Origin of the sequence: Dechloromonas sp. ZS-1, from assembly GCF_039649255.1 — a bacterium.
GTDB lineage: Bacteria > Pseudomonadota > Gammaproteobacteria > Burkholderiales > Rhodocyclaceae > Azonexus.
On record NZ_JBDIYD010000011.1, the window covers coordinates 1 to 57,671 of the forward strand.

The 57,671-nt window shown below is 59.5% G+C and carries 50 protein-coding genes (1 of these 50 running past the window's edge); 20 read left to right on the top strand and 30 right to left on the bottom strand.

From position 1 onward, the window contains the following. Positions 1–69 precede the first annotated feature (69 nt). Together AACO21_RS12930 and AACO21_RS12935 are read right to left on the bottom strand one after the other, a co-directional pair. Complete coding sequence (locus tag AACO21_RS12930) at positions 70–327, bottom strand: hypothetical protein (protein WP_346192939.1); 258 nt, start codon at positions 325–327, stop codon at positions 70–72. 432 nt (positions 328–759) lie between these two features. Then, complete coding sequence (locus AACO21_RS12935; protein WP_346192940.1) at positions 760–1,653, bottom strand: MBL fold metallo-hydrolase; 894 nt, start codon at positions 1,651–1,653, stop codon at positions 760–762. Positions 1,654–1,844: 191 nt separating this feature from the next. Here AACO21_RS12935 and AACO21_RS12940 point away from each other — a divergent pair, with 191 nt between their 5' ends. Both AACO21_RS12940 and AACO21_RS12945 read left to right on the top strand, forming a co-directional pair. Next, on the top strand, positions 1,845–2,756 hold the full coding sequence (locus AACO21_RS12940) for a bestrophin family ion channel (protein ID WP_346192941.1): 912 nt from the start codon (positions 1,845–1,847) through the stop codon (positions 2,754–2,756). Positions 2,757–2,766: 10 nt separating this feature from the next. Further along, complete coding sequence (locus AACO21_RS12945) at positions 2,767–3,564, top strand: hypothetical protein (RefSeq protein WP_346192942.1); 798 nt, start codon at positions 2,767–2,769, stop codon at positions 3,562–3,564. Between the two features lie 45 nt (positions 3,565–3,609). Here AACO21_RS12945 and AACO21_RS12950 read toward each other — a convergent pair whose 3' ends face one another. The 3 genes from AACO21_RS12950 to AACO21_RS12960 all read right to left on the bottom strand — a co-directional run bounded on the left by AACO21_RS12950 (position 3,610) and on the right by AACO21_RS12960 (position 5,034). Further along, a complete protein-coding gene (locus tag AACO21_RS12950; protein ID WP_346192943.1) occupies positions 3,610–4,194 on the bottom strand; it encodes an SCO family protein in 585 nt (194 codons plus the stop codon). A gap of 79 nt (positions 4,195–4,273) precedes the next feature. Further along, positions 4,274–4,831, bottom strand: coding sequence for an HPP family protein (locus AACO21_RS12955; RefSeq protein WP_346193019.1), 558 nt, complete (start codon positions 4,829–4,831; stop codon positions 4,274–4,276). Next, positions 4,831–5,034: a hypothetical protein gene (locus AACO21_RS12960; protein WP_346192944.1), complete on the bottom strand. Its 204-nt coding sequence runs from the start codon at positions 5,032–5,034 to the stop codon at positions 4,831–4,833. The genes AACO21_RS12955 and AACO21_RS12960 overlap by 1 nt, the downstream gene beginning before the upstream one ends. Positions 5,035–5,373: 339 nt before the next feature. Here AACO21_RS12960 and AACO21_RS12965 point away from each other — a divergent pair, with 339 nt between their 5' ends. Then, positions 5,374–6,597, top strand: a complete 1,224-nt coding sequence (locus AACO21_RS12965; RefSeq protein ID WP_346192945.1) for a porin — start codon at positions 5,374–5,376, stop codon at positions 6,595–6,597. Positions 6,598–6,740: 143 nt separating this feature from the next. Further along, positions 6,741–8,039: a rhomboid family intramembrane serine protease gene (locus tag AACO21_RS12970; RefSeq protein WP_346192946.1), complete on the top strand. Its 1,299-nt coding sequence runs from the start codon at positions 6,741–6,743 to the stop codon at positions 8,037–8,039. 24 nt (positions 8,040–8,063) lie between these two features. Here the strand turns inward: AACO21_RS12970 and AACO21_RS12975 are convergent, their stop codons facing one another. The 4 genes from AACO21_RS12975 to AACO21_RS12990 form a co-directional block, all read right to left on the bottom strand. Then, a complete protein-coding gene (locus AACO21_RS12975; protein WP_346192947.1) occupies positions 8,064–8,432 on the bottom strand; it encodes a S4 domain-containing protein in 369 nt (122 codons plus the stop codon). A gap of 87 nt (positions 8,433–8,519) precedes the next feature. After that, positions 8,520–9,374, bottom strand: a complete 855-nt coding sequence (locus AACO21_RS12980) for a methylated-DNA--[protein]-cysteine S-methyltransferase (RefSeq protein ID WP_346192948.1) — start codon at positions 9,372–9,374, stop codon at positions 8,520–8,522. A gap of 299 nt (positions 9,375–9,673) precedes the next feature. Next, a complete protein-coding gene (ppsA, locus tag AACO21_RS12985) occupies positions 9,674–12,049 on the bottom strand; it encodes a phosphoenolpyruvate synthase (RefSeq protein WP_346192949.1) in 2,376 nt (791 codons plus the stop codon). A 40-nt stretch (positions 12,050–12,089) separates the two neighbouring features. Next, positions 12,090–12,857 (bottom strand): FCD domain-containing protein, encoded by a 768-nt coding sequence (locus tag AACO21_RS12990; protein ID WP_346192950.1) that lies wholly within the window; start codon positions 12,855–12,857, stop codon positions 12,090–12,092. 207 nt (positions 12,858–13,064) lie between these two features. On the opposite strand from AACO21_RS12990, the gene AACO21_RS12995 reads away from it, so the two are divergent. From AACO21_RS12995 to AACO21_RS13035, 9 genes are all read left to right on the top strand, one after another. Next, a complete protein-coding gene (locus AACO21_RS12995; protein WP_346192951.1) occupies positions 13,065–13,859 on the top strand; it encodes a (Fe-S)-binding protein in 795 nt (264 codons plus the stop codon). Then, positions 13,856–14,527, top strand: a complete 672-nt coding sequence (locus tag AACO21_RS13000; RefSeq protein ID WP_346192952.1) for a lactate utilization protein C — start codon at positions 13,856–13,858, stop codon at positions 14,525–14,527. Before AACO21_RS12995 ends, AACO21_RS13000 begins: the two co-directional genes overlap by 4 nt. Then, on the top strand, positions 14,524–15,954 hold the full coding sequence (locus AACO21_RS13005) for a LutB/LldF family L-lactate oxidation iron-sulfur protein (RefSeq protein ID WP_346192953.1): 1,431 nt from the start codon (positions 14,524–14,526) through the stop codon (positions 15,952–15,954). The genes AACO21_RS13000 and AACO21_RS13005 overlap by 4 nt, the downstream gene beginning before the upstream one ends. A gap of 117 nt (positions 15,955–16,071) precedes the next feature. Continuing rightward, a complete protein-coding gene (locus tag AACO21_RS13010) occupies positions 16,072–18,843 on the top strand; it encodes an FAD-binding and (Fe-S)-binding domain-containing protein (protein WP_346192954.1) in 2,772 nt (923 codons plus the stop codon). A 138-nt stretch (positions 18,844–18,981) separates the two neighbouring features. Further along, positions 18,982–20,802, top strand: a complete 1,821-nt coding sequence (locus tag AACO21_RS13015) for a lactate permease LctP family transporter (protein WP_346192955.1) — start codon at positions 18,982–18,984, stop codon at positions 20,800–20,802. Between the two features lie 138 nt (positions 20,803–20,940). Continuing rightward, a complete protein-coding gene (locus AACO21_RS13020; protein WP_346192956.1) occupies positions 20,941–21,387 on the top strand; it encodes a universal stress protein in 447 nt (148 codons plus the stop codon). Continuing rightward, positions 21,388–24,159 carry a phosphoenolpyruvate carboxylase gene (ppc, locus tag AACO21_RS13025; RefSeq protein ID WP_346192957.1) on the top strand — a complete coding sequence of 924 codons (2,772 nt, stop codon included), beginning with the start codon at positions 21,388–21,390 and terminating at the stop codon, positions 24,157–24,159. A 77-nt stretch (positions 24,160–24,236) separates the two neighbouring features. Then, positions 24,237–25,046, top strand: a complete 810-nt coding sequence (locus AACO21_RS13030) for a pyruvate, water dikinase regulatory protein (RefSeq protein ID WP_346192958.1) — start codon at positions 24,237–24,239, stop codon at positions 25,044–25,046. A gap of 1 nt (position 25,047) precedes the next feature. Further along, a complete protein-coding gene (locus AACO21_RS13035) occupies positions 25,048–25,446 on the top strand; it encodes an ACT domain-containing protein (protein ID WP_346192959.1) in 399 nt (132 codons plus the stop codon). 41 nt (positions 25,447–25,487) lie between these two features. On the opposite strand, the gene AACO21_RS13040 is transcribed toward AACO21_RS13035, so the two are convergent. The 3 genes from AACO21_RS13040 to AACO21_RS13050 form a co-directional block, all read right to left on the bottom strand. Further along, positions 25,488–27,095, bottom strand: a complete 1,608-nt coding sequence (locus AACO21_RS13040) for a HAMP domain-containing methyl-accepting chemotaxis protein (RefSeq protein WP_346192960.1) — start codon at positions 27,093–27,095, stop codon at positions 25,488–25,490. A 355-nt stretch (positions 27,096–27,450) separates the two neighbouring features. Further along, positions 27,451–30,528 carry a filamentous hemagglutinin N-terminal domain-containing protein gene (locus tag AACO21_RS13045; RefSeq protein ID WP_346192961.1) on the bottom strand — a complete coding sequence of 1,026 codons (3,078 nt, stop codon included), beginning with the start codon at positions 30,526–30,528 and terminating at the stop codon, positions 27,451–27,453. 2 nt (positions 30,529–30,530) lie between these two features. Beyond that, positions 30,531–32,222, bottom strand: coding sequence for a ShlB/FhaC/HecB family hemolysin secretion/activation protein (locus AACO21_RS13050; RefSeq protein ID WP_346192962.1), 1,692 nt, complete (start codon positions 32,220–32,222; stop codon positions 30,531–30,533). Positions 32,223–32,400: 178 nt separating this feature from the next. Between AACO21_RS13050 and AACO21_RS13055 the strand changes: the two genes are divergently transcribed. The 4 genes from AACO21_RS13055 (at position 32,401) to AACO21_RS13070 (ending at position 36,319) form a co-directional block, all read left to right on the top strand. Next, complete coding sequence (locus AACO21_RS13055) at positions 32,401–33,369, top strand: hypothetical protein (protein ID WP_346192963.1); 969 nt, start codon at positions 32,401–32,403, stop codon at positions 33,367–33,369. A 33-nt stretch (positions 33,370–33,402) separates the two neighbouring features. Further along, the gene (gene istA / locus AACO21_RS13060; protein WP_346192964.1) at positions 33,403–34,941 is read left to right on the top strand and encodes an IS21 family transposase; all 1,539 of its coding nucleotides are present in this window, start codon (positions 33,403–33,405) and stop codon (positions 34,939–34,941) included. Positions 34,942–34,961: 20 nt separating this feature from the next. Beyond that, positions 34,962–35,696 (top strand): IS21-like element helper ATPase IstB, encoded by a 735-nt coding sequence (gene istB / locus AACO21_RS13065; RefSeq protein WP_346192965.1) that lies wholly within the window; start codon positions 34,962–34,964, stop codon positions 35,694–35,696. Positions 35,697–35,887: 191 nt separating this feature from the next. Then, the gene (locus AACO21_RS13070; protein ID WP_346192966.1) at positions 35,888–36,319 is read left to right on the top strand and encodes a hypothetical protein; all 432 of its coding nucleotides are present in this window, start codon (positions 35,888–35,890) and stop codon (positions 36,317–36,319) included. 2 nt (positions 36,320–36,321) lie between these two features. Here AACO21_RS13070 and AACO21_RS13075 read toward each other — a convergent pair whose 3' ends face one another. From AACO21_RS13075 to rfbD, 17 genes are all read right to left on the bottom strand, one after another. After that, positions 36,322–37,092 carry an RNA methyltransferase gene (locus AACO21_RS13075; RefSeq protein WP_346192967.1) on the bottom strand — a complete coding sequence of 257 codons (771 nt, stop codon included), beginning with the start codon at positions 37,090–37,092 and terminating at the stop codon, positions 36,322–36,324. Further along, positions 37,089–37,679, bottom strand: a complete 591-nt coding sequence (gene rnhB / locus AACO21_RS13080; protein WP_346192968.1) for a ribonuclease HII — start codon at positions 37,677–37,679, stop codon at positions 37,089–37,091. The genes AACO21_RS13075 and rnhB overlap by 4 nt, the downstream gene beginning before the upstream one ends. Next, a complete protein-coding gene (lpxB, locus tag AACO21_RS13085) occupies positions 37,667–38,815 on the bottom strand; it encodes a lipid-A-disaccharide synthase (RefSeq protein ID WP_346192969.1) in 1,149 nt (382 codons plus the stop codon). Before lpxB ends, rnhB begins: the two co-directional genes overlap by 13 nt. Position 38,816: 1 nt before the next feature. After that, entirely contained in the window at positions 38,817–39,587 is a 771-nt protein-coding gene (gene lpxA / locus AACO21_RS13090; protein WP_346192970.1) for an acyl-ACP--UDP-N-acetylglucosamine O-acyltransferase, read from the bottom strand. A 1-nt stretch (position 39,588) separates the two neighbouring features. Continuing rightward, positions 39,589–40,023 carry a 3-hydroxyacyl-ACP dehydratase FabZ gene (fabZ, locus tag AACO21_RS13095; protein ID WP_346192971.1) on the bottom strand — a complete coding sequence of 145 codons (435 nt, stop codon included), beginning with the start codon at positions 40,021–40,023 and terminating at the stop codon, positions 39,589–39,591. Between the two features lie 10 nt (positions 40,024–40,033). After that, positions 40,034–41,077: a UDP-3-O-(3-hydroxymyristoyl)glucosamine N-acyltransferase gene (gene lpxD / locus AACO21_RS13100; protein WP_346192972.1), complete on the bottom strand. Its 1,044-nt coding sequence runs from the start codon at positions 41,075–41,077 to the stop codon at positions 40,034–40,036. Further along, on the bottom strand, positions 41,077–41,547 hold the full coding sequence (locus AACO21_RS13105; RefSeq protein WP_346192973.1) for an OmpH family outer membrane protein: 471 nt from the start codon (positions 41,545–41,547) through the stop codon (positions 41,077–41,079). Before AACO21_RS13105 ends, lpxD begins: the two co-directional genes overlap by 1 nt. 48 nt (positions 41,548–41,595) lie before the next feature. Next, positions 41,596–43,887 carry an outer membrane protein assembly factor BamA gene (gene bamA / locus AACO21_RS13110; RefSeq protein ID WP_346193020.1) on the bottom strand — a complete coding sequence of 764 codons (2,292 nt, stop codon included), beginning with the start codon at positions 43,885–43,887 and terminating at the stop codon, positions 41,596–41,598. Between the two features lie 2 nt (positions 43,888–43,889). Next, positions 43,890–45,257, bottom strand: a complete 1,368-nt coding sequence (gene rseP / locus AACO21_RS13115) for an RIP metalloprotease RseP (protein WP_346192974.1) — start codon at positions 45,255–45,257, stop codon at positions 43,890–43,892. After that, positions 45,254–46,444, bottom strand: a complete 1,191-nt coding sequence (gene ispC / locus AACO21_RS13120) for a 1-deoxy-D-xylulose-5-phosphate reductoisomerase (protein WP_346192975.1) — start codon at positions 46,442–46,444, stop codon at positions 45,254–45,256. The genes rseP and ispC overlap by 4 nt, the downstream gene beginning before the upstream one ends. Next, complete coding sequence (locus AACO21_RS13125) at positions 46,444–47,277, bottom strand: phosphatidate cytidylyltransferase (RefSeq protein ID WP_346192976.1); 834 nt, start codon at positions 47,275–47,277, stop codon at positions 46,444–46,446. The genes ispC and AACO21_RS13125 overlap by 1 nt, the downstream gene beginning before the upstream one ends. Continuing rightward, positions 47,270–48,034 carry a polyprenyl diphosphate synthase gene (gene uppS, locus AACO21_RS13130; RefSeq protein WP_346192977.1) on the bottom strand — a complete coding sequence of 255 codons (765 nt, stop codon included), beginning with the start codon at positions 48,032–48,034 and terminating at the stop codon, positions 47,270–47,272. Before uppS ends, AACO21_RS13125 begins: the two co-directional genes overlap by 8 nt. 24 nt (positions 48,035–48,058) lie before the next feature. Beyond that, complete coding sequence (gene frr, locus AACO21_RS13135; protein ID WP_346192978.1) at positions 48,059–48,616, bottom strand: ribosome recycling factor; 558 nt, start codon at positions 48,614–48,616, stop codon at positions 48,059–48,061. An 11-nt stretch (positions 48,617–48,627) separates the two neighbouring features. Beyond that, positions 48,628–49,344 carry a UMP kinase gene (gene pyrH, locus AACO21_RS13140; RefSeq protein WP_346192979.1) on the bottom strand — a complete coding sequence of 239 codons (717 nt, stop codon included), beginning with the start codon at positions 49,342–49,344 and terminating at the stop codon, positions 48,628–48,630. A 16-nt stretch (positions 49,345–49,360) separates the two neighbouring features. Then, complete coding sequence (gene tsf / locus AACO21_RS13145; RefSeq protein ID WP_346192980.1) at positions 49,361–50,260, bottom strand: translation elongation factor Ts; 900 nt, start codon at positions 50,258–50,260, stop codon at positions 49,361–49,363. A gap of 72 nt (positions 50,261–50,332) precedes the next feature. Continuing rightward, positions 50,333–51,076: a 30S ribosomal protein S2 gene (gene rpsB / locus AACO21_RS13150; RefSeq protein WP_346192981.1), complete on the bottom strand. Its 744-nt coding sequence runs from the start codon at positions 51,074–51,076 to the stop codon at positions 50,333–50,335. 215 nt (positions 51,077–51,291) lie between these two features. Beyond that, complete coding sequence (rfbD, locus tag AACO21_RS13155) at positions 51,292–52,203, bottom strand: dTDP-4-dehydrorhamnose reductase (RefSeq protein ID WP_346192982.1); 912 nt, start codon at positions 52,201–52,203, stop codon at positions 51,292–51,294. Positions 52,204–52,315: 112 nt separating this feature from the next. Between rfbD and map the strand changes: the two genes are divergently transcribed. The 3 genes from map (at position 52,316) to AACO21_RS13170 (ending at position 56,931) form a co-directional block, all read left to right on the top strand. Continuing rightward, positions 52,316–53,113 (top strand): type I methionyl aminopeptidase, encoded by a 798-nt coding sequence (map, locus tag AACO21_RS13160; RefSeq protein WP_346192983.1) that lies wholly within the window; start codon positions 52,316–52,318, stop codon positions 53,111–53,113. A 3-nt stretch (positions 53,114–53,116) separates the two neighbouring features. Beyond that, complete coding sequence (locus tag AACO21_RS13165) at positions 53,117–55,675, top strand: [protein-PII] uridylyltransferase (RefSeq protein ID WP_346192984.1); 2,559 nt, start codon at positions 53,117–53,119, stop codon at positions 55,673–55,675. Positions 55,676–55,785: 110 nt separating this feature from the next. Next, positions 55,786–56,931 carry a GGDEF domain-containing protein gene (locus AACO21_RS13170; protein WP_346192985.1) on the top strand — a complete coding sequence of 382 codons (1,146 nt, stop codon included), beginning with the start codon at positions 55,786–55,788 and terminating at the stop codon, positions 56,929–56,931. Between the two features lie 42 nt (positions 56,932–56,973). Here the strand turns inward: AACO21_RS13170 and AACO21_RS13175 are convergent, their stop codons facing one another. After that, positions 56,974–57,671 carry the 3' portion of an S-methyl-5'-thioinosine phosphorylase gene (locus tag AACO21_RS13175; RefSeq protein WP_346192986.1) on the bottom strand. Its footprint extends 58 nt past the window's final position, so only the last 698 of its 756 coding nucleotides appear in the window; the start codon falls outside the window, past its right edge — the gene reads right to left on this strand; it ends in the stop codon at positions 56,974–56,976.

Below are 57,671 nucleotides of genomic sequence, written 5' to 3' on the forward strand. Positions count from 1 at the left end.
GTCGCTCGGTATGAAAACCCCTGCTGAGGCATTCGCATTAGCAGCGTAAGTTGAGCAGGTTCTGCTGGGTCAATACACTGCAACTCCCCCGATCGCCGTGAAGGCAGCATAAAAAGAGCTATTGGCGTTTCGTTTTTGGCCCTTTTTCCCAGTTGACCGTAGCGCTCGATCAAATGGGTCTTTTGGGGGTATCAGTTCGCCGTTCTGGTTGTGTTTGCTGTAGTCGGCACCGAGCAGGGCGAAGGGGTTGAGTTCCTTCAAGGCGTAGCGGTAGGCCAACACGTTCGGACCGCTCTTGGCGAAATAGCTGCGGTACGTAGTATTCATTTCGACTCCTCGACAACATTCCTAACGAACACATTTCTACTCGTGATCACCTGTATGTGAATTGGATTAGCTGCGGCCTGCGTATTTGCAGTCCGCAAAATTGCCAAAAGCATAATTATGCCGTGCATTGTCGCATCCCGCATCCGCGTCGCTCTGCCACTTGAACCCAGTTTTGCTCTTGCGAGCATTGCTTATCCGCAACGCTCTCTCAATGCCTGATTGGTCGCTTTCCCAACTCAATCACCTCATCCCCCCTTCAGCCCTCTCGGGATCTGATGCGTAATAAAACAGCATAAGAATGAAGATTAAGTGTCCCTGCCCTCTGCGAAATGGGCGACAGCTACCACATTGCGGCCCCGCAAACAAAAGCCCCTGCCGCATGACAGCGACAGGGGCTTTTTCATGTCCATCCGGACGCGGTTCAGAAACGACTTACCACTTCATTTCGCCGGTCGTCACCTTGGCACCGATATCGAGCGCCATGCCCAAGGCAACATTCGGATAAGCCGCCTTCATTTCAGCGATCAGGCCGGCAGAATCCTTGTGACGGGCCGAGGCCTGCTCGTAACGCACCAGATATTCGCGGGTATAACGGATGTTCCGCTCATCCAGTGCCGTACCGGCCTGCATGTGACCCGGCACGACCAGGCGCGGCTTCAGGGCGAGCATCTCGTCGAGCTGGCGCACCCAGGCCTGACGTTCGGCCAGTTGCTGCGTGTCGGCGGTCCACACGTGGAGATTGCCCAAAACCGCGACGTTTCCGGCAATGGCGCCGATGGACGGAATCCAGACATACGGGCGATGCGCCAGTATTCCTTCCGTGCCGCGCAGTTCCACGGCTTCACCATCCACGCGCAAGGTCGTTTCGGTCAAGGCTTCCGGCACGATGGGCTGACGCGGCGCATTGGCCGGCCCCATCTTCGGGCTCCAGAAGGCCACCTTGCCGGCCAGTTTGGCCTGGATCTTCTCACGCACCGCGGGCGTACTCACGACACGGGCCTGCGGGAAAATTTCCTTCAACACTTCGGCCCCGAAGTAGTAGTCCGGATCGGCGTTGCTGATCAGGATGGTTTTCAGGGTTTTGCCGGTATCCAGCACATCGGCGGCAATCCGCAGGGCATCGGCACGGGTGAAGCCCGTGTCGATGACCATGGCTTCCTGCTTGCCGCTCAGGATCACCGCATTGGCGTTAAAGCTGCCCGCGCTGGCGTTATAGACCTTCAGATTGAGCGGGGTGGACTCCTGAGCCTGACTGGCCGGCAGGGCAAACACGCTGGCTGCGATGACCGGCAGGGCGTGACGAACAAACTGTTTGAGGATACGCATGGTGTTTTCTCCGTAAGGGGGGGTAACGACGAAACGGAGTTTATTCACAGCCAAACAATCAACAAACACCAAATAAGTCGCATATTTATTTCATAAATTGCAACAATATGCTGCCCCGCCGTTACCTGCGGCATACAGACACACCCGGAAAATCCCGCGAGAATAACGCTTTTGCCTCACCGCCCGGCTCCATGATCGTTCGCCCCCGCCCTCACTGGCTGCACCTCCTTTTTGTCCGCCGCGGCTCGCTGGTCACGCAGATTTTCAGCCAGCAGCTCTTCATCCTGGCACTTTCTTCGGCGGTGGTTGTGCTTCATGGTCAGGTCTTTCACTGGAAAGTCACGCTGACCTCAGGTCCGTTCTCGCTGATGGGCGTTGCGCTGGCCATCTTTCTCGGTTTTCGCATCAACGCGAGCTACGACCGCTACTGGGAAGCACGCAAGCAATGGGGCGCCATGCTGGTGGAAACCCGGAATCTCGCACGCAAGGCGCTGACCCTGATTGATCAGGGCAGCGATGCCCGCCGCTTTGTCCTCGCCCTGGCCGGCTTGGCGGCCACCACCCGCAACCAGCTGCGCGGCGAACCGGCCACACTGGGTACGGAGGCCTTGTTGCCTGACGAACTGCGCGCAACACTGGCCGGCGTACGCCAGCCGCCGCAACGGGTACTGCTCTGGCTCGCCCAATGGCTGCAACAGGAACGCCAGGCAGGACGCTTGCAGCCCATGCTGGCCAACACCATGGAAGATTCGCTGGATGCGCTGTCCATGGCCATCGGCAGTTGCGAGCGCATTGCCAACACCCCCTTGCCCTTCACCTATTCCGTGATCCTGCATCGCAGCGCCTATCTGTACTGCATGCTGCTCCCCTTCGGACTGGTCGATGTGATCGGGGTCATGACGCCCCTCGTCGTGACCTTCGTGTCCTACACCTTCTTTGCACTGGAAGCCCTGAGCGACGAGATCGAGGAACCTTTCGGGCGCGCGCCCAACGACCTGGCCCTGGATGCCCTGGTCATCGGCATCGAAGGCAGCTTGCGCGAACTGCTCGGCGAGACGCCGCCGCCTCCGCTGCAACCGGATCACAACTACATCCTGCGCTGAGCCTCGCCCCATGCCCCGCCTCCGCCTGCTCGCCCCCCTGCTTGCCAGCCTATTCATCGCCGGTCTCCTGGCGTGCTCGGCACAGGCCGACACCCTGCTGCGCATCGACACCCGACCCGGCGTCCAGGTCCCGGTTTACGAGATGCTGAATCCGGCTGCCCATGCGACGCTGGTGTTGTTGCCTGGCGGTAATGGCGGGTTCGGCAAGCTGGTCGATGGCGCACCGAGCAGCCAGAATTTTCTGGTGCGGGAACGGCAGCGTTTTGTCGATGCCGGATTTCATGTCGCGGTGGTCAGTCGACCGTCGGACATCCCCGATCTGGATAACGGAACCCGTACCGGCGAAGCGCATCTGGCCGATCTGCGCCAGGTGGTGGCAAGCCTGAAAGCCCGGCATGGCAAGCCGGTCTGGCTGATCGGCACCAGCCGCGGCACGGTCTCCGCCGCCGCCGCCGCGATTGCCCTGGGCGACGAACTGGCCGGGATTGTGATGACGTCCAGCATCCTGGCCTGGAAACTGCCGGGGGCACTGCCCCGACAAGCGCTGGACAAGATCCGTATTCCGGTCCTGATGGTCCATCACCAGGACGACGCCTGCTGGGCCTGTCGCGCCTACGAAGCCCCCGCGGTCTTACGCGCCCTCAATGCCGCACCGTTCCGGGAACTGATCCTGATCAGCGGCGGCGGCCCGGTCAGCGGCGATGCCTGCGAGCCCCATCATTACCACGGCTTCATCGGCAAGGAAGCCGAGACCATTCAGCACATCACCGACTGGATTCGCCAACCGCGTTCCGCAGCGGCGCACTGATCCGACGCTTGTCTCAACCCCTGAGTGCGCGCCGATCAACGCGGCTCAGGCCGCCGCCAGCAAGAGACGCAGATCCGCCGCCAGGTCTTGGGCGCTCAGGGTATCCGGGGCGTAAAGACGCAGTTTTCCCGCCGGATCGAAGACATAACAGCCCGCGCTGTGATCGATGACATAGCCCATGCTGCCTTCGATCGGACGCGGTATGGCAGTTGCCCGGAATTCGCTCAAAACCGCCTTTGTTGCCTCGGGCGTGCCCCGCAAGGCCAGAAAATCCGGATGAAACCAGGGCACGAAGTCCTTCAGGCGCGTCGCCGTATCGCGCGCCGGATCCACCGTCACAAAGATCACCTGCACCCGCGCCGCCGCTTCGCCCAGCAACCCCATCGTCGTCGCCAGCTTGGCCAGCGTGGTCGGGCAGACATCCGGACAACTGGCATAACCAAAAAACAACACCACAACCTTGCCGCGAAAATCGGCCAGGGAACGTCGTCGACCGTCGGGATCATCCAGGGCGAAATCCCGGCCGAAATTCGCCCCGTTCAGGTTCGTAGACTTGAAAGGCAGGGGGGCCTGGCGAGTGCAGGCAACCGGCAACAACGACGCAAAGAAGAGAAAGCCTCGGCGGTGCATATCAATCCAGCTTGAATCCAAGGCATCGATTTTGAGCGGCGTCACCGGGGAAAACAAGCACACCGACGGTCAACCGCCGTCAGGACCAGATTTCCGGATAGCGTCGTTGAGGCACCAGGTTGTTGAACAACACCGCGAGCACCACAAGCAACACAGCCCCGACGCCGACCGGCATCCAGAGATAGGCAAACCCCAGGCGATGAATCTCCGGCGAGCCAATCACCGCAATCAAAGCCGTTGCGCCGCCGGGCGGATGCAGGGTGCGGCTCCAGTGCATCAGCGCAATCGCCGTCGATACCGCCAATGCGGCAGCCAGCCAGGGCACGAAGGACAAGCATTGCCAGCAGAGCACCCCGACCAGGGCGGAAAGCACATGCCCGCCCACGACATTGCGCGGCTGCGCCAACGGGCTACGGGAAGCACCGAACAGCAGGACGGCAGATGCACCAAAGGAACCGATCAGCAGCAGATGATCGCCACCGGGAAATTGCCACTCGGCGAGCACACCAAGCACGGCGATGCCGATGAATGCCCCCAGCCAGGACCAGAGGATTTCAGCAGCACTGACCCGGGGCGGGCTGCCACGGGTGGTACCCCGCATTTTGCGCAGATAGGCCTGCACGGCGCCAAACTGCATCACGCCTGTGCTTCCGAATCAGGCGCCGGCGAATCCTGCGCTGCCGTCAGGCGGGCCAGCGCATGCTGCCAGGCCAGATGATAGACAACCCGGAAATCTTCGGTGCTGATGTCGATATAACCCGGCACCTGGGCCAGTGCGTCGAGAATATCTTCATCGGAGAGTTCCAGGGCTTGCGGTAAGACAACGGTATCGGCAGGCATTCGGCGCGGCCTCAAATCAGGCACTGACAACAAGGCGCTCCATCTTAAAAGAACCCGCTTCGCGCCCCCATCCCTCTTTCGCAGGAAGTGCCCCCCTCCTTTCAGGGGATGTTTCGGATTGGATCAGCCATTGTTTCACCTGTTGAAATCTGGGACGCCGCAAGCAGGGATCACTCCACGGCATCAATCATTGCGTAACTTATTGAATCATCAGTAATCACACCCCTATTCCGGGTCATGCATGTCACCCTGGCACGCACTTCGCGCTAAGGCCTGCCGGCTGGCCAGCCCCATTGGCCATTCAATGCACCCAAGACAATTCGAACCCGGAGACACTCCATGCACACAGCTTTCGTTACCCGCCCCCTGGTCGTTGCCCTGCTGGCCGGCCTTGCTTCCCATGCCCATGCCGTCAGTTTCACCCATGAAGGCGTCACGCTCGATATCAACGGTACGATCAACGGTTTCTACGTAAACCGCGAAGAAAAGACCACCAACCAGAGCACGGGGGTCACCACCCGCAAATCCAACAGCGCCCTTTCCAACGGTCTCCTGCCGGGTTGGATCAACTTTGTCGCCACCACCAAGGTCGACGATATCGACATCAAGGGCCATATCAGCTTTGCGCCGGGCATCAACAGCAACTCCCAGGTCGTCGGCCTGCCGATCGGCAACAATGCAGACGGCAGCGCGGGCAACATCAACCCATACAGCCAGATCGACACCCGTAACGTCTACTTCCAGTTCGGCAACAACGAATGGGGTACCCTGAAGCTCGGGCGTGACATCGGCCTGTTTGCCCAGAACATCATCCTGTCCGACATGACCCTGCTGGGCGTCGGCGGCACCAGTAATGCCGGCATCCCGTACAACACCACCTTCGGCATGATCGGCCACGGCTACATGTACACCGGCTTCCAGCCGCAGATCACCTACACGACGCCGAAGCTGGGCGGTCTCCAGGCAGCGGCCGGGATCTTCCAGCCGAGCAAGTTTGCCGGCGATGAAACCAAGACCCCGGGCTTCCAGGCCAAGGTCGATTACGATTGGCAAGGCAACCTGCCCGGCAAAGTCTGGAGCGGTGTGGTCTCGCAAACGACGAGCTGCTCGACCGAGCCGTGCTCCAAGAAATCCTTCTCCGCCTCCGGCTTCGAACTGGGCGGCAAGCTGAAAATGGGCAACTTCGAGACGGTCGCTTACGCCTTCACGGGCAGCGGTCTGGGTCTTTCCACGGTGGGTGCCCAATTCTTCGGCGGCGGCAACAGCGCCGGCAACAAGACCGATTCGCGCGGCTATTTCCTGCAGGGCACTTACCAGCTCGGCAAGACCAAGCTCGGCCTGAACTACGGTGAGAACCGCGACAAGGACGGCTATGCACTGAGCGGGAGCAGCAGCTCGAACCAGATCAAGAACCGCGCCTACACCCTGGGCGTCTACCACTCGCTGAACAAATTCATCACCCTGGTCGGTGAAATGAACGAAGAGCGCATCACCAACGTGCTCGACAACAACACCAATAACCGGAACCGCACGCTCTCCTTCGGCGGCATCCTGTTCTTCTGATCGCGCTGCGATTGCTTCTCATGCGTCAGGTGTAATCCCTTGCATCTGTATTTGGGCACCCTTCGGGGTGCCCTTTTTTTATCCATGATGACAATTGGATTAACGGAGCCTAGAATCATGTAAATTACATAAACAGGCCCATCATGATCCAGGATCCGATTGCTCAGCAAGCCGCACACCAGCGACAACGCGTCCTGGACATGCAGCAAACCCCCTCCTGTGCCGCTGAGCCGCCGGTTGCCGAATCCCGAGTCACGCCCACCCCGCCAAGCGATCCGGCTGCACTGGAAACATTGCAGACATCGCTGAAAGCCCTGGCCCCCATCCCCTGGCTGACGCATGCCTTGGTCGGCCTGAATATCCTGATTTTCGGTATCACCGCGTATCTGAGCAGCCACGTTGTGCGCATCCCGGCCGACCAATTACTGCGCTGGGGCGGCAATGCCGCCTCGGAGGTCCAGAAAGGCGACCTCTGGCGCCTGATGAGCGCGACCTTTCTGCACGGCGGCGCTCTGCATCTCTTTTTCAACATGCTCGGCCTCTATAGCGCCGGCGTGCTTGTCGAGCGCATCTATGGCCGCCGCTGCTATGCCTTGATCTATCTGGGCAGCGGCTTCGTCGGCAGTGCAGCAAGCCTGCATTACGCGGCACAGAACGCCGTTTCGATCGGCGCATCCGGGGCTGTGTTCGGGATCACGGCGGCGTTGCTGGTCGGCATTTTCGAGCATCGTCATCGCCTGCCCGAAACCTTCAGCCGCCCCCTGCTGACCAATCTCGGCATTTTCATCGTCTCGGCCCTGGTAAACGGGTTTACCCACAGCGGCATCGACAACGCCGCCCATATCGGCGGCTTGCTCACGGGGGCAGCCCTGGCCTGGATGCTGCCGGAACGCTTTTCAGCCGACGTCCGGCGCGTGGCAGTGCTGCCCCGTCTTCTGCAAAGCAGTGCCCTGGTCTTGAGCGCCGCCCTCGCCCTCGCCCTGCTTGCCCCGCCGGCCGAGATCGACCAGATGAAACGCCTGAGCGCTCAGGAAAACATGGCCCGTGCGTTCAAGGAATTCGACGCAGCCATGAAAATCATCGCCCAAGAAGAAGCCAATCTGAAATCCGGCCATCTCAGCCTGCGCGAAGCCGATGCCCGCAGTCGCAGCGTGCTCGCCCCGATGATGCAGAACGTGGTCAACAGCTTCTCGCTTACCGATCTCACGCCCAATGACCCGCGCCGCCCGCTCTATCTGACAACGCGCCACCTCTCGGAACTCCTGCTCGAGTCCTTTGCCATGGAGAGCATTTTCTATCCCGGCGATGAAACCCCTCATCCGGTTGATCCCGTACGGATGAACGAGATCGAAGCGGACATCAAGGCCGTCACGCAACGTCTTGAGGCCTTGATTCAAGCGGCGAACAAGCCTGCGGCAAAAACCGAAACCCCGCGCAAATAAACCAGCATGGCCAGGCCGCCCTGGCTAGCCCTCACGAAAACGCGCCAAGGCCCGTCGATCCCGCTTGGTGGGCCGCCCCCGCTGATCTGCAAGCGGCGTTGGTGCAAGACGGCGCAGTTCCGCCTGACGTTCCCGCTCGGCCACGCTCTCCGCCGTTTCTTCATAGAGCAGGCGCGCCTCGCTGGCCGGGCGACGTTGATCACAACTGGCTTTGACGGCCACGACAAAACGCTGCTCGGCGGTACGAATTTCGAGCATCATGCCCGGCCCGACCTCACGCGCCGGCTTGACCACATCGCCGCCGATCCGGACCTTGCCGCCCTCCACCGCTGCCTGGGCCAGACTGCGGGTCTTGAAAAAACGGGCCACCCAGAGCCATTTGTCGAGTCGCATGCGTGCGCCATCCGGTCAAAAAAGCGAATTATGCCCAAATCAGGACGTCGACCGCAGGCCGATCATGCCGGCATGATCCGCTTCGGCTCAAGGTTGCCCTTCCCCCTGCCCCGCCTCCCAGGCCAGCATTGCCAGCTTGCGCTCGCTGCCCCAGCGGTACTGGCCGACCTCACCCCCTTCGCGCAGCACCCGATGACAGGGAATCAGATAGCCCAAGGAATTGGCGGCCAGCGCATTGCCCACAGCACGCGCAGCGGACGGCTGACCAATCTCCGCAGCCAGTTGGCGATAGGAACGCACCTCGCCGGGTGCAATGCGCAGCAAGGCCTCCCAGACCTTGATCTGAAAATTGGTCCCGCGCAGCAGCAGATGCAAGCTGCCCCGCGTCGGCGTCTGCGGGAAAATCCGGGCCAGCCAATCGGTTGCCATCGCGTCGTTTTCCTCGAAATGCGCATGCGGCCAACTGCACCGCAGTGCCGCCAGCATGGCATCGGGGGCATCGTTGAAAAACGCCAGATGGCAAATGCCGCGCGGGGTCCAGGCAATCAGCGCCATGCCGAAAAGCGAGCGCCCCATGCCATAACCCACGCAGAGACCGCGACCGCCCGCCTGGATCTCCCCCGGCGTCATCGCCTCGCACGACACCATCAGATCATGCAGCCGACTACCGCTGCTCAAGCCCGCCTCGGCACAAACAGCGAGGGTATCGCGGGCGGCGCGTAACTGTGCCTTGGCATGCTCCTTGGTCAGATATTGCAGGAAGCGTTTAGGCGATATCCCCGCCCATTCAGCAAACACGCGCTGCAAATGATGCGGGCTGACATGCACTGCCTCGGCCACCGCAGCCAGGCTGGGCTGCCCCCGCGCATGCGCCCGGATGAAGGCGATGGCCTCGGCAACCAAGGCATAGTGGCGTTCCGTGCCGGATTCATCCAGGCGCATCAAGACTCCCTCTCATAGAAAAACACGCTACAGAAGGCGACGGTCAACCCCGTCCATACCCCCAAAATCAGCCCTGCCGACTGCGCCGCGACCACACGGCGCGCACCGGCTATCCGCATGAACAGCACGATAGGCGAGCAGCCCGCCTGCGGGCAATCCGATTCTTGCGCAGAAACACTTTCAGAAATACACACAGAAATACAAGAGCCCGCCCAGAAACGAAAAAGGCCGGGAATCGCTTCCCGGCCTTTTTGCCCAGATTTCCCGGTTGACCGTGGCCAACCGGTGGATCGTGGCGATTACGCCTTCTTGTGGCTTGCCAGACGGGTCCAGGTATCAACCACGGTGTCCGGGTTCAGCGAGATGCTGCTGATGCCCTGATCCATCAGCCATTCAGCCAGATCCGGGTGATCGGACGGGCCCTGACCGCAGATACCGACGTACTTGCCGGCCTTGTTGGCAGCGGAAATCGCCATGGCGAGCAGCATCTTGACGGCCGGGTCGCGTTCGTCGAAGAGGTTGGCCACCAGGCCGGAGTCGCGGTCAAGGCCGAGGCTGAGCTGGGTCAGGTCGTTGGAGCCGATCGAGAAGCCGTCGAAGATCTTCAGGAAATCGTCGGCCAACAGGGCGTTGGACGGGATTTCGCACATCATGATCAGCTTCAGGTCGTTTTCGCCCTGCTTCAGGCCGTGTTCGGCCAGCAGATCGACGACAGCCTGGCCTTCGCCGACGGTGCGGACGAACGGAACCATCAACTGAACGTTGGTCAGGCCCATTTCTTCACGCACGAACTTCATGGCGCGGCATTCCATCTCGAAACAGTCGCGGAAGCTGTCAGCGATGTAGCGGGAGGCGCCACGGAAGCCGAGCATCGGGTTTTCTTCTTCCGGCTCGTAGAGGTCGCCGCCGAGCAGTTTGCGGTACTCGTTGGACTTGAAGTCAGACAGACGGACGATGACCGGGTTCGGCCAGAAGGCGGCGGCGATGGTCGACACGCCTTCCACCAGCTTTTCGACGAAGAAGTCCTTCGGCGTGGCGTAGCCACGGGCACGACGCTTGATCTCGTCGCGCTTGGAGGCCGGCAGACGCTCGACGTCGAGGATGGCCTTCGGGTGAATACCGATCACGTTGTTGATGATGAACTCGACACGGGCCAGACCCACGCCGGCGTTCGGCAGCTGGGCGAATTCGAAGGCCAGTTCCGGGTTGCCGACGTTCATCATGACCTTGACCGGGACGTCCGGCATGGCGGAGATGTCGCGGGTGGTGATTTCGTAGTCGAGACGACCGCGGTAAACGTGGCCGGTATCGCCTTCGGTACAGGAGACGGTGACCACTTCGCCTTCGGACAGGGTCTCGGTCGCGTCGCCGCAGCCGACGATGGCCGGAATACCCAGCTCACGCGCGATGATCGCGGCGTGGCAGGTACGGCCACCGCGGTTGGTGACGATGGCGGAAGCGCGCTTCATGACCGGTTCCCAGTTCGGGTCGGTCATGTCGGCAACCAGCACGTCGCCCGGCTTAACCTGGTCCATTTCCTTCGGATCCTTGACGATGCGGACCGGGCCGACACCAATCTTCTGACCGATGGCACGGCCGGAGGCCAGCACCTTGGAGTAGGACTTCAGCTTGAACTTCTCCTGCTTGCCGGCGGCAGCCTGGGACTGCACGGTTTCCGGACGGGCCTGCAGGATGTACAGCTTGCCGTCGACACCGTCCTTGCCCCACTCGATGTCCATCGGACGCTGGTAGTGCTTTTCGATGATCTGGGCGTAGCGGGCCAGTTCCATGACTTCTTCGTCATTGATCGAGAACTGGTGACGCAGGGATTCTTCGACGTCCTCGGTGATCGTGGACTTGCCGGCAACCTTCTCGGGCGAGAAGGTCATCTTGATCATCTTGGAACCGAGGTTGCGACGCACGACGGCCTTCTTGCCGGCGTCGAGCATCGGCTTGTGCACGTAGAACTCGTCCGGATTGACTGCGCCCTGCACGACGGTTTCACCCAGGCCGTAGGAGGAAGTCACGAACACGGCATCACGGAAACCGGATTCGGTGTCGAGGGTGAACATCACGCCGGCCGCACCCTTGTCGGAGCGGACCATGCGCTGGATACCGGCAGAGAGGGCCACGTCAGCGTGCAGGAAGCCCTTGTGCACGCGGTAGGAAATGGCACGGTCGTTGTACAGGGAAGCAAACACTTCCTTGATCGCGTGCATGATGTTTTCCAGGCCGACGATGTTCAGGAAGGTTTCCTGCTGACCGGCGAAGGAAGCATCCGGCAAGTCTTCAGCGGTGGCGGAAGAGCGCACGGCGAAGGACATGTCGGCATTGGATTCGGCCACCAGGCGCTGGTACTGCTCGGTGATGGCGATGGTCAGTTCCATCGGGAACGGGGTATCGAGCACCCACTGACGGATCTCGGCACCGGTCTTGACCAGGGCATTCACGTCTTCAACGTCCAGCGCATCGAGGGCGGCGTTGATCTTGGCGTCCAGGCCGGACTGTGCCAGGAAGACACGGTAGGCGTGGGCCGTGGTGGCAAAACCGCCCGGCACGCGCACGCCGGTGTCGGCGAGCTGGGAGATCATTTCGCCCAGCGAGGCGTTCTTGCCGCCGACTTGCTCGACGTCCGTCATGCGCAGTTTTTCGAACGGGATGACCAATGCTTCCATTGCTGTTTCCTTTCGGGGATCGGATTTAAAAAGAGGTCAATCAGGAAGGTGAAAACTCGGAGGAGAGACGGCGCTCGGCCGTCTCGCGGCGGGCAACGGAACGCAGGGTCTGGGCCAGCGTTTCGCGCACGAAATCGATATGGGTTTCAGCAGCCGAACGAGCGGCCTGCGGCTTCTTGTCGCGCACGGCCTCGAAAATGGCGGTGTGCTGGGTCATCAACAGACGGCTGGCGGCCGGCACGGTCTTCAGCTCACCCAGGTTGAGACGGATGTTGTCCTGCATCAGATTGAGCAAGGCGCCCGACAGATGACCGATCAGCACGTTGTGCGCGGCATCGCCGATGGCCTGGTGAAAGGCGATGTCGGCTTCAGAACGCTGCACCGTGTTGTCGGACTCAAATGCGGCCATCAAGGCGCTGTAGGCCTTCTCCAGACGCATCAGGTCAGCCTCGGTCGCCCGCTCGGCGGCCCACTCGGCTGCCTGGCCTTCCAGCATGCGGCGGAATTCCAGCATGTCTTCGCGCAGGTTCGGGTGATTCAGCATCATCTCGGCCCAGGGGTCGGAAAACGCGGATTCGAGTTTTTCCGTGACATAGGTGCCGCCGCCCTGACGGCTTTGCACCAGCCCCTTCGAGGCCAGCTTCTGAATGGCTTCGCGCAGACTCGGACGGGAAACGCCCAAATCCGCCGCAAGCTCGCGCTCGGGCGGCAGGCGATCGCCGGGCTTCAATGAGCCCTCGAGGATGCGCCCCTCCAGCGTGGAGGCGATGGCATCCGAAATACGCGTGACCTGCAGTTTGCCGGACATTGGTAAGACCACCATGATTGGTAAGACCAGGCAATTCTAACCAGCCATTTGAGAATCCGCAAGCATAGGATTTTCCCTAATGCGATTGACTAAGTCCCGGTATTCACGTAAATTTTCCAAAACGCAAATGATTGGTCATACCAATTTACCTTGATTGACCAAAACCGTTTGCAGTAATTATCAATAATGCATCCAGACGGAGACGACATGACCACCACACCCACGCCGCCGACCCGACCCGGCGATGTCTATTTCTTCGCCACCTGCGTGGTGGATCAGTTTTTCCCGGGTGCCGGCCTGGATGCCATCACCCTGCTCGAACGCGAAGGGATTCGCGTGCATTTCCCGGAAGATCAGACCTGCTGCGGTCAACCTGCCTACAGCAGCGGATTTCCCGAAGAAGCCCGCAAAGTGGCTGCGCACCAACTGAGCCTGTTCCCCAATGACTGGCCTGTCGTCGTGCCGTCCGGCTCCTGCGCCGGCATGATGAAACACCACTACCCGACGCTGTTCGCCGATGATCCGGTGCGCAAGGCCCAGGCCGACGCCCTCTCGGCCCGTGTGTATGAATTCACGCAATTTCTGGTCGAGGTCCTGGATTTCAAACCGGAAGATACGGGTGCGGACTGCAAGGTCGTCCTCCATACCTCGTGCTCGGCCCGCCGCGAAATGGGCGTGCATGTCACGGGCAAGCGACTGATCGGCGACCTGAAGCAGGTCACGCTGGCCCAGCAGGACCACGAATCCGAATGCTGTGGCTTTGGCGGCACCTTCTCGGTCAAGCAGCCGGAAATCTCGGGCGCCATGGTCGAAGACAAGGTCAAGGCCCTGAAGGCCACCGGCGCCGAGCGCGTGGTCAGCGCCGACTGCGGCTGCCTGATGAACATTCTCGGCCACGCCAAGTGGCAGGATGAGCAAGCTGGCTGCAGCACGCCCAGCCTGCCGGGCGAGCACATTGCCAGCTTCCTGTTGCGCCGGACCAGCAAAGGAGCTGCACGATGAGCGCCCGCGACCGCATCCTCGCCAAATTGCGTGCTGCCGCCCCGTCGACCGTCGGCGCCCAGCCCGATGTCGCCAGCTGGTATGCCACCTATCGCCAGGCCGAGAGCGCCTCCGAGAAAGCCAAGCGCTTCCGTCATTTCATCGAACTGGCCCACGCCGAAGTGCACAGCGTGCATGCCGGCAACTGGCTGAGCACCCTGACCACCGTCCTGCGCAACAAGGGCCTTGACCAGATTCTGGTCAGCGAGGACACCACGCATGGCTGCGCCGTGCTCGACGAATTGCCGCCGCAGGGCTTCACCTGTCAGACCTACGACATGGGGATCGAAGCCTGGAAAAGCGAGATGTTCAATGCCACGCCGGCCAGCCTGACGGCCGCCCGCGCCGCCATCGCCGAAACCGGCACGCTGATCCTGTGGCCCGATGCCGCCGAGCCGCGCCTGATGTCGCTGGTGCCGCCGGTACACATCGTGCTGCTGGAAGCCCTCCGCATCTACAACACATTCCATGAAGCCATGACGGCGGAAGGCTGGGCCAACGGGCTGCCGACCAACGCCCTGCTCATATCCGGCCCCTCGAAAACGGCCGATATCCAGCAAACCCTGGCCTATGGCGCGCACGGTCCGAAAGAACTGGTCGTGCTGATGATGGAGGAGGACGCAGCATGAGCCAGCAACCGCTTCATTTCATGCCGAACGACGGCTTCCGCGACCGGGCCAAGAGCGTCGTCGAGAACCCCTTCCTGCGCCAGAGCTTCCGTGGCGCCATGGATTTCCTGATGAGCAAGCGCGCCGCCCAGTTCCCCGACCCGGTGGAACTGGAAAGCCTGCGCAGCCTGGGCGAACAGATTCGCCAGTACAACCTTTCCCGCCTGCCGGAGCTCCTGGTCCAGCTGGAGTCCAATCTGACCCGGAACGGGGTTCAGGTGCACTGGGCCGAAACGCCGGAAGAAGCCAACGCGATCATCCTGGGTATCTGCCAGAAGGTCTCGGCCAAGCTGATGGTCAAGGGCAAGTCCATGGTCAGCGAGGAAATCGAGCTGAACCACGCTGCCGAAGCCGCCGGGATCGGTGCGCTCGAGTCGGACATGGGCGAATACATCGTCCAGCTCGCCCATGAAAAGCCGTCGCACATCATCATGCCGGCGATTCACAAGACCAAGGAAGAAATCGCCCGCCTGTTCGCCGAGAACGTGCCGGGTGTCGAGTACACCGACAACGTCGATGCACTGATCCAGATCGGCCGCAACGTGCTGCGCCAGAAATTCCTGGAAGCCGACGTCGGTCTCTCCGGCGTCAATTTCGCCGTGGCCGAAACCGGCACGCTCTGCCTGGTCGAAAACGAAGGCAATGGCCGCATGTGCACGACCGCCCCGCCGATCCACATTGCCATCACCGGCATCGAGAAGATCGTCGAAAAGCTGGAGCACGTGCCGCCGCTCTACTCGCTGCTCACGCGCTCGGCAACCGGCCAGAACATCTCGACCTACTTCAACATGATCTCCGGGCCGCGCAAGCCCGGCGAAAAGGATGGCCCGGGTGAAGTCCATCTGGTCCTGCTCGACAACGGGCGCAGCCAGGCCTACGCCGATGAGCAACTGCGCAAGACCCTGCAATGCATCCGCTGCGGCGCCTGCATGAACCACTGCCCGGTCTACACGCGCATCGGCGGCCATGCCTACGGCACGACCTATCCGGGTCCGATCGGCAAGATCGTCTCGCCGCACATGCTCGGTCTGGAGGCCACTGCCGACATGCCGACCGCCTCCTCGCTGTGCGGCGCCTGCGGGGAAGTCTGCCCGGTCAAGATTCCCATCCCGGAACTGCTGGTCCGCCTGCGTACCGAATCCTTCTCCGCCCCCAAGGCCAATCCGGCCATGCGCGGTCAGGGGGCCGGCCACCGGCCGCTGATTTCGGCGATCTGGCGTGCCTGGGCCACGGTCTATGGCAATCCCGGCGTGTATCGCGCCGTGTCCTGGCTGACCAGCCGCTTCCACTGGCTCACCCCGCGCCGGCAGGGCGGATGGACGCGCGTCCGTACACCGCTGCAACCCGCTCCCAAGCGCCTGCGCGACCTGATCAAGGAAAAGCACTAATCCCTCTTACCCGGAGAACCAGTTTCAGAACTGGCCATCCGGGATTTTTTTGACTGAACGCCTCAGCCCGTCCGCCGAATCACATCTCCCGCAGTCATCTATAAGACAGAAGAGACCATGAACACCTTGATTTCCGCCCTTCAGGCCGCCCTGCCCGCCCGCCAGGTCATCACCGACGATTTGCGCCGCCTTGCCTATGGCACGGATGCCAGCTTCTACCGCCTGATTCCGCAGGTGATCGCCGTCGTCGAATCCGAGGCAGAAGCCCGCCAGGTGCTGCTCACCGCGCGCCAGCACAAGACGCCCGTCACCTTCCGAGCAGCGGGTACCAGCCTTTCCGGACAAGCCATTTCGGACGGCGTACTCGCCCTGATCGGCGAGGGCTTTGCCACTTTCGAACTGGCCGACGATGCCAGTCAGGTCCGCGTCGGGCCTGGCATGGTCGGCGGCGAGGTGAATCGCCGCCTGGCCCCGCACGGCAAGAAGATCGGCCCCGACCCGGCTTCCATCGGCGCGGCCAAGATTGGCGGGATTGCCGCCAACAACGCCTCCGGCATGTGCTGCGGCACCGCCCAGAACAGCTACAAGACCCTGGCCGGTCTGCGCGTTATGCTGGCCGACGGTACCGTGCTCGACACCGAAGACCCGCTGTCGATTGCCGCCTTCAGCCAATCGCACGCCGTCCTGCTCGGCGAACTGGAGCGTCTGGGACAACACACCCGGGCCAATACGGCGCTGGCCAACCGCATCCGCCACAAATTCAAGATCAAGAACACCACTGGCTACAGCCTGAATGCCCTGGTCGACTACGAAGACCCGATCGATATCCTGGCCCATCTGATGATCGGCTCGGAAGGCACGCTCGGTTTCATCTCGCGCATCACCTACCAGACTGTGCCGGAAGATCCGTACAAGGCCTCTGCCCTGGTTTTCTTCCCGGACATCCGCAGCGCCTGCGATGCCGTGGTGCGCCTGAAACCGCAGCCGGTCTCCGCCGTCGAACTGCTCGACCGTCCCGCCCTGCACTCGGTCGAAAACAAGCCGGGCCTGCCGCCTGTCATCCGCGCACTGGGTGAAGACGCCGCCGCACTCCTGATCGAAGTCCGCTCGCCGACGGTCGACGGCCTGAACGAGAAGATTTCCGCCGTACTCGCCGCCATGGCGGGCGTGCCGACGGTCGAGCCGGTGGTCTTTTCGACCGACCCGGCGACCTGCGACATGTACTGGAAAGTGCGCAAAGGCACCTTCCCGGCCGTCGGCGCCATGCGTCGTACCGGCACGACGGTACTGATCGAGGATGTCGCCTTCCCGGTGGAGTCGCTGGCCGATGCGACCCTCGATCTGCAACAACTGATGCGCCACCACGGCTATCACGAAGGCATCATTTTCGGTCACGCACTGGAAGGCAACCTGCATTTCGTGATCACCCAGGACTTCGGCGACGCCAGCGAGATCGACCGCTACGCCCGCTTCATGGACGATCTCTGCAAACTCGTGGTGGAGAAATACGACGGTTCGCTCAAGGCGGAGCACGGCACCGGCCGCAACATGGCCCCGTTTGTCGAGATGGAATGGGGCAAGGAGGCCACCGACCTGATGCGCCGGATCAAGCAGCTCTTCGATCCGGAAACCCTGCTCAATCCGGGCGTGATCATCAACGACAACCCGCATGCCCACCTGGAAAACCTGAAGCCCATGCCGGCCGCGGAAGACATCGTCGACCGCTGTATCGAGTGCGGTTTCTGCGAGCCGCTCTGCCCCTCGCACCGCCTGACGCTCTCGCCGCGCCAGCGCATCACCAGCATCCGCGAACTGTCACGCCGTGCTGCCGCAGGCGAACACGCCGGTCAGATGGGCGAGGACTACGCCTACATGGGGCTCGACACCTGCGCCGGCTGCGGCCTGTGCTCGACGGCCTGCCCGGTGGGCATCGATACCGGCGACCTCACCCGCCGCCTGCGCGGCCGTCGCCTCAGCGAGACGAGCCGGACGGTCAACACCTGGATTGGCGAACATTTCGGCACCTTTACCGGCGCTGCCCGCCTGGGATTGAAAATCGGCCATGCCGCCACCAACATCATCGGAGAAGGCATGGTCAAACGGATCGCCGGCGCCGCCTGGCGGAACAACATGCCGCAGCCCGGCAAGGCCCCTGCTGCGCGTCAGGCACAAGGCGATCCGGTGGTTTACTTCCCGACCTGCGGCGCGCGCATTTTCGGCCCGAGCCATACCGGCGAAGCCCAGTTGGGTGACGTGATCCAGACCCTCCTGATCCGTGCCGGCTACGCGCCGATTCTGCCGGAGGGCTTCGATACCCTGTGCTGCGGTCAGATGCTGGCCAGCAAGGGGATGCAGGAAGAAGCCGAAGACATGGCCAATACCCTGGAAGCCGCCCTGATGAAGGCTTCAGACAATGGCCGCATCCCGGTGATCATGGATGCCAGCGCCTGTTCCGCCCGCATGCACAAGCACCTTGCCGGCAAGCTCAAGCTCTACGACTTCCACGAATTTGCCCACGACGCGCTGTTGCCGCGCCTGATGATCACCAAGCAAGCCGAGCCCGTTGCCCTACATGTCAATTGCAGCGTCAAGCGTACCGGCAGCGATGCCAAACTGCGTGCCCTGCTCCAGGCCTGCGCCGAGCAGGTCATCGAACCGACTGCCGTAACCTGCTGCGGTTTCGGCGGTGATCGCGGCTTCCAGGTACCGGAGCTCAACCAGCACGCCCTGCGCCACATTCATGATGCACTGCCCGCCCATTGCGCGTGCGGTGTTTCCACCAACCGCACCTGCGAGATCGGCCTGACCGCCGAAACGGGCCACACCTACCGTTCCGTGGCCTATCTCCTCGAAGCGTGCTCGCGCCAGGAGGATGCAATGGCTTGCTAAGGGGGGGACCAGAAAAACAAAACGGCATCGAGGTTCCAGCTCGATGCCGTTCAAGAGACAACATTTCTACAGGTGCCGCCGGAGATCGGCAAATCAGCTGACGGCAACCTGACCATTTTTTGTTATGAGGGCAATTGTATGACTTGGCAAATGAATGTCGACCCGCTCGGCAACATCGGCCTGTCCGCGCTCGTCGCGGCCATTCCTATTTTCTTCCTGTTCTGGGCGCTGGCCATCAAGCGCATGAAGGGCCATTTTGCCGCCATGGGCGGTACCGGCCTGGCGGTGCTGATCGCCATTTCCGTGTATCAAATGCCGGTCGATCTGGCCGCACTCTCCACGCTGTATGGCGGTGCCTTTGGTCTCTTCCCGGTGTGCTGGATCGTCATCACCGCGTTGTTCATTTACAACATGTCGGTCAAGACCGGCCAGTTCGAGGTCATCAAGAACTCCCTGGCCTCGATCTCCGATGACCGTCGTCTGCAGGCCCTGCTGATCGCCTTCTCCTTCGGCGCCTTCATTGAAGGCGCCGCCGGTTTCGGTACGCCGGTCGCGATCACCTCCGCCATGCTGGCCGGCCTGGGCTTCAACCCGCTCTACGCCGCGTCGATCTGTCTGCTGGCCAATACCGCCCCGGTCGCCTGGGGCGCCATCGGCATTCCCATCGTGGTCGGCGGTCAGGTTGCTGGCATCCCGGATCTGGCCCTCTCCCAGATGGTCGGCCGCACCCTGCCCATCCTCTCGGTCTTCGTCCCGCTCTACCTGGTCGTGCTCATGGCCGGCTGGAAAAAGGGCCTCGAAGTCTGGCCGGCCTGTCTGGTCAGCGGCGGTTCCTTTGCCATCGCCCAGTTCTTCTCCGCCAACTCGCCGCTCACCGCACCGCTGCTGCCGGACCTGATCGCCTCCATCGCCTCCATCATCTGTACGGTGGCCTTCCTGAAGGTCTGGCATCCGAAGGAAAGCTGGCACTTTGCCGATGAGCCGAAGCGTGAAGGCAAGGCGAAGCTGATGTATTCCGGCGGCCAGATCTTCCGTGCCTGGGCCCCGTTCATCATCCTCTCGCTGTTCGTCTGCGCCTGGGGCATCAAGCCGGTCAATCAGGCCCTGGACCAGATCACCAAGCAGTTCTTCGACTTCGCCTTCCCGATCGCCGGCCTCGACAAAATGGTCATCGACCAGGCTGGCAAGGCCAAACCGGCCGTCTTCAAGTTCAACGTCCTGTCGGCAGCCGGTACCGCCATCCTCTTCGCCTGGTTCTTCTCCATCATCGTGATGGGTGCCTCCCTGAAGACCGCCGGTGCCGTCGCGCGCGATACCTTGAAGACCCTCGCCTGGCCGATTGTCACCATCGCCACCATCCTGGGCTTTGCCTACATCATGAACTTCTCCGGCATGGCGATCACGCTGGGCTACGCCGTCGCCACGACGGGCGCCGCCTTCCCGTTCTTCGCCGCCCTGCTCGGCTGGCTGGGTGTGTTCATGACCGGTTCCGACACCTCGACGAATGCGCTGTTCGGCAAGCTGCAGGCCGTGACCGCCGAAAAAATCGGCATCGATCCGGTGATCACGATGTCCGCCAATACCTGCGGCGGCGTCTGCGGCAAGATGATTTCCCCGCAATCGATCTCGGTGGCCACCGGCTCGACCGGCATGGTCGGTCGCGAATCGGAAATCTTCCGCTTCACCTTCAAGCACTCGATCGCCATGGCCATCATCGTCGGCATCCTGCACATGCTGTGGGCCTACGTCTTCCCGGGCATCGTGCCGGTCTACGTGAAGCCGGTGGCGGCTGCCGCAGCCGCTGTCGCCAGCGCCGCCCAGGCCGGAATCAACCCGGATGGCCTGATGTGGCTGGGCATTTTCCTCGGCATCATCAGCTGCGTCACCTTCGCAGCCCGTGCCCTGGGTGCCAACCTGGCCGCACCGGTCGAAGGCCACGACGAAGTGCATTTCCACTAAGGATCAGGACCCGGCCATGCCCAGCGGCATGGCCGCCCTGACCGCCGGGCCGGTCATGTTGAGGATTTCCCTAACTGCACCGGCCCGGCCAAGCTGTTAATTTCATGCCACTTTGATCCTGCCTGGAGGCGTTTTCCCATGTACAAGAACATTCTGGTTGCCATCGACGATAGCGAAACCTCGCGCTGCGCGCTCAAAGAGGCCCAACACATCGCGCGGACCAGCCAAGCCAAGCTGTACATCGCCCATGTGGCCGATGAAACCCTGCTTAACATCCACGGCCATGCACTGACCGCCGTCGCCAATATCGATCAAGCCGCCGCCAACATCGTCAAGGCCGGCCAGAAGCTGGTCGATGACGCCGTTGCTGCCAGCGCGGACATTCAGGTTGAAGGCCTGATCATCGAAGCCAAGCAGCGCCGCGTCTCCGAAACCATTGCCGACAAGGCCAAGGAACTCGGTGTCGATCTGATCGTCATCGGCCGCCACGGTCAACGCGGTCTGGCCACCCTGATTCTCGGCTCTGTGGCCGAACAACTCGCTAAAATCTCCGACGCCTCCGTACTCCTCGTCAGAAAGCACTAAATGTCACGACACACGCTCGATACCCACAAGGACGAACCCCTTCGCAACGACATCCGCCTCCTTGGCCGCATCCTGGGTGATACGGTCCGTGAACAGGAGGGCGATGCCACCTTTGAGATCATCGAGCGTGTACGCCAGACGGCCATCCGCTTCGCCCGCGACGGTGACCCTGCCGCCCGGGCCGAGTTGGCCACCCTGCTCGACCCCCTGCCGCGCGACACGACGCAAGCCGTGGTGCGTGCCTTTTCCTACTTCCTGCAGCTGGCCAACATCGCCGAAGACGAGCACCACATCCGCCGTCGTCGTGCCCACGACCTGGCCTGTTCGCCCCCGCGCGAAGGCAGCCTGATCCACGCCCTGGACACGCTGGCCGCCGCCGATGTCTCGGCCGACACCCTGGCCGATTTCTTTGCCCACGCGCTGGTCGCACCGGTGCTCACCGCGCACCCGACCGAAGTCCAGCGCCAGAGCCTGATCAAGAATCATCGCGAAATCGAGCGCCTGCTCGACCAGCGCGAGCGCATGCAGCTGACGCCGGAAGAACTGGCCGAGAACGACTGGGCGCTCGCCAACGCCATCCTGACCCTGTGGCAATCGCGCATGCTGCGTCCGGTGCGCCTCAAGGTCATCGATGAAGTGAAGAACGGCATGTCCTATTTCAAGGAAACTTTCTTCACCGAATTGCCGCGCCTCTACATTCAGGCCACCGAGCAGCTGCAAAAGCGCTTCCCGGACAAGGTCTGGGCGCTGCCCCCCTTCTTCCGCGTCGGTTCCTGGATCGGTGGCGACCGTGACGGCAATCCCTTCGTCACCGCCGACATTCTGAAAGAAGCCCTGCGTTTGCAGTCGACCGCCGCCCTCCAGCATTACCTGGCGGAAATCCACGAGCTGGGCGGCGAACTGCCGCTCTCCGAGCTGCTGGTCAAGATCACGCCGGAACTCGCGTCGCTCGCCTACAAGTCGACCGATCAATCACCCCAGCGCGCCGATGAGCCCTACCGCAAGGCGCTCTCCCACATCTACGCCCGTTTGGCCGCCACCCTGCGCACCCTGGACGGCAGCGAGCCGCTGCGTCACGAGACCGGCCAGGCAGCCCCTTATGCCCACGCCGAGGCCCTGCGCCACGATCTGAAAATCCTGCGCAATTCGCTCAAGCTGAACGGCAGCGCCCTGATTGCCGGTGGACGCCTGCGCCGCCTGCTGCGTGCCGTGCAAATTTTCGGCTTCCACCTCGCGCCGATCGACCTGCGCCAGAACTCGGACGTCCACGCCCGCAGCGTCGGCGAACTGCTCGCCAAAGCAGGCCGCTGCGCCGATTACGCCAGCCTGCCGGAAAACGAGCGGATTCAGCTGTTGACCGCCGAGATCGCCACGCCGCGCCCACTCTACTCCGCCTACATCGAGTACAGCGAAGAAACCCGTGGCGAACTGGACATCTTTTTCAACGCCCGCAGCCTGCGCCAGCGCTACGGCGCCGCCGCGCTGCCCAACTGCATCATCTCGAAGACGGACGGCGTTTCCGACCTGCTCGAACTCGCCCTGCTGCTCAAGGAAGCCGGGCTGCTCCTGCCGGCCGTCGGCGACACCCCGGCCCGCCTGGATGTGAACATCATCCCGCTCTTCGAAACCATCGAGGATTTGCAGAAGAGCGCCGCCACCATGGACGCGATCTTTGCCCTTCCCGGCTACCGCGCCCTGATTGCCGGTCGCGGCAACGAGCATGAAGTCATGCTCGGCTATTCCGACTCCAACAAGGATGGCGGCTTCCTGACCTCGGGCTGGGAACTCTACAAGGCCGAAATCGCGCTCACCCGCGTTTTCAGCCAGCACGGCGTCCGCCTGCGCCTCTTCCACGGGCGCGGCGGCTCCGTCGGTCGCGGCGGCGGCCCGTCCTACCATGCCATCCTGGCCCAGCCGGCCGGTGCCGTCTCCGGCCAGATCCGCCTGACCGAGCAGGGCGAAGTCATCTCCACCAAGTACGGCAACCCGGATACCGGCCGCCGCAACCTGGAAGTGCTGCTTGCCGCCACGCTGGAAGCCAGCCTGACCGACCACGAAAACAAGGTCGAGCCGGCCGAACAATTCCACGGCATCATGGACGACCTCTCCCTGCGCGCCTTCCAGGCCTATCGCGGCCTGGTCTACGAAACGCCGGGGTTCACGACCTACTTCCGCCAGTCCACCGTCGTTTCGGAAATTGCCTCGCTGAATATCGGCAGCCGTCCGGCCTCGCGCAAGGCCTCCGACCGCATCGAGGACCTGCGTGCCATTCCCTGGGTCTTCAGCTGGGCGCAATGCCGCCTGATGCTGCCGGGCTGGTACGGCTTCGGCTCGGCGGTCGACGGCTTTTTGCAAGCCAATCCGGACGGGCTGGCCACGCTGCACCGCATGGTCAAATCCTGGCCCTTCTTCAAGAGCCTGCTCTCGAACATGGACATGGTGCTGGCCAAGACCGACCTCGCCATTGCCTCGCGCTATGCCGAACTGGTCAGCGACGCCGGCCTGCGTGACCGGATTTTCGGGCGCATCCGCGAGGAATGGGAACTGACCCGCCGCCACCTGCTCGCCCTGCTCGAACAGGACGACCTGCTGGCCGACAACCCGATGCTGCAGCAATCCCTGAAACTGCGCCTGCCCTACATGGACCCGCTCAACCACCTGCAAGTCGAGTTGCTCAAGCGCTACCGCGCCGGCGAAACCGACGAACGCGTGGCACGCGGCATCCACATTTCGATCAACGGCATCGCCTCCGGCCTGCGTAACAGCGGCTGATTCATCCGATACCCGGACAGTCGGGGGCGGCAAGGGGTAAACTTCCCCTTTCCGCCTCCGGCATGGACTTTTCACTCATGATCAAACGCACCGTATTCTTTGTTTCCGACGGCACCGGCCTGACCGTTGAAGCCTTGGGCCACAGCCTGATGAGCCAGTTCGAGGATGTCGAATTCAAGCAGATCCGCATCCCCTTCCTCGACAGCGTGGAAAAAGCCCAGGATGCCGTGGCCCGCATCAACGCCCAGGGCGAATCCGACGGCATGCGCCCCATCGTCTTCACCACGCTGGTCAATCCGGATGTGGCCAAGCTGGTGCACCAGGCGGACGCCTTCTGCCTCTCCTATTTCGACACCTTCCTGGCCCCGCTGGAAGCCGAGCTGGGCCAGCATTCGAACCACACCGTCGGCCGTTCGCACGGCAGCGCCGACAGTTCCGACTACAAGCAGCGCATCGAGGCCATCAACTACACGCTGGCTCACGATGACGGCATCACCGACCGTGATCTGGAAGCCGCCGACGTCATCTTGGTCGCGGTTTCCCGCTGCGGCAAGACGCCGACCTCGCTTTACCTGGCCATGCAGTTCGGCCTCAAGGCCGCCAACTTCCCGCTCATCCCGGAAGACTTCGACCGCGGTCGACTGCCCGGCACGCTCGAAAAGCATCGCGCCAAGCTCTTCGGCCTGACCATCCAGCCCGAGCGCCTGGCCCAGATCCGCGAAGAGCGCCGCGCCGGCAGCAAGTACGCGTCGCTCGCCAACTGCCGCTTCGAGATCGCCGAAGCCGAAAAGATGATGCGTCGTGAAGGCATCCGCTGGCTGGACTCCTCGACCAAGTCGATCGAGGAAATCTCGACCACCATCCTGCAGGAACTGAAACTGCGCTGAGATGAGCGGCATCACCGATCTCGCGACCCTGTTGCGCAGCATGACGCCGGCCTTGAACGCCGGCGAATACTGCTTCGCCACCCTGCCGCCGGATCACCCGCTACCGCTCACTGCCTGCATCGCCACCCTGCTCGAACGCGAAGGCAGGTCGGTGGTGCTGAGCACGGAAGACGCCGCACAGTGGCAGCTTGCGGCGCAGTTTCCCTGCGCCTGGATCACCCTGACCGTCCACTCCGCCCTGCATGCAGTGGGGCTGACGGCGGCAGTTTCACATGCCCTTGCCGAAGCGGGCATTGCCTGCAACGTGGTAGCAGGCAATTGCCACGATCACCTCTTCGTCCCCTACGCGGCGGCTGAGCGGGCCATGCACATCCTGAACCGGCTGGCAGAAACGGCCTGATCCACCCTCCGGGCCATCAGCCCGGAGAGAATCGTTGGCAATCAGACCTTGTACTGGCTCACCACGCCCTGCACCTGACCCGACAATTGCGCCAAGTCACCGGCTGTGCCCGCCGTGCCATGGGCGGCGGCGCTGTTTTCTTCCGCCATCTGGGCAATTTGCTCAACCTGCTGGGCAATCACCGTGCTGGCCGCACTCTGCTCGCGAATCGCATCCGAAATATCTGCAACCATGGCTTGCATGTGGGCCGCATCGCGCTGAATGTCGCTGATTGCCTCACGTGCGGATTCGGCACCGGCCACCCCAACGCCGACCTGTGCCTCGACGGCCTGGATTTCCTGCACGGCAGCCCGGGCGCCGCTCTGCATGTCGAGGATGGTCGATGCGATTTCCTGGGTCGATTGCGTGGTGCGCTCCGCCAGCTTGCGTACCTCATCGGCCACGACGGCAAAGCCCCGCCCCTGCTCGCCTGCCCGGGCAGCCTCGATGGCGGCGTTGAGTGCGAGCAGGTTGGTCTGGTCCGCCACTTCCTTGATCACCGCAACCACATCGCTGATTTTCTCGCTCTGCTGCTCAAGCACCATCATCTGGGCCGAGGCGGTATGCACCGTGCGGGCAATGTCATTGATGTCGGCCACGGTCCGGCCGATGATTGCCTGACCACGCTCGGCGCTGTGACTGGCTGCACGCGACAATTGATCGGCTTCCGTGGCGCGGTCTGCGACGTGCCCGATACTCACCGTCATTTCCTCGACACATGCCGCCATGGCCGATGCAGACTCGCTCTGTGCGGACGAGGCTTGAGACATCTGCTCGGCGGTGGCAGCAAGCCGGGCGGAAGCCGCATTGACTTCACCGCTGCGCCCGGACAACTCGACGAAATTGCCTTGCAAGCGGGCCAGCAGCCGATTGAATGCCGTCACCGTCCGGGTAATCTCATCCTCGCCATTCACCGACAATCGATGCCGGAAATCGAGCTGCGACTCGATATGGCCAAATGCCGCCACCATCGCACTCAAGCCTTGCGAGACCGTGCGAATCATCGTCAGGCCGAGCACGCCTGAAATCAGCATGGCCACCACCAGCACCAGGACAGCCATCCGCTCGGCCTGTTCGGCACTCGATGCAGCCTGTGCAGCCTGTCGGGCTGCGAGTTCATGGTTGTAGGCAGCATGGGCCTGCATGTTCTGCACCAGGCCGAGGATCACCGGCCTCAGGCGCTGGCTTTCCTGCTGGGCCTCGAGTTGATGACCATTCTGCACTGCCGTCATGATGCGCTGGACGCCCACGGCGTACTCGCTACTCAAGGCCACCGATTTATTCAGCAAGGCGCGATCCTGCTCATCGGCGACAAAGCGCTCGTAACCGCGCAGGCTCTCCTGCAACTCAAGGATGTAGCCCTGATATTCGCGGGCATTGTTTTCCCGCTGCTCAGGGGCAACGAACAGGTAACGGGTGGCCGGCACGCGCGCCAGGAGAAAAGCCGTCTGGGCGTGCTCCAGGGATTTCAGCGAGGGCAGAACATTGTCTTCAATCGCAGCAATATTCTGGTTGATCGAGCGAATCTGAAACAGACCCCATCCCCCTTGCAGCAGGAGTGCGCTGCAACACACCCCAAGCAACAGGAGCAAGCGACGCGCAATACTCATGACAGCCATCCAAGAAACGTAATAAAAATCGAATTATTGGTAGACTCCGGACGGTCAACAGCTAAAAACTACCCAAAACGGGGAAAACTCAAGGAACCAGACACAGTGCATATTCTGCTCAAATCGGCCACTTAAAATGTGCCGAACTCCACCACTGACTATGTTTTCAAAACCGCCAGCGATTATGTTTTTATGTCGCCATGGCGACTCACTCGTAGTGGTTTTTCTGTTCCAGTAAAAAAAAGGGGACAAACTGTCCCCTGTTGTTACCGTGGTCTGTCTCCTGTTGTTACCGGCCGGCTAATGGGTGTCCCCTGTTGTTGTGCTGTTGTACAAACTCGTGTGACCAGATGTCTCAGGGCGTAAACTGCCTCGTGAATGCACTCTGATCTCTTATTGCGCCGTCGACAACGCTAGCAGCGTTCAAAGATCGAACCGCCCACTCTGCGGCAAAGTTTAGGCCAATCTTGTCCCCAACCCCCTCAAGCTTTCTACGCAGCCCGCCGAGATAATGGTCATTCATGCTGCCTGCCATGGTGGATGCCCAAATCGCTCCAAGACTTGTTTTGGGATTGAGCAGTTCTTCAGCAAATTTCTTTCCAAAGCTAGCTATATCGGAAATATTCCCATTCATGACACCTTTAATGCTTTCTGCTAATGGTCCATTTGCTAGAGCGTTAATGAAGGCCGACCATTGTCTCGGTGAAACTTTCATTTCTGGCATAGCGCCCCCTGCCGCTGCAAATAGAGTATCAAGGAGCATGTTTGTAGCGTTTGCCAACTGGGCTCTGTCTGACGAGTAACTCATCTTTACACTCCCACCTTTGGGAACAGTAATTTCGACCTTGGTTTCCTTTGATATGGTGGAGTCTTTAAATCCTTCTTTGCCATCAACCCATTGATCCCATAATTTTTCCTTCATATCCTCGGTTAAGGATGTATTGAGTAGCTTTGGGTCAACCAGTTGAGTATCAACCACATTCCCTTGGGCATCTAGAACTTCAACTGCAACAAATAATGGTCTATTGTTGAACACAGGGAAGGAAAGTTTGGTTGTTCCATCGGACAATATTGTTGTTGTCACTCCGTCAATCAAGTAACCATAGCTTTGCTTCATTCCAAGAATTTCTTTTGTGACGCCACCAAAATACTGCGATGTGTCCACTGTAGTGCTTATAACAGTAACGGGCTTAAGTGACGAAACATAATCACTGAGTCGTTTGGCATTTTCACCATATTTCTCAAGCAATTCCTGTCTAACAAAAGTCGGATCTTCAATCTTCCCATCTAACACGCTCAAAGTAGCTCCTCCACGCATTGTTACCTTGCCTGCCTGGTAGGCAACTTCTGGCTTGTCGTCGCGATTGTCGTAAGCAGGAAGTGTGTATGAGTAGTGCGAATTACCATAGCTGTATCCAGTGCTATGGTTTCTGATGCTAGAAGAATTAATATCCATACTCATTGCTCGAACAGCATGGTTATGGAACTCTATGAAATCCCCATCGTTAGATATAGATTCGTTGTACTTCAGATCAATGGTCAATTTTCCTGTAAAGGCATCAAGTGTGTAGTAATTGCTACCACTTGGCCCAATGGTCACCCAGGATGCAGAATTGTTTATCCTACGGATTGTGACATCTCCGCCTAAGGTCTGAATGGCTCGTCCGTCCAAGATGGCATCCCAAGCACGCAGAGTGACATTGCCACCGTTAGTTGCAATGGCGTAATCATCACTTCCAGATGTTTTGCGAATAAGGATAAGGCCACCAGAAATATCATCCGTGTCAGAATTCATGATTACATTCAGCTTGCCTTTTAAGGACTGAATGGTTTTCCCATAGTTCACATAAATTCCAGAATTCGAAAGTAGACTCAAAGTAGCATCACCACCAGCCGTCTTCAGGATATTACTCTTGACATGAATATCGCCCTGCCCCCCAGTATTGTTGGTACGAATGGTGACATTGCTACCCGTGTTAAGAATATCCTGAATGGCTTGCGATGAGATATTTGTGCTGTTGCTAGCACTAAAATTGCTGACATTAATGCCTGTTTGGGCTTGATTATGGTCGACGATATTGACGCTCACTGGGTCAAACAGTATTGTGCCGCCCTGTGCATTCTTCGAACCTGCGGAGAGTTGGAGTCCAAAGATATCCAGTGCATTTTTCCCTGAGACTTCAATAAAGCCACCAAGCCCATTCCCGTAACCACGGGAAGTGACCGTACCAAACGCCCTTGTGGTGTTATCCGACCACAAAACAACCTTGCCCCCCTTGCCTGCCGTCAAGGCGTCCGCATTAATGACCGCCTCTTTTGCCATATTGGTGAAAGTGGCTGTCTGAACAGGTTTGCTTTCTCGCTGAATACCCAGTTCCGCCATGAGCGCATCGGAGGCTTGGCCTCCCAGGTAATCCCCGCCAACAATTGCCTTACCCCCACCTTGATCGCCCGATACATCAATCAAGGTGCCGGCAAACAGGCCGATCTTTTCCCCGGTGATTTGCACCTTGCCCCCGGTTTGCCCTGCTGCCTTACCAGAAGCATCCAAAGTCCCCGTGTTGCTGACGACACCATGTTGACCGCCAGAAAGGATGATTTCCCCGTTCTGCTGCCCAACGCTGCTGGCTTCAATCAATCCACTCTGGTTGATGACGTTGTGGATCGCATTTTCAGCGGCCTTGGCGGTCAGCAGTACATAACCGCCACTGGCCTGAATTTTTCCTGAGTTTTCAACGAAAGAAGTCAGTTGATTGCCTTCCAGGTCGAAGGCGGTTTTGGCGACTTCGTCAGCCACCATAAAGGTCAGCAGTTCATCGCCGTGAAAATCCAGCGTGAACCCATTGGCAGAGGCCAGAGCGACTTTGCCCAGTTTGGCAGCAATCACACCCCGGTTCGCGACCGAAGGCGCGACAAAGGCGGCAATGCCCGTATCCGCAATTCTGATCAGGCCTTCGTTGATGATCGAAGCGCCGGGCTTGCCTGGGATATTGAACAGGTATTTGCCCGCCATGAAGTCTTCATTGCGGATGTTATGCGTGGAAGCGACCAGGCCCGCGACATCAATCTGGGCATTCTTGCCAAAATAGATGCCATTGGGGTTCACCAGGAAGACCTGGCCATTGGCGGTCAAGCGTCCCAGAATCTGGCTGGGGTCTTGCCCGACCACACGGTTCAAGGTGACGGAGGCAGCGGAAGGCTGGTAATACTGGACGTGTTCATTGGCGCCAATGCTGAACTTCTGCCAGTCGATGATCGCTTTGTCGGTCGTTTGGGTAATGCCAACCTTGGTGGCGCTTTCCTGACGAATGGTGGCGTTACCGGCAACCACCTGCCCCCCGGTCGGGTTGGCAAGGGAATAACCGGGGATAGATGCCAAACCTGCGCTCGCCAGGGCAATCACCAGCGTTTTGACTTTTACGGTTTTTTTCATGTTCAGAACCTCACGGCGATGCTGGCAAAGACACGCGCATCACGGTTGTTTTCATTGGCAACATCACGGGTCATCGGCTTGGAATATTCGACACTGCCGGTCATGTATTTTCCGAGGCCATAACGCACCCCCAAGCCACTTGAAGTCAGGCTTTTACTTTTCTTGTCGGTTGCATTGAGCGGGGTGTGATTGGTGGTTTGGCCACCATCGTAGAAGGTGTAAAGCTGGGCATACTGGAAGGGCGTGTCTTGCGTGTTGAGCGTGTAGCGCAATTCAAGGCTGCCCGCCATGCAGCTATCCCCCATGATTTCCGAAGCATCATAGGCACGGCCGAACTGTTGCCCGCCCAAGCCGCATTCTTCCGAAGACAGCAGCCCACGGTCAGAGTATTGACCCATCAACGCGGCGTTCACTGAGAACTTGCTCAGCATGGGCGAGAAGTAGCTGAGTTCCTGCTTGCGGGAAAGATTGATCGTGATTTTCTGGTAATCAGGGCGACCATCGGCACGGGACTTCAGAGGCGAATTATTGTCGGTCGAGCCCAGGCCTTGAATGCCGTGACTGTATTCAAGCAAAGCCTGATTAATCCCTTCGTAAGCATCGGCGTTGTCATAGTTCAGGCCAATGCGAACGGAGCGGATTTTGTCAAAGGAGGTCGTGGCATTCAGCGACAGGCTTTCCGTGTCCTTCTGGTCATACTTGACATGCGCAGTCAGGTTTTCTTGCCGAGTGCGGATGAAAGGATGGGAAACCTTGGCTGACCAACCTTCGCTTTTGCTGGTCTGATCCAGAAGGCGCAGGGCGGTAGTGCCAGGTTTGGACAGGCTGTTGGTATAACCGAAGGTAAGGGCCGTGCCTTCGTTGCTCAGCAACTCGGTGTGATTGAGCGACCAGTATTGCAATTCGCTGCCTTGTTCAACCGTTGCGTAACCCACCGTGGTTTTGGAGGCGCGGCCCAGCAAACCGTTGATGGAGACATCGCCGTTAAACTGATTTTTACCGACTGCTTTGGTGCCTCGGTTGTCAATGCTGGCACCACCATCAAACTTTGGTGCTTCCTCCACCTTCAGTATCAGGGTGGATGCGGCCGGGGTCTTTTCAGACTGCCGCAGGGTGGAAGTCACTTTGATTGCAAAGCGGTCATTGGCCAGCAATAGATATCGTTCAAGGGTGCTGGCCTTGAGCGGTCGCTCTGCCTTGATCTTCTCACCCATGTAGGCCAGGTATTCCTGCTGGACGTCATTGCCACCTTCGATGATGACTTCATCAACAAAACCTTCAATCACTTGCAACTGAACCATGCCTTCAGCCTGGATGCGCTGCTCCGGGACAATCGCTTTGGAAAGGCCAAAGCCGGCGTCGCCATATTTTTTGGTGATGGCATCGCGAAGCCGATAAATATCCAGCAGCGTGATCTCTTTACCTAAGAGATCTGCCGCCAAGACGGACAACTCGTCAGAAGTAAAGGCGGTGTTTCCCGAAAAAGTCAGACTTTTGAGGTTGAGCTTGACTTGCCCAGCCTGCTCGGGGGGCAGTTGCTCGTTGATTGGAAAAACCAAGGGCTGTGGAACAGATTTTGGCTCTGGCGGTTTCTCAAATCGCTTTTCCAATCGTCCCGCATCTTCCTGCGCAATGGCAAGGAATGGCATAGCCAAGCCTACGCTAAGCGCAAGCAGCTTCTTCTTGGTCTTCATTGAACCTCCTGAGGTTTGATGGCCTGCCTATTGTTTGGCAAGTACACAAATTGCATAGATTTGTCATTTTATGACAAAACCCAATTGGTAAGACAGTCAAGAAATAGGGGGCAAGAGTTTTTTCTTGACATGTAACTTTAGCCGGCTATAGTTATAGCCGTACTCACCAAAAGCCCATATGCCATCCACCGCCCATCTCGCCTCGTTGCATCATGCTGCGTTACTCGCCGGAGAGTCTCGGACATGGGCGCAGATTGGTTTTGTGTTGCATGCGGGAGACGAAGTTGGCGTTTGGAGGGAACAATATCCCTCCTTCACTGACTGGTTGAAAAAACTCAGCGAAGCCCTCCATCTCAAGGAGGCCAGCCTTTGGCGCTATCTTGCCGCATACCGATATTATCTGGAACTGCATGCGAATCTACGGAAACGCTCAATAGCCTGTCCAGAACCGGTGGATTTGCCAGAAACGGTCAGCCCGGAAAACCTGGAACTACTCGGCAAACTGAGTCGAGTCGTTCCAGCAGAGATGCTGCCGGACCTAGCGCAAAGGGTATTGTCAGGTGAGGTTACGCGTGCCGATCTTCGTCAACTTTGGTCTGTTTATCGACCCGCCTTGGCCGGAAGAACAGCGCGAGGCAAGGGCGTCAGCGTACCTCGGGTTAGTCCGGTAAATCCTGTGCAATACCAATCGCTTCTGGAAGCTCAGGTCTTTGCCACGCTATCTACCTCAGGGGTGGAATGGACGGGTATCAGCAAGCCGGCTTATTTTGAGTTTTTCATGGGAGTCAGGCCAGTCTTTCCTGAAGGGGAAAAGAAGCCTTTTGAGTTTGATGCGGTAATCATGGTCGGGCAGAGCAGGCAAGTTTCTCCAACGTTTCATGGCATCGAAATTAGGGGAACACCTTACTTTGGAAAAATTGAGGACTTCCTTCTCCCTCGTATCCCGTATTGCGATTACCTATGGGTTGCGACGTGCGGTGCAGGCTATGGCCATCGAGGCGAGGTAACCGTACCTGATTACGTAGGCTTGCTGGACGTGAGCGATGGGAGAATTGAAGTGAAGCAATATCCACGTCGCTTGGCTGAGTCCGGAACAAAAACGGGTGATCTGGCGAAGGGAATTCTTCTTCGTTCGGTTCGGCGTTAATTTTTTTGGCTATAGTGGTCTAGCCGGCTATATATGAACAGGAGGTTGACAATGCGCCAAATCAGACAGGTTTTGCGTCTCGCTCATGAGATGAAGCAGAGCCAACGGGCGATATCGCGCAGTCTTGGCATGTCACGTGACGCGGTTGCCGATTACTTGATTCGTGCTCGTGCTGCTGGCTTAACCTGGCCTTTGCCTACAGAGATGGATGATGCCGGCCTGGAGAACTTGCTGTTCCCGGTGATTGTGGCGGCATCCCGTTGCCGAAAGGTAGAACCCGACTGGGCGGCTATTCATCTAGCACTGAAGCAGAAAGGTGCAACGCTTCAAGGGCTGCACGAGGAGTATCTGGCTGCCAATCCGGATGGGATGGTCTACAGCTATTTCTGTGAGCGCCATCGGGAGTTTGCCAAAACCCTGAAACGCTATATGCGCCAAACCCATGTGGCGGGGGATAAGGTGTTCGTCGATTACGCAGGGCCAACGATAAAAATCGTGGATCCAGCGACAGGCGAGATTCAAACGGCGCAGATATTTGTCGGCGCGCTGGGTGCCTCCTGTTACATCTATGCCGAAGCGGTCTGGAGCCAGAAACTACCGCAGTGGATTGCATCACATACGCGGATGTTCGAGCACTTCGGTGGCGTGCCTGCGGTGGTCGTTTGTGACAACCTGAAATCGGCTGTAACACGCGCCAGCAAAACGGATCCGGATATTCATCCGACCTATCAGGATATGGCTGGGCACTATGGGACGATGATTATTCCTGCACGTCCCAGGATGCCCAAGGACAAGGCGCATGCTGAGAACGGCGTGCTGATTGTTGAACGGTGGATTTTGTTTCGGTTGCGCAAGCAGATTTTTACCAGCTTGGCCGAACTCAATATTGCCATCAAGGCGTTGCTCGAAGATGCAAACAATCGGCCCTTCAAAAAACTGCCGGGCTGTCGGCGGAGTGCTTTCGAAACCATTGATCGCCCAGCACTCAATCCTTTACCACGCGAGCGTTACGTCTACGCGGAATTCCGAAAAGTCAGGGTTGGCCTTGATTATCACGTGGAATTGGATGATCGCCATCATTACAGCGTGCCCTATGCCCTGGTACGCCAAGAGGTTGAAGTTCGTCTAACGGTGGATACGGTAGAAATTCTGCATGGTGGTCGGTGCGTGGCCAGTCACCCAAGAACCATGACACCCGGCAAGACAACCAACCCGCAACACATGGATCCATCCCATCGTTTTATTTCCGAATGGGACGCCGAAATGGAATTGGATTGGGCGCTCGGGATCGGAGGCAGCACGCATGACTTTATGCAGATAGTGCTCGCGAAACAAACGCGGCGTGAATTGGCGATGCGGGCAGCAGGTTCGCTCAAGTCATTAGCGCGTGAGTATAGCGAAGAGCGGATTGATCTGGCTTGTGCCCGGGCGCTTGAGATCGGCGCAACCGATGTCCGCAATGTCAAATCAATACTGCGCACCAACCTTGATCGCCGCGCCATTTCCCCAGATGCAATTCATGAAGCCAGTTTTGATCACGCCAACATTCGTGGCCCACATTCTTTCCACTGAACTTACGACAAGGAAAAACGATGCTGATACAACAAACAATAAATAATCTGCGGGAACTGCGCCTGGCTGGCATGGCCAAGGGATTTGAAAACCAGATGACCAGTGCGGCCGCAATGAGCCTTGGCTTCGACGAGCGCTTCTCGATGCTTGTCGAATACGAAAAGACGCATAGGGAAAATGAGCGTCTGAAACGACTTCTGAAATCCGCCAAACTCAAGGCAAATGCATGTCTTGAGGATGTGGATTATCGGGCAGATCGTGGGCTGGACAAGAGTCAAATGGCAACGCTGACCTCTTGCCAGTGGGTCAGTCATGGTCTCAACATGATTATCACCGGCCCCACCGGCTCCGGAAAAACCTGGCTGGCTTGTGCCTTCGGCAATCAGGCATGTCGTCACGGGAAAACCGTGCTGTTTCAGCGGTTGTCACTTCTGCTTGAAGAACTTCAAATTGGCCATGCGGACGGCAGTTTCCGGAAACGCCTGAACCAGTTGTCGAAGTATGACTTGTTGATTCTGGATGATTTCGGACTGGCGGCACTGAATGCACATGGCCGAAATGACTTGCTGGAAGTCATCGACAGTCGAGTTCCAGGTCGCTCGACGCTGATCACCAGCCAACTGCCAGTGACGAACTGGCATGACTACTTGAGCGGCGGGAATCCCACCGTGGCTGATGCAATTCTGGATCGTCTTCTCGGTGGATCACTTCGTATTCCGCTCAAGGGTGAGTCAATGCGCAAAACCCGTAGCTGAAACTAAACGGCCTCTCGCCGATTTGCCGTCGCTTGTTCTTCCGCGCCGGCATTTTTTGTGAGGAGTGGCGGCACGAAAACATTTCAGGTGGTGCCTTTGGGAGCATTGCTTGGTTGCCAGTTCAGCCTGACAGAGAGTGGCGGGTTTAGAGCATTTTGAGTGGTGGTTTTTGGGCATAAAACGCACACAGCATGGACACACGGGAAGCAACGATCGTCGCCTACCACCTCGGCGAGATCATGACGCCCGCACTGCGGGAGCTATACCGTCTTTTCGACGGTGACCTGGTCCTTGCACTGGTGCTTGGCGAGCTTGGACAGCACAGCGCACGACAGCGCATGGCGATCGAAAAAGGGATCGACACTGACGCGCCCTACGCCATGAGCAACGCCTATTCGCTGGCCCAGGCCTCGGGCATTCCCCGGGAAACCATGCGGCGCAAGCTGGAAAAACTGAAAGCGCTGGGTTGGATCCGTGAATCAGAAAACGGCGGACTCAGCCTCAATCCGGATACCGAGCCCCCGCTGGCCGAGCGTTTCAAGGACTACAACCAAACCCTGCTCATCCGCATGCGCAAATCGTTGCAGCAACTGGAGGGCATTGCGCCCTCAGCGGACACCTGAGATCACCCCAGGCGGCGGCGGAGCGCCTCAAACAGGCAAACGGCAGCCGCTGCGCCGACATTGAGCGACTCCACGGCGCCCGGCATGGGGATTTTGATGCGGTGGTCTGCCGCAGCGATCAGCGCTGGACTGACGCCCAATCCTTCCGCGCCGAACACCCAGGCCAGCGGCCCCTGCCAGACGGCCTCATAAAGGCTGGTCGCCCCATCCAGGCAGGTCACGGCAACCTGCCCGCGATACTCGGCGACGCAGCGCATCAGATCGGCATCCTCGACAATATCGAGCACAAAGTGCGCGCCCTGTCCGGCCCGCAACACCTTGGGCGACCAGGCGGCAGCACAGCCCGGTGACAGCCAGACCTGCCGCACGCCAGCTGCAGCCGCCGTACGCAGCAGCGTGCCGACATTCCCCGGATCCTGAACGCCATCGAGCAAAACGGCATCCGCGGCGAGGTCGACCGTCGGCGCGGTCGGTGAAAGCGGAATCAGGGCCAACACACCACTCGGCGTATCGACCAGGCCGAGTTCGCGCATCAGGGCATCGCTCAGGAGGGTCGGCGCCCGGCCGGCGGTCAACGCCGCAATTTCGGGCGATTTCAGGGCGGTTTCCGCCACCACCAGGCGCTCAACCGGCCCGATGGCCGCCTCATAGGCGCGCACCAGATGCGCGCCGTCGAGCAAGGTCAGCCCTTGTTTGCGACGCTCGCGCCCGGATTCGGCCAGCTTCTTGAGCAGCTTGAAGAAGGCATTGTCGCGCGACTGGATCAGCGTCATAGCAAGGAGAGTTGCTGCGCCACCGGGCCGAAGCTCTTGCGATGCACCGGCGAAGCGCCATGCGCCGCCAGCGCGGCAAAGTGCGCGGCCGTCGGGTAGCCCATATGGCGGTCGAAGCCGTACATCGGATACTCGGCATGCAAGGCCAGCATGCCTGCATCGCGTACGGTCTTGGCCAGGATGGAGGCAGCGGCAATCGAGGCAATCTTGCCGTCGCCCTTGACCACGGCCTCGACCGGAATTGGCAGTTTGGGGCAACGGTTGCCGTCGACCAAGGCCGCCTCTGCCGGCATCTGCAAGGCGGCCACGGCGCGCTGCATGGCCAGGAAGGTGGCATGCAGAATGTTGAGGCGGTCGATTTCCTCGACGGTCGCCTCGGCCACTGCCCAAGCCACGGCTTTCTCGCGGATTTCGAGGGCGAGTGCCGCACGCTTTTTTTCGGAGAGCTTTTTCGAGTCGTTCAACCCGGCGATCGGGCGGGCCGGATCAAGGATCACGGCCGCCGCCACCACCGGACCGGCCAGCGGCCCGCGCCCGGCTTCATCAATGCCGCAGACGCAACCGGGTGGAATGATCAGTTCAGGCACCGCATCACCGCCTGGGCAGCCTTTTCTGCCGTGTTCTGGCGCAGCTGGTAATGGATATCGGTGAAGGTTTCCTGGATCGCCTCGGCGTTGTCCTTGTCTTCATAGAGTTTGACCAGCTCCGCCGCCAGATTTTCCGGCGTAGCCTGATCCTGCAACACTTCCGGCACCACGAAGCGCCCGGCCAGGATATTGGGTAGGCCGACGTAAGGCAGATAGGCCATGCGCTTCATCAACCAGTACGAGAAGCGGGCGATCTTGTAAGTGATGACCATCGGACGCTTGACCAACGCGGCTTCGAGCGTCGATGTGCCGCTTTTGACGAGCGCCACATCACAGGCCCCCAGGGCATCACGCGCATGCCCGAAGAGCAGGCGGAACGGCACGTCGGTTGCACCCTGACGGTAAATGGCCGTTTCGAACTGCAAACGGGTTTCACGCGTGGTCAGCGGCACGATAAAGCGGGCCGTCGGCAAATGCTGCTCACGGATGATCTGCGCCGTTTTGACGAAGATGTCCGCCATCGCAGCCAGTTCGCCCTGACGGCTGCCGGGCAGCATGGCGAAAATCGGGCCGTCCCTGGACAGGGCCAGTTTTTCCCGCACGGCGGCACGACTGGTTTCCATCGGGATCATGTCAGCCAGCGGATGGCCGACATAGGTCACGGGAATGCGTTCTTTATCGTAGAGCGGCGGCTCCATGGGAAAGAGCGCCAGCACGCGGTCGACCGCCCGGGCGATTTTCTTGATGCGCCCCCCTCGCCAGGCCCAGATCGAGGGACTGACGTAATGGATGGTGCGTACCCCGGCCGCCCGCAGATCGGTTTCCAGGCCGAGGTTGAAATCCGGCGCATCGATCCCGATGAAGACATCCGGCTTCTGGTCGAGCAAACGCTTTTTCAGCTGGCGGCGAATCCCGGCAATCTCGCGATAATGCTTGAGGGCATCCCAGTAGCCCATGACCGAGAGTTTTTCCAGCGGCCACCAGCTGTCGAACCCAACAGCATCCATTTTGGGACCACCGATGCCGTAGAACACGGCGTCCGGCAAATGCTGCTTGAGGGCGGCGATCAGGTGGGAGGCGAGCAAATCCCCGGAGGGCTCGCCCGCCACCATGGCAATACGAACAACCTGGCGCATGTCAGCGAATGATGCCCCGCTTGGAGACCTCAAGGAAGTCGACAAAGCGCTGGACATCCGGCTGCGTCTTGGCGTCTTCGGCCAGTTTGGTCTTGGCCTCTTCCAGGAGCAGACCCGACTTGTAGAGCGTGCGATAGGCACGCTTCAAAGCCAGCAGCGCATCGCTGGAGAAACCACGGCGCTTCAGGCCCTCGACGTTGATCCCGTAAGGCTGGGCGGTATTGCCGGCAGCCATCAGGTAAGGCGGCACATCCTGCAGGATGACCGTGCTCACCGCCGTCATCACGTGCGCGCCGATGCGGCAGAACTGATGCACGCCGGTAAACCCGCCGAGAATCGCCCAGTCGTCGACCACCACATGCCCGGCCAGGGAGGCATTGTTGGCAAAGGTGCACTTGTTGCCGACAACGCAGTCATGGGCGATGTGCACATAGGCCATGATCCAGTTATCGTCACCAATGGTCGTCGCACCCCGGTCCTGAATGGTCCCGAGGTTGAAGGTGCAGAACTCGCGAATGGTGTTGCGGTCGCCGATCTCCAGACGCGTCGGCTCGCCGGCGTATTTCTTGTCCTGCGGCACTTCGCCCAGGGAGCAGAACTGGAAAATCCGGTTGTCACGCCCGATGCGGGTATGACCATGGATGACGGTATGCGGGCCGATATGGGTACCGTCGCCGATTTCGACGTTCGGACCGATGATGGCATAGGCGCCGATCTGGACATTGGCACCGATCTTGGCGCCCGGATCGACAATGGCAGTCGGATGAATCATCTTACAGGTCCCGCTTGGCGCACATCAGCTTCGCTTCGGCAGCCAGTTGGCCATCGACGCGCGCTTCGCCCTTGAATTTCCAGACACCGCGCATCTGACGCTCGATCTCGACGTGCAGATGCAACTGATCGCCCGGCATGACCGGCTTCTTGAAGCGCACTTCATCGAGGCCGGCAAAGTAGAACACCGTATCCGGGGACGGCTTCTCGCCCAGGGACTTGAAAGCCAGGATACCACCGGCCTGCGCCAGGGCTTCCATGATCAACACGCCCGGCATGACCGGATGATGCGGAAAGTGGCCCATGAAGAAGGGCTCGTTGATCGTCACATTCTTGTAGGCATGAATCGACTTGTTCGGCTCGATTTCAAGCACGCGGTCGATCAGCAGGAAGGGGTAACGGTGCGGCAGGTGCTCGAGAATCTCGTGAATATCCATTTCCATTGAATCAACCCTCGTTTTCTTGTTCTTTCAATTTTTTCTCAAGCTCGGCCACACGATCCGCCAACTTGGAAAGACGGCGAATATGCGCCGCATTACGTACCCACTCGTCGTGTGTATCCAGCGGGAAAACGCTGGTATACAAACCGGGCTGGGTAATGTTTTTCATGACCAGCGAACCACCGGAAATCACGGTTCCCGGCGCCAGCGTGACATGACCGGAAATCATCCCGGCGCCACCGACAATGCAGTGCTCGCCCATCGTGACGCTGCCCGCAATCCCGGTACACCCGGCCAGCACGGTATTGGCACCGATCACGCAGTTGTGGGCCACCTGCACCAGGTTGTCGATCTTGCAGCCGTCACCGATCACCGTATCATCCAGCGCGCCACGGTCAACCGTCGTATTGGAGCCGATTTCGACATCGTTCCCGATGGTCACGGCACCAACTTGCGGAATCTTGATCCAGTTCTGGCCTTCCGGTGCAAAACCGAAACCATCGCCGCCGATCACGGTCCCTGAATGAATGATAACGCGTTGTCCAAGCTTGCAGCCGTGATAGATCGTGACATTCGGGTAGAGAATCGAATCATCCCCGATCACCACATCATCCCCGATCACGACGCCCGGGTAGAGCACCACGCGCTCACCGAGCACGACGTTCTTGCCGACACAAACCTTGGCAGCAACGGCCACGCTCGCCGGCACGACAGACTCGACCACCGCCGATGGATGAATACCGGAGAAACTGACTTGGAGCGGATTGAGCAAGGTTGCGACACGCGCGTAATAGGCGTAGGGATTGGCTGTCACGATACGTGGCCCGCCAAAGGCATCGGCAGCATCCGGCCCGAGAATCACGGCGGTCGCCTGCGTCGTCTGCAACTGGCTGCGGTATTTGCGGTTGGCTAGAAAGGCAATATCACCCTCACCCGCAGAAGCCAGCGTGGCCACGCGCGTCACGCGTGTTTCCGGGTCCCCAAGCACATCGCCGCCCAGGCGGGCGGCGATCTCGGCAAGCGTCAGCGTCAAAGCGCCTTGGCCGGCCATTACTTGCCTTCGGCCAGCGCCTTGATGACGCGGTCGGTGATATCAAGACGCGGGCTGACCCAGACGACATCCTGGAGGATCAGGTCATACTTGTCCGACTCGGCAATCTGCTTGATAGCACGGTTTGCCTTTTCGATCACGGCGGCGTTTTCTTCGTTCTGACGGAGATTCAGGTCTTCACGGAATTCGCGCTGCTTGCGCTGGAATTCGCGGGACAGGTCGCCGAATTCCTTTTCCTTGGCGCGGCGCTCACTCTCGGCCATCGTCACGGAGTTCTTTTCCAGATTTTCCTGCAAGCCCTGCAGTTGCTTGGCCATGCGCTGGAGATCCTGATCACGCTTGGCAAATTCGCCTTCCAGTTTCTTGGCGGCTTTCTGAGCAGCAGGCGCATCACGGAAAATACGCTGGGTATTCACATACCCAACCTTGAGTTCGGCAGCAGCAGCACCCGTCACAAACAGGGCGGACATCAACGACGCCAGAACGAGAGACTTAGCTTTCAACTTGATACTCCTGAATCAAAATGTGGTGCCCATCTGGAACTGGAAGGACTCTGACTTATCGCCTTCCTTCTTGTTGAGCGGTACGCCGAAACTGAACTTAAGCGGCCCGATCGGCGAAATCCATGCCGCTGACAAACCCGTAGAATAACGCATCTCAGAGAAGGAAAGGGGCTCGCCCTTGCCATAGACCTGCCCGGCATCAAAGAAAGCCCCCATCCGGAAGCTTTTCTCCATCCCCGGCACACTCCAAAGCAGTTCAGCATTACCCACCACACGGCGATTACCACCGATACGGTAAGTCGTACCGTCCTGCGTCACGATCGTCCCCGGCGTGCCAAGACTGGAGGTCTTGTAGCCGCGCACCGAGTTTACGCCGCCGGCGTAAAAATTCTTGAAGAACGGCATATCCGGGGTTGAGCCATAGCCATCTGCATAACCCACTTCGCCATTCAGCATCAGCGTGAATTTCGAAGTCAGCGGGAAGAAATGCTGCAATTGGTAATTGGCACGGTAATACTGCAGATCCCCACCCGGCGTTGCAACCTCAAGCGAGGCACGCTGGAAGGTTCCTCGTGTCGGCATCAGGTAGCTGTCCTTGCCATCGCTGGCCCAGTTGGCGGTCAGCGGCAACGAGAGATTGCGCGAACCGAATTTGTTGACGTAGTCCTTGTACTGGGGCGGGCTGTTGTCGTAGGTCGTAATTGCCGTGGAATCGATACCGATACCAAAACCCAAGGACTCTTTTTCGCCAATTGGGAAACCGAAGCGAATAGCGCCGCCGGTCGAAGCCGAAGAGTAATACGCCAATGCCGTCGAGGCGGTATTCACCGTGCGGTGGTAAATATCGAAGCCCTGGCTCACACCGTCCTTGGTGAAATAAGGATTGGTGTACGAGAACACGTAGGTACGATACGTCTTCGCAGAGTTCACCTGGGCTGTCACGTTATTGCCGCTGCCCATGAAGTTATTCTGAGAAATCGAGCCGGACAGGATGACCTTATCAACACTGGAGGTACCCACCCCCAGCATCAGGTTGCCCGTCGGCTTTTCGGAAACGTTCAGATTCACATCCAACTGATCGGCGGTACCAGCCACGGCAGGCGTCTCAATGGCCACTTCGTTGAAGAAGCCCAAACGATCGAGACGCAGCTTGGAGGCTTGAACACGATCTGCATCGTACCAGCCGCCCTCCATCTGACGCAGCTCACGCCGAATGACTTCATCGCGCGTTTTTGTATTACCGGTCACGTTGATACGACGGACATAAACCCGCTTGCCCGGATCGACAAAGATGGTGAAGGCAACGTTGCGCTTTTCCTTGTCGATTTCCGGAGAAGCATTCACGTTGGCAAAGGCGTAGCCCTCCTTACCCAAACGATCGCCGATCGCCTTGGTGGAGTCGTTCAGACGCTCACGGGAAAAAACGTCGCCGGCCTTCAGTGTAACCAATTGCTTGAGTTCGGATTCCGGGATGGAAAAATCGCCAGCCAGCTTCACCGAAGAAACCTGATAGCGTTCGCCTTCCGTCACGTTGATCGTGATGTAGACGTCCTGCTTATCCGGGGAAATCGAGACCTGGGTCGAGTCGACCGCAAATTCCAGATACCCCTGGTTCATATAGAAGGATTTCAGTTTTTCCAGGTCAGCCGAGAGCTTCTGACGGGAATACTGATCATTTTTGGTGTACCACGTAATCCATCCCGGCGTCGTCAGATCGAACTTCGACAACAGATCCTTCTCCGGGAAGGACTTGGCGCCCACAATGTTGATCTTTCGGATCTTGGCTGCATCACCTTCCTGAATATTGAAGTTGATGCCAACGCGATTACGCTCGAGGGGCGTCACCGTGGTCGTGATATTCACACCATATTTGCCACGTGACAGGTATTGGCGCTTCAGCTCCTGCTCCGCTTTTTCAAGCTGTGCACGATCAAAAATACGCCCTTGGGCAATACCGGTTTCTTTCAGCGCCTTGATGATGGCGTCCTTTTCGAACTCCTTCATCCCGACGAAATCGATCTGTGCAATCGCCGGACGCTCCTGAACGACAACCACCATGACCTTGTCATCGACTTCGACGCGCACATCCTTGAAAAAACCGGTCGCGAAAAGCGCCTTGATCGACTGGGCAGCCTTTTCATCATCCAGCGTATCCCCTACCTTGACCGGCAAGTAACTGAATACGGTGCCCGCCTCGGTTCGCTGAATACCCTCGATCCGAATATCCTGCACCGCAAAGGGCTCAAACGCCAACGCAGGCAAGGCAAACAGGCCAGCGATCAGGGCAGCAAACGGTGTCTTTTTCATCATCAGCCGGAAACCAGGCGGTTTATGTCATTAAAAAATGCGAAAGCCATCAGGACGAAAATCAATGACAGGCCAATGCGCTGTCCGATTTCCATGGCGCGCTCCGAGAGCGGACGCCGCCTGACGACTTCGATCATATGATACATCAAATGGCCACCGTCCAGCACCGGGATGGGAAGCAGGTTCAAAACCCCCAGGCTGATACTGACCAACGCCATGAATTTCAGATAATAATCCCAACCCAACTTGGCAGACTGCCCCGCGTAGTCAGCAATCGTGACCGGCCCTGAAAGATTTTTCCAGGAAACCTCACCGAGCAACATCTTGCCCATCATGACTAGGCTGAAAATCGATTTTTCCCAGGTTTCCCGGATGGCCATGCCCGCCGCCGTGATGACGTCGTAGCGTACAAACGCCTTCAACTCACGCATTCCCCCTACCGGCTCGGCAACACGAACCCCCAAGCGTCCGATCAGCCCGGACTGATCCTTGAAAGGCTCCGGAACCGCCTGTAAGGACAGGTGCCCACCAGCTCGCTCAACCTCCATCGACAGAACACGACCTGGCGCACGACGAACCTGCAAGACCACCTCATGCCAGGCAGCGATGGCCGCACCATCGATAGCGATCACACGATCCCCCGGCTGCAATCCCGCCTGTTCTGCCGGGCCACCCGGCGTCAGCGCCCCAAGCACAGGGGGCAAAACCGGGCGAAAAGGCATCAAACCCAGATGATCGAGGGCCTCACCCTCCCAACCTTCGGCACGAATCGACTGCAGCGAAAGCGTCCGATAGGCAATTTCCTGCTGCTCGTTCGCCACCTCGAGCAGCGCGTGATCCTGATCAGCCGCCTTTTGCAGCAGGGACCAACGCAACTGATTCCAGGTCTGGACCGGCTCCCCGTCAACCGCACGCACCTGCTCACCTGCACGAATCCCCGCCATTGCAGCGGGCGAAGCGGCCTTGGGCTCGCCCATGATCGCGAGAAGCTCATGACTCCCGCTCATGAACACAGCCCAATACAACAGGATTGCCAGTAAAAAATTAGCCAGTGGACCCGCAGCAACGATCAAGCTGCGCGCACCCACACCTTGCTGATTAAAGGCTCGCGACAACTCTGAAGAAGCGACCGGGCCTTCACGCTCATCCAGCATTTTGACGTAGCCGCCCAAGGGCACCAGGCTGAGCGCCCATTCGGTACGATCAACCCCGAACTGGCGCTGCCAGACCACCGGGCCAAAGCCAATGGAAAAGCGCAGCACCTTGACGCCGCAATAGCGGGCAGCAAGGTAATGACCCAGCTCATGAAAAAAAATCAGGACAGACAGTACGACCACGAAGGCCGCGGCATAAAGCGGAAAATCGTTCACGCGAAACGACGCTCTTCAATCATCGACGTTGCCAACGCTCTCGCTGCGGCATCGGCCGCACACACCCCTTCCAGCGAGTCAGCCCCCCCGACCGGTACAGCCTGCAGTACGGCCTCATTCAGACGCGGAATACCGAGGAAAGGCAAGGCCCCCTCCAGGAAAGCCGCCACGGCAACTTCATTGGCAGCATTCAGAATGGCCGGCGCCGTTCCACCTGCGTGCAAGACATCATAGGCCAACTGCAGGCAACGGAAACGCTCAAAGTCCGGCTCATAGAAGTCGAGACGGCCAATTTTGAACAGATCAAGCGGCTCAACCCCCGCATCAATCCGTTCCGGCCAGGACATCGCGTAAGCGATCGGGGTCCGCATATCCGGATTGCCAAGCTGAGCCAGCACAGAACCATCCGCATAATCCACCGCCGAGTGAATGACACTCTGCGGATGCACCACCACCTGAATCTGTGCCGGGGCCGCATCGAAAAGCCAACGCGCCTCAATCACTTCCAGGCCTTTGTTCATCATGGTCGCCGAATCGACCGAAATCTTCCGCCCCATCACCCAGTTCGGGTGCGCACACGCCGCCTCCGGCGTCACATCATGCAAGGCAGAGAGAGGCGTATTCCGGAAAGGGCCGCCGGATGCAGTCAGTAAAATACGGCGCACGCCGCATGCACTCAAACCACGATGAAAATCAGGGGGCAAGGCCTGGAAAATGGCATTGTGTTCGCTGTCGACCGGCAGCATGACTGCCCCGCTGACGCGCACGGTCTGCATGAACAACTCGCCCGCCATCACCAGCACTTCCTTGTTGGCCAGCAGAATACGCTTGCCCGCACGCGCCGCAGCCAGCGTCGGGCGCAAGCCGGCAGCACCCACGATGGCCGCCATCACGGCATCCACCTCGGGCAAACGCGAGACATATTCGAGCGACTCGACGCCGGACAACACCTCAACCGTCAGCCCTGCTTGCTGGCAGCGCCCTCGCAGCACATCTGCCAAAGCCGCGTCGCGGACCACCGCGTAAACCGGGCGAAACACCTGGCACTGCTCAAAGAGTTTATCGACCTGACTGTGCGCACAGAGCGCAAATGCGCGGTAGCGCTCCGGATGACGCCGAATGACATCCAGCGTGCTGACCCCGATGGAGCCGGTAGAGCCCAGGACGGTAATATTCTGCGGCGACATCAGGCCGAGTGGCTCAAAAGCAGCCAAACCAATGCCACACAGGGCAAGGTGGAGGTCAGACTATCGATCCGATCCAGCACCCCACCATGCCCCGGCAGAATCGCGCTGCTGTCCTTGATGCCAGCCTTGCGCTTGAGCAAGGACTCGAAAAGATCACCGATGATGCTGATTGCAGTCACGACCAACAAGCCAGCCACCCAAAGCGGCAACGGCGGACCATCGATGCCTGCGAAATGGCGAACCAGCAGGCCATACGCCACCACACCCAGACAGGCGCCATAAGCCCCTTCGCGTGTTTTACCCGGACTGATGGTCGGCGCAAGCTTGTGCTTGCCAAAGGCACGGCCGGCGAAATAAGCGGCAATATCGGCAACCCAGACCACCGCAAACACCGCCAGCATGGCCCAAGGCCCCAGCATGCGCAGTTGCACCATCGCGAGCCAGGTCGGAAGCAGCACCACTGCGCCAACCAGCAAACCGCTCCATGCACTCAAGGACCATTGGCGCTTGAGCCAGACGGGCATCACGCCGCACCACAGCACGGCAGCCGCACCATAAAAAACCCAAACCCAGGTCGCGCCGGGCTGAAAAGCCGCCTCCGAACCCACTACGGCGGGGTTGAGGATTGCAAGCCCGGCGCACAAAAGGGCCGCCAGCACGCCCAGAACAACGCGCGCACGCGCCGAAAATGCCAGCAACGCCCCCCACTCCCAGGCTGCGATGCCCATCACCAGCGCAACCAGCAGAGCCCAAACCATGGGAGAGGTCATGAAAATTGCTGGGAGCAGCAAGGCAACCAGTACCAGCGCCGTGATAACACGTGCCTTAAGCATGATCTTTCCGATCCTGAAGCTGTTCGCTCGTCCGGCCGAAACGACGCTCGCGTTGCTGATAGGAAGCGATGGCCTTATCGAATTCAGCCGTGTCGAATTCTGGCCAAAGGGTGGGCGTGAAATACAGTTCGGCGTAAGCAAGCTGCCAGAGCAGGAAGTTACTGATCCGCTCCTCGCCCCCGGTACGAATGAATAAATCCGGCTCCGGCGCATAACTCATGGAGAGAAAGGCTTCGAGATCAGACTCGACAAACCCATCCCGCTTTTCCGGATGGGCTGCCAGCATCCGTTGCATGGCCTGCATGATGTCCCAGCGACCGCCATAATTGGCGGCAATGGTCAGCACCAAGGCAGTGTTCGTCGCCGTTTTCGCCTCTGCTTCCGCGATCAGCGCCTGCAAGCGCGGCTCAAAGCGCGACAGGTCACCCACGATACGCAGACGAACATTATTGCGATTGAGTTTCTCGACTTCTTGCTCCAGTGCCTTGACGAACAACTGCATGAGCAAGGACACCTCTTCCGCCGGTCGACGCCAGTTTTCTGAGGAAAATGCGAACAGGGTCAGATAATCGATCTTGCGCTCAAGACAGGCGCGCACCGCTTCGCGGACCAGCTCAACGCCTTTGACGTGCCCGGCCACGCGCGGCAAGAAACGTTTTTTTGCCCAACGGCCGTTGCCATCCATGATGATGGCAACATGCCGGGGGACAGCTGCGGCAACCGGGACCTCGCGGGTCGAACTGGAAAACAATGCCATCGGTAGGCAGCCGGAAAAGATCGATCAGACCTGCATCAACTCGGCCTCTTTGGCCGCGAGCATCTTGTCGATTTCAGCAATGTACTTGTCGGTCAGCTTCTGGACGTCGTCCTGAGCCTTGCGCTCGTCATCCTCGGGAATATCCCCCTTCTTGAGGGCGTCCTTGAGATGGGTATTGGCATCGCGACGCAGGTTGCGCACAGCCACTTTAGCGCCTTCACCTTCCTGCTTCACCACCTTGATGAGGTCACGACGGCGCTCTTCGGTCAGGGCCGGCATCGGCACGCGAATCAATTCACCCTGCGTGGCCGGGTTCAGACCGAGATCGGAATCGCGAATGGCCTTTTCAACCTTGCCGACCATGTTCTTTTCCCAAGGCTGAACACCCAGGGTGCGACCATCGATCAGGGTGATGTTGGCAACCTGATTCACCGGCATCATGGAACCGTAGTAATCGACCATCACGTGATCCAGCAAACCGGCGTGTGCACGGCCGGTACGGATCTTCAGGAGGTCGTTCTTCAGCGCCTCCATGGATTTCTGCATTTTGGCTTCGGTGTTCTTTTTGAGATCAGCAATCATGTTTATCTCCCTCAGCAGTAAACCAGCGTCCCTTCGCTTTCACCACAGACCACGCGCTTCAGCGCGCCGGCCTTGAAAATCGAAAAAACGTTGATCGGCAGTTTCTGATCGCGACAGAGCGCGAAAGCGGTCGCATCCATGACCGCGAGATTCTTGGAGATCGCCTCGTTGAAGCTGATGCGATCGTAACGGGTGGCGGAAGGATCCTTTTTCGGATCGGCAGAATAAATGCCGTCCACCTTGGTGGCCTTCAGCACGATTTCAGCACCGATTTCGGAACCACGCAGCGCTGCTGCGGTATCGGTCGTGAAGAAGGGATTGCCGGTGCCCGCACCGAAAATCACAATCTTGCCTTCTTCGAGATAGCGAATGGCCTTGCCACGAATGTAAGGCTCGACCACTTGCTCAATATTCAGGGCCGACTGCACACGGGCATTCAGGCCGGTCTGGCGCATCGCATCCGACAAAGCCATGGCATTCATGACAGTGGCCAGCATGCCCATGTAATCCGCAGTGGCGCGATCCATCCCGGTGGCCGTACCGGCCATGCCGCGGAAGATGTTGCCACCGCCGATCACGACACCGATTTCCACACCCAAATCGGCAACCGCCTTCACTTCTCCGCAAATTTCCGAAATCGTCTTCGGATTGATGCCATAGGCATCATTGCCCATCAGGGCCTCACCGGAAAGCTTGAGGAGGATGCGTTTATATTTGGGTGCAGTCATCGGCGTTCCTTTTCAATTACTTCTTGGCAGCAGCAGCGGCAGCCTGGGCAGCCACTTCAGCAGCAAAGTCGTCAACCTTCTTCTCGATGCCTTCGCCCACGACAAACAGGGAGAAACCAGCGATGGAAGCGTTCTTGACCTTCAGCAGTTGCTCGATGGTCTGCTTGCCGTCTTCAGCCTTGACGAAGACTTGGCCCAGCAGGGTCACGTCCTTCAGGTACTTCTGAACCGTACCTTCGGCGATCTTTTCCAGCATTGCTTCCGGCTTGCCGGCTTCACGGGCCTTCTCGATGGCAACGCGACGCTCGGTTTCCAGCAGGTCAGCCGACACGCCGGAGGCATCCAGGGACTTCGGCTTGGAAGCGGCGATGTGCATGGCGATATCCTTGCCCAGCTGCTCGTCACCACCCACCATATCCACAACGACGCCGACCTTGGCACCACCGTGAATATAGGAAACCAGCTTACCCTTGGCTTCGAAACGGGTGAAGCGGCGGATGCTCATGTTTTCACCGATCTTGCCAACCAGCGCGGTGCGGGTCGACTCAACGGTACCTTCACCCATCGGCAGGGCGGACAGGGCAGCCACGTCAGCCGGATTGTTTTCAGCAACCAGCTTGGCGCAACCATTGGCCAGGGCGATGAAATCATCGTTCTTGGCCACGAAATCGGTTTCGGAGTTCACTTCAATGATGGCGCCTTGCTTGCCATCAGCAGCGATGCTGACAGCAACGATGCCTTCTGCAGCGACGCGGGCAGCAGCCTTGGAGGCCTTGTTACCCAGCTTGACGCGCAGAATCTCTTCAGCCTTGGCCATATCGCCGTCAGCTTCGGTCAGCGCCTTCTTGCATTCCATCATCGGTGCGTCGGTCTTGCCGCGCAGCTCTGCAACCATACCTGCGGTAATTGCCGCCATATTCAATCTCCTGAGCAATAAAACAGGCGGAGCCTGAGGCTCCGCCGTTACATCTTTATTTAAGAGGCCAGCTTATTCAGCAGCTTCTTCAACCTCGACGAACTCGTCGTCGCCGGCGGCAACGATTTCCTGAACGGCCAGGCTGCGGCCTTCGAGGATGGCATCGGCCACGCCACGGGCGTACAGCTGAATTGCGCGGGAGGAGTCATCGTTGCCCGGGATGACGTAGTCAACGCCTTCCGGAGAGTGGTTGGTATCGACCACGCCGATAACCGGAATACCCAGCTTGCTGGCTTCGGTCACGGTGATCTTGTGGTAACCAACGTCAACCACGAAGATCGCGTCCGGCAGGCCGCCCATTTCCTTGATGCCGCCGATGGACTTCTGCAGCTTTTCCAGTTCGCGACGGAAGGTCAGCGCTTCCTTCTTGGACATGCGATCCAGATCGCCCGCTTCAACCGCCAGTTCCATTTCCTTCAGACGCTTGATGGAGGTCTTGACGGTCTTGAAGTTGGTCAGCATGCCGCCCAGCCAGCGCTGGTCAACATAAGCGGCACCAGCGCGTGCAGCTTCTTCAGCGATGATTTCGCGAGCCTGACGCTTGGTACCAACGAAGAGCACGTTGCCGCGATTGGCGGACAGCTTCTTCACGAACTCCATGGCTTCGTTGTACTTGACCAGGGTCTTTTCGAGGTTAACGATGTGAATCTTGTTGCGGGCACCAAAGATGTACGGAGCCATCTTGGGGGACCAGAAACGGGTCTGGTGACCAAAGTGAACGCCGGCTTCCAGCATTTCGCGCATCGTAACGGACATAGCAATTTCCTTTTAAGGGTTAAACCGCCACCCGCCAGAAACGTCCGTCTTTATTTGATTTTGACGAACACCCTTAATCGGCGGATGTGAGGGATTTGACCAGGCACACCATGCACCCGGCCCATCTTCCAGAAAAACTCCCGGAAGAATCGCGAGATTATAGCAGCACCCCGCCGTTCTAAAAAGCCCCCAAGCCAGCAAAAAAGGGCTGCAAATCAGTAGCCGTGCTGCTTCAAAGCAAGGAGTTGCAGCATGCGAGCGAGATAAGGCTGCCAATCCGGCATGCGCAGATCGAAATCCTGCTCAAGACGGCTGCAATCCAGACGGGAATTAGCCGGGCGCCGCGCCGGGGTCGGGTATTCCGCCGTACTGATGGCACGCACGGCTTCCGGACCGCACTTCAACTCGAAACCCTGCGTCTGCCTGGCTTGCGCAAGGACCGCGCAGGCAAAAGCATGCCAGCTGACCGGGTTGGCGGCCGCCAGGTGATACAGCCGGTTTTCGCCACTTTCCAGGCGTTGACCGCGGCGCAGCATGGCCAGCACATTGCCCGTCACGGTCGCAATCAAGGCAGCCGGAGTCGGCGAACCGATCTGATCGTTGACCACGCCCAATTGGTCGCGCTCGCGCACCAGGCGCAGGATGGTCTTCACAAAGTTGGCGCCACGCGCACCAAATACCCAACTGGTTCTGAAAATAATCGATTTTCCACCCACCGTCCGGATGGCCGCTTCGCCGGCCAGCTTGGTCGCGCCATACACCCCCTGCGGCGCCGTCGGGTCTGATTCCACGTACGGCGCAGTTTTTGTGCCGTCGTAAACGTAATCTGTCGAGTAATGCACGAGCAGCGCACCGAGCAACTTGGCTTCTTCTGCGAGCACACCGGGCGCATGCGCATTGATCTGCGCAGCCAGCTCTGGTTCGGATTCCGCCTTATCGACCGCGGTATAGGCCGAGGCATTCACGATCAGCGTCGGACGAACTGCACGCACCACAGCACGAATGCCATCCGGATCGGCCAGATCGCATTCAGCCCGCCCGCAAGCCACCACATCGCCATGCGGTGCCAGGGAGCGCTGCAATTGCCAGCCTACCTGCCCATCCTTACCCAAGAGCAAAATCGTCATTTATCACCTCCTGCGAAACGCGCGCAGTATGCCACCAAAGGGCGTTCGCCTTGAGAAAGCGGGGGGCATCCTTTATCCTCTCCCCTTTCCCCAACGCACCAAGAAGCCCCTCATGAGCATCACCATCAAGACGCCCGAAGACATTGAAAAAATGCGCGTCGCCGGCCGCCTGGCCTCCGAAGTCCTCGACTACATCGAGCCCTACGTCAAAGCCGGCATCACCACCGGCGAACTCGACAAGCTCTGCCATGACTACATGGTGGACGTTCAGGGCTGCATCCCGGCCCCTTTGAATTACGCCCCCTCCGGCTACGACCCCTACCCGAAATCGATCTGCACCTCGGTCAACCAGCAGGTCTGCCACGGCGTGCCGGGCGAGCGCATCCTGAAGACGGGCGACATCATCAACCTCGACATCACCACCATCAAGGATGGCTATCACGGCGACACCAGCCGGATGTTCGTCGTCGGCGAAGGCTCGATTCAGGCCAAGCGACTGTGTGAAATCACCTTCGAATGCATGTGGCTGGGCATTTCTGTCGTCAAGCCCGGCGCCCATCTCGGCGACATCGGCGCCATCATCCAGAAGCACGCGGAAAAGAACGGCTATTCGGTCGTACGCGAATTCTGCGGCCACGGCATCGGCAAGAAGTTCCACGAAGACCCGCAAGTGCTGCACTACGGCAAGGCCGGTACCGGCGTCAAACTGGAACCGGGCATGATCTTCACCATCGAACCGATGATCAATGCCGGCAAGGCCGCCATCCGCGAGATGGCCGACGGCTGGACCATCGTCACCAAGGACCGCAGCCTGTCAGCCCAGTGGGAGCACACGGTGCTCGTCACCGAAACCGGCTACGAAATCATGACCCTGTCTGCAGGGTGCCGCCCGAAACCCGACTGGATCTGAGCCATGCCCTGTGATGTCGCCGCGCTGCGCGCAGAAGTCAAGGCGGATGCCCTTCGCCTCAAGGAAGCCTACGAGCAGCACGGTGACGCCCAGGCGATGCTCACCGGGCGTAGCACGGCAGTTGACCGTGTCTTGGCCCAACTCTGGCACGAGTTGGATTTCCCTCATGGTCTGGCCCTTGCCGCCGTGGGCGGCTACGGGCGCGGCGAACTCTACCCGGCGTCGGATATCGATCTGCTGATCCTGCTGCCACGCGAGGCTGATGCGGCCTTGCAGGACAAACTCTCGACGCTGGTCGGTCACTTCTGGGACATCGGCCTCGAAATCGGTCACTCGGTCCGCACCATCCAGGAATGCCTGAATGAAGCGGAAGGCGACATCACGGTTCAAACCGCCCTGCTCGAGGCCCGCCTGCTCACCGGCGACGGTCAACTCTTCGAAACCTTCGAAAAGCGGCTGCACGGCCATCTCGACCCGCTGCACTTTCTGGAAGCCAAGCGCCTGGAACAACAGGAGCGCTACCTGCGCTTCAATGAAACGCCGTACAGCCTGGAGCCGAACAGCAAGGAGTCGCCCGGCGGGCTACGCGATTTGCAGGTCATTTTCTGGATTGCCAAGGCGGCCGGCTACGGCGCCAGCTGGGACGACCTGCACGCCCGCGGCTTCGTCAGCGACGAAGGCCTGGGCCTGGCCAAAGCCTGTGAAGACTACCTCCGCCATTTGCGCATCCGCCTGCACTATACGGTCGGACGGCGCGAAGATCGCCTGCTCTTCGATTACCAGACCGCGCTCGCCACATGCTGCGGTTTCTCCGCCACAGAAAACCGGCGCGCTTCGGAACAATTGATGCAAGGGTATTACCGCAATGCCAAGGCGGTTACCCTGATCAACACCATCCTGATCCAGAACATGGCTGCCGCGCTCTCGCCGGAGAGCGAACAGGTGCCGCAACCGATCGACGCGGATTTCCAGACGGTCGGTAATCTGCTCGACATTCATGACGAAAAACTTTTCGTCAAAAAACCTGAAGCCATTTTCCGCAGCTTTCAACTGATGCAGGAAAACGGTGACCTGCACAGCATGACCGCGCGTACCCTGCGCGCACTCTGGCGCGCCGCCGACACCATCGACGACCGTTTTCGCAACGATCCGGCGCAACGTGCCGCCTTCCTCGCACTCTTTCAGAGCCCGCGCGGCATCATCCACGAATTCCGGCGCATGAACCAGCTCGACATCCTGGGCAGCTACCTGCCCAATTTCGGGCGCATCGTCGGCCAGATGCAGCATGACCTCTTCCATGTCTACACCGTGGATCAGCACATCCTGCAAGTCATGCGCAACCTGCGCCGCTTCACGATGAGCGAGTTCGCGCACGAGTATCCGCTGTGCACCCGCGTCATGAGCGAGTTCGACGCGCCCTGGCTGCTGTATGTCGCCGCCCTCTTCCACGATATCGCCAAGGGACGCGGTGGCGATCACTCCGAACAGGGCACAGTCGATGCACAGGATTTCTGTGAAAAACACGGGTTGACCGTCGCCGACACCGAACTCGTCGTCTGGCTGGTCCGCCACCACCTGATCATGTCGCAAGTTGCCCAGAAGTCGGACCTCACGGACCCCGACGTGATTGGCAACTTTGCCAAGCTGGTTGGCGACATGCGCCACCTGCAAGCCCTCTTCCTGCTTACCCACGCCGACATCCGCGGCACCAGCCCGAAAGTCTGGAATCAGTGGAAAGGCAAGCTGCTGGCCGACCTGTATTTCCAGACCCAGTACTACCTGGAACAGGATGTCGCGCCCGCACCGCAAGGCATCATTGCCGAACGTCAGGCCGAGGCCATGCGCCAGCTCCGCTTCTTCGCGCTATCGGACACTGTCCATGAGCGCCTCTGGAAGCAGCTCGACATGGTGTATTTCCTGCGTCACTCGGCGGAAGAAATTGCTTGGCACACGCGCGCCCTGCATTACCAGACCTTCAACGACAAACCCATCGTCAAGGCGCGCCTGCACCAGGAAAGCGGCGGTGTGCAGGTCATGGTCTACACGCGCGACCAGCACGACCTCTTCGCCCGCCTGGTCGGTTTCTTTGCCCGCACCGGGTACACCATTGTCGACGCCAAGATCCACACCACCGCACACGGCTATGCCCTGGACAGCTTCGTGCTGCTCGACATCGAGCAGCGGGACAACAACCGCGAAATGCTCAGTTACATCGAGCATGAGTTGCAGGAACGCCTGATCAAGCAAAGCCCGCCAGAGGCCCCCTCCGGTGGCCGCGTATCACGTCAGGTCAAGCACTTCCCGATCAAGCCGGAAGTCGTCATCCAGGCCGATGAGCGCGGCACCCACTTCATCCTCTCCCTGGTGGCGGCAGATCGCCCTGGCCTGCTCTACATCGTGGCCACCACGCTGGCGGAGCACGGTGCCAACCTGCACACGGCCAAGATCGCCACTTTGGGTGAACGGGTTGAGGACGTTTTCCTGATCAGCGGGGGCGACCTCAATAACAGCACGGCCCGGATTCGCCTGGAGTCCGAATTGATGAACCGATTGAAAGTCTGATCCAGACGGTCAACCCGCCACGCGAGGGGAAAACCCCCTCGCATTTTTTTACACTCCCCCCCTGAATTCAGCGCGATACTGGGCATGTTCGAATGCCATCGAGTATTGTCATGGGGACAGCCTGGACCCTGCTGGTCACACAGTTGCTGATTTACGCAGCGGGCTGGCGCGCCTGCGAAAGCCTGGTTTCCCGCTTTCAGGAAACATCACGCGACCTCTCCCGCTCCGCGTTTTGCTTCGCCCTGGCCATCGCGCTGAGCCGGATCGAGGAAACACAGGCGTTACAGCTGACCCCCTCTCTACTGATCGAATTCGCGAAGACACTGGGTTTCCTCTACGTCAGCAGCGCATGCACGGCCTTTTTTTCCCGGCCCGCGCTGGCCAGCCCAGCCCAACGCTGGCTGCTCGCCGCTTTGCTCAGCCTGCCCGCCCAACTGCCCGACCCGGGCGGACACCTGCACTCACTGATTTCATCGGGCATCAACGCCTGCATCGCCCTCATCACCCTGCAGCGCATCTATCCGGCGATTCTCGACGAATTCGGCCACCAGCACCGCAGCATGATCCTGCTCGTTCTGGTTCTGTTCGCCGGTTTGCTGTTTGCGGAATCCATGCAGGGCTTCAGTTGGGTCGCCCATCCGCAGCCCACGGACTCACCGGTTATCTGGCCCATGCTGTTCATGGTTTTGAACGGCATTCTCTATCTGGGCACCGCCGTGATGGTCGGCATCCGTCTGGTGCGCGAAACCCACGAGCAGGCCATCCATGATCCGCTGACCGGGATCTTGAACCGGCGTGGGCTGCACCTTGTTTTCGAGCAATTCCAGGCGGCCCATGTTCGCCAGAAAAAGCCATTTTCATTCTTGTTGGCCGACATCGACCACTTCAAGGAAATCAACGACCGGCATGGTCATGCGGCAGGTGACCAGATCCTGATTGAGGTTGCCGACGCGCTGGGCGCCGAGATTCGTGCCGCTGACGCGATCGCCCGCCTGGGCGGGGAGGAGTTTCTGATTCTGCTGGGTGATACGGATCTGCCGTACGCGTTTGCACTGGCTGAACGCCTGCGTGAAAACATCGCCCTGCATACTTTCCAGTATCAGGGAAAACGCATTCACGTCACCCTGAGCATCGGCGTCAGTCAGTCAAAACAGCTGCCGGAAGCCTTCAGCGCCACGCTGGAACGGGCCGATCAGGCGATGTATGCGGCCAAGCGCGCCGGCCGCAATCGCTGCTTTGCGGCCGGAACACCTTGAACGCTTAAGCACAACGCAGGACAAATGCCGCCTGCGTAGTCTTTATTTGGCGCCTGGAATCGCGCAGCCAACCAAGCCTTCAATGATGCTGCGCACCTGCCCCATCGCCCCTTGCAGGACCACTTCCAGGCTTTCGAAGTGAATCCCTTGTGCGCTGTCACCGCGCCCGGCGGCATGGTTGGCAATCACATTGATCGCGGCATACGGCACGTCCAGTTCACGCGCCAGCACCGCCTCAGGCATCCCTGTCATCCCGACCACATCGGCACCGTCCCGCTCGAAACGGTTGATCTCAGCCGCCGTCTCCAGGCGCGGTCCCTGCGTCGCTGCATAGACTGCGCCAACCTTGACCGGTACGGCCAGGGCTTCAGCCGCCCCACGAATACGCTCACGCAGCGCGGCATCGTACGGCTCCGTGAAATCGACATGGCGCACCGGCACGCCGGGCCCTTCGAAAAAGGTCGATTTCCGGCCCCAGGTGTAATCCAGAATCTGATGCGGCAGCACGATATCGCCCGGCTGCAGGTCACCCCGAATGCCGCCGACCGAAGCAACGGAAATCACCCCGGTAGCACCATGATGATGCAGGGCCCACAGATTGGCCCGGTAATTCACCATGTGCGGTGCAATGGTGTGGCCATACCCATGGCGCGGCAAAAACATGGTCGGATGACCGCAGATTTCGCCGAACACAATGGCCCCGGAAGGCTCGCCGTAGGGCGTGCGCACCACTTCACGAT

Excerpts from the sequence above, each read along its gene's own strand:
- AACO21_RS12930 (WP_346192939.1), bottom strand. The coding sequence starts at position 327 with ATGAATACTACGTACCGCAGCTATTTCGCCAAGAGCGGTCCGAACGTG.
- AACO21_RS12935 (WP_346192940.1), bottom strand. The coding sequence starts at position 1,653 with ATGCGTATCCTCAAACAGTTTGTTCGTCACGCCCTGCCGGTCATCGCA.
- AACO21_RS12940 (WP_346192941.1), top strand. The coding sequence starts at position 1,845 with ATGATCGTTCGCCCCCGCCCTCACTGGCTGCACCTCCTTTTTGTCCGC.
- AACO21_RS12945 (WP_346192942.1), top strand. The coding sequence starts at position 2,767 with ATGCCCCGCCTCCGCCTGCTCGCCCCCCTGCTTGCCAGCCTATTCATC.
- AACO21_RS12950 (WP_346192943.1), bottom strand. The coding sequence starts at position 4,194 with ATGCACCGCCGAGGCTTTCTCTTCTTTGCGTCGTTGTTGCCGGTTGCC.
- AACO21_RS12955 (WP_346193019.1), bottom strand. The coding sequence starts at position 4,831 with ATGCAGTTTGGCGCCGTGCAGGCCTATCTGCGCAAAATGCGGGGTACC.
- AACO21_RS12960 (WP_346192944.1), bottom strand. The coding sequence starts at position 5,034 with ATGCCTGCCGATACCGTTGTCTTACCGCAAGCCCTGGAACTCTCCGAT.
- AACO21_RS12965 (WP_346192945.1), top strand. The coding sequence starts at position 5,374 with ATGCACACAGCTTTCGTTACCCGCCCCCTGGTCGTTGCCCTGCTGGCC.
- AACO21_RS12970 (WP_346192946.1), top strand. The coding sequence starts at position 6,741 with ATGATCCAGGATCCGATTGCTCAGCAAGCCGCACACCAGCGACAACGC.
- AACO21_RS12975 (WP_346192947.1), bottom strand. The coding sequence starts at position 8,432 with ATGCGACTCGACAAATGGCTCTGGGTGGCCCGTTTTTTCAAGACCCGC.
- AACO21_RS12980 (WP_346192948.1), bottom strand. The coding sequence starts at position 9,374 with ATGCGCCTGGATGAATCCGGCACGGAACGCCACTATGCCTTGGTTGCC.
- ppsA (WP_346192949.1), bottom strand. The coding sequence starts at position 12,049 with ATGGAAGCATTGGTCATCCCGTTCGAAAAACTGCGCATGACGGACGTC.
- AACO21_RS12990 (WP_346192950.1), bottom strand. The coding sequence starts at position 12,857 with ATGTCCGGCAAACTGCAGGTCACGCGTATTTCGGATGCCATCGCCTCC.
- AACO21_RS12995 (WP_346192951.1), top strand. The coding sequence starts at position 13,065 with ATGACCACCACACCCACGCCGCCGACCCGACCCGGCGATGTCTATTTC.
- AACO21_RS13000 (WP_346192952.1), top strand. The coding sequence starts at position 13,856 with ATGAGCGCCCGCGACCGCATCCTCGCCAAATTGCGTGCTGCCGCCCCG.
- AACO21_RS13005 (WP_346192953.1), top strand. The coding sequence starts at position 14,524 with ATGAGCCAGCAACCGCTTCATTTCATGCCGAACGACGGCTTCCGCGAC.
- AACO21_RS13010 (WP_346192954.1), top strand. The coding sequence starts at position 16,072 with ATGAACACCTTGATTTCCGCCCTTCAGGCCGCCCTGCCCGCCCGCCAG.
- AACO21_RS13015 (WP_346192955.1), top strand. The coding sequence starts at position 18,982 with ATGACTTGGCAAATGAATGTCGACCCGCTCGGCAACATCGGCCTGTCC.
- AACO21_RS13020 (WP_346192956.1), top strand. The coding sequence starts at position 20,941 with ATGTACAAGAACATTCTGGTTGCCATCGACGATAGCGAAACCTCGCGC.
- ppc (WP_346192957.1), top strand. The coding sequence starts at position 21,388 with ATGTCACGACACACGCTCGATACCCACAAGGACGAACCCCTTCGCAAC.
- AACO21_RS13030 (WP_346192958.1), top strand. The coding sequence starts at position 24,237 with ATGATCAAACGCACCGTATTCTTTGTTTCCGACGGCACCGGCCTGACC.
- AACO21_RS13035 (WP_346192959.1), top strand. The coding sequence starts at position 25,048 with ATGAGCGGCATCACCGATCTCGCGACCCTGTTGCGCAGCATGACGCCG.
- AACO21_RS13040 (WP_346192960.1), bottom strand. The coding sequence starts at position 27,095 with ATGAGTATTGCGCGTCGCTTGCTCCTGTTGCTTGGGGTGTGTTGCAGC.
- AACO21_RS13045 (WP_346192961.1), bottom strand. The coding sequence starts at position 30,528 with ATGAAAAAAACCGTAAAAGTCAAAACGCTGGTGATTGCCCTGGCGAGC.
- AACO21_RS13050 (WP_346192962.1), bottom strand. The coding sequence starts at position 32,222 with ATGAAGACCAAGAAGAAGCTGCTTGCGCTTAGCGTAGGCTTGGCTATG.
- AACO21_RS13055 (WP_346192963.1), top strand. The coding sequence starts at position 32,401 with ATGCCATCCACCGCCCATCTCGCCTCGTTGCATCATGCTGCGTTACTC.
- istA (WP_346192964.1), top strand. The coding sequence starts at position 33,403 with ATGAACAGGAGGTTGACAATGCGCCAAATCAGACAGGTTTTGCGTCTC.
- istB (WP_346192965.1), top strand. The coding sequence starts at position 34,962 with ATGCTGATACAACAAACAATAAATAATCTGCGGGAACTGCGCCTGGCT.
- AACO21_RS13070 (WP_346192966.1), top strand. The coding sequence starts at position 35,888 with ATGGACACACGGGAAGCAACGATCGTCGCCTACCACCTCGGCGAGATC.
- AACO21_RS13075 (WP_346192967.1), bottom strand. The coding sequence starts at position 37,092 with ATGACGCTGATCCAGTCGCGCGACAATGCCTTCTTCAAGCTGCTCAAG.
- lpxB (WP_346192969.1), bottom strand. The coding sequence starts at position 38,815 with ATGCGCCAGGTTGTTCGTATTGCCATGGTGGCGGGCGAGCCCTCCGGG.
- lpxA (WP_346192970.1), bottom strand. The coding sequence starts at position 39,587 with ATGATTCATCCGACTGCCATTGTCGATCCGGGCGCCAAGATCGGTGCC.
- fabZ (WP_346192971.1), bottom strand. The coding sequence starts at position 40,023 with ATGGATATTCACGAGATTCTCGAGCACCTGCCGCACCGTTACCCCTTC.
- lpxD (WP_346192972.1), bottom strand. The coding sequence starts at position 41,077 with ATGGCCGGCCAAGGCGCTTTGACGCTGACGCTTGCCGAGATCGCCGCC.
- AACO21_RS13105 (WP_346192973.1), bottom strand. The coding sequence starts at position 41,547 with ATGTCCGCCCTGTTTGTGACGGGTGCTGCTGCTGCCGAACTCAAGGTT.
- bamA (WP_346193020.1), bottom strand. The coding sequence starts at position 43,887 with ATGAAAAAGACACCGTTTGCTGCCCTGATCGCTGGCCTGTTTGCCTTG.
- ispC (WP_346192975.1), bottom strand. The coding sequence starts at position 46,444 with ATGTCGCCGCAGAATATTACCGTCCTGGGCTCTACCGGCTCCATCGGG.
- AACO21_RS13125 (WP_346192976.1), bottom strand. The coding sequence starts at position 47,277 with ATGCTTAAGGCACGTGTTATCACGGCGCTGGTACTGGTTGCCTTGCTG.
- uppS (WP_346192977.1), bottom strand. The coding sequence starts at position 48,034 with ATGGCATTGTTTTCCAGTTCGACCCGCGAGGTCCCGGTTGCCGCAGCT.
- frr (WP_346192978.1), bottom strand. The coding sequence starts at position 48,616 with ATGATTGCTGATCTCAAAAAGAACACCGAAGCCAAAATGCAGAAATCC.
- pyrH (WP_346192979.1), bottom strand. The coding sequence starts at position 49,344 with ATGACTGCACCCAAATATAAACGCATCCTCCTCAAGCTTTCCGGTGAG.
- tsf (WP_346192980.1), bottom strand. The coding sequence starts at position 50,260 with ATGGCGGCAATTACCGCAGGTATGGTTGCAGAGCTGCGCGGCAAGACC.
- rpsB (WP_346192981.1), bottom strand. The coding sequence starts at position 51,076 with ATGTCCGTTACGATGCGCGAAATGCTGGAAGCCGGCGTTCACTTTGGT.
- rfbD (WP_346192982.1), bottom strand. The coding sequence starts at position 52,203 with ATGACGATTTTGCTCTTGGGTAAGGATGGGCAGGTAGGCTGGCAATTG.
- map (WP_346192983.1), top strand. The coding sequence starts at position 52,316 with ATGAGCATCACCATCAAGACGCCCGAAGACATTGAAAAAATGCGCGTC.
- AACO21_RS13165 (WP_346192984.1), top strand. The coding sequence starts at position 53,117 with ATGCCCTGTGATGTCGCCGCGCTGCGCGCAGAAGTCAAGGCGGATGCC.
- AACO21_RS13170 (WP_346192985.1), top strand. The coding sequence starts at position 55,786 with ATGGGGACAGCCTGGACCCTGCTGGTCACACAGTTGCTGATTTACGCA.